Here is a 53,589-nt window from a genome sequence, read left to right on the forward strand (position 1 = left end):
TTTAGTATTGATTGCGATGGTTGTGAATAATATTAAACCTAATCATAAATGGCCACTTTACGGTTTAGGTATAATCAAATCCAAGCCATGATTGAAATTTGCATCATTCGTTTTTTAATCTTATGTAAAACAACCTGAGATATCCCCTAATTCAAACCTATCTTTTGTGAGACTTGGCACTGGTCGAGTCACTTTATACTCCCCACTTATAAAAAAAAGCACAGTTGGTTTTAGCCAATTGTGCTGTCGTAGTTTATGAGTGATCAGATGAATGGTTTTTAGCATCTTAGAAATGTTCACACTGTTGAAGATTTTGCGCGTTAAAGTGGTTTTTGAGCGCGTTAAAGTTGGATTGTTTCGTCGAATCTTGAATATCAAATACGGTTTGTTTGTTCTCGACATCTGCATCTAAATTTGAATGTGCTGAAATCAGTTTTTCCCCTTGGAAGAACCAGTATTCAGTAGCTTTGCCTGTCTCAAAGTTGCCTGTAAATTCAATGAGGCAGTTGTCTTTTTGTTTAATGAGGCGAGCAATATTGTGTTGAGTTTCAGGTTCAACAGCGATGTTTTTGTGTTGTTCTAATACGATAGGGGCGTTTGGATTCGTTGGTGTAGTTGAACAGGCTGTAAGGGTTAAGCTACTTGATAATGCAATAACAAAATTTAGAAATTTCATTTTTTACTCTCAGATGTTAAAAATATGACCTTTTAAGACGATTTCAACAATATTTAAAAGATCGGCTAATGGTTCCGATAAATAGGTCTCAAAATAAGAGTCATAGTATGAGCTATCAGATAGGTGAGGGGCTTTTCCATGAACAATAGAGCCTCTAATATTTAGTAAATGATGGATTTGGTTGTTATCAAATTTATTTGAATATTGTAGACATAAATTTTTAAATTTTTGGGAACTCTTAGTACTAGTATCTTCAATTAAGGATTCAATACAAGTACAAAGAGTTCTATATTGTCCAGCTTCATCTTCAAACCAACTTTTATAAAAATTAGTTAAAGCTAAAATACTCCTTTCGCTTTCTTTACTCATAGAGCTCATAAAATTAGAGATATCTTTCAAATGAGTTGATAGATCATTTCCAATTTTTAATTTGAAATATAAGCTTGGTAGTAAATCTGCGGTCTCTTTATAAGTATATTGATAATCGTTTGGAAAATAAGCGCACCCAGAATCTTTGGGTTCGCCATTAAAGCAATATCTCTTTTTTGAGTCTTCAAATAAGGAAATTGCACCGAGAAGTGCATATAACATTCGCTGAGAAATTTTCTCTGTTGGAGCATGTATACCAATCCATGTCGATATTCTTTTTTGATTTATTTGATTATCAATAATGCTAGGATAATAATTAAAATTAAATTGCTTGAAGTCATCATTAGAAATATTTAGATCTTTAGAGCTTAGATTAGAGCTATTTACTATAAAAAAACTTTCTAGCCTTAAGTTATTTTCTGTGGAAATGGAATTAAATGGGTATAGAAAAATTATATGAGTTGTTTGAAAAAGCGGTGAGATCATTAATGCCCTAGCTAATTGCAATTTTGCATTAAAAGGGATTTGTAAGTTGTAGGATAAATTTGGATTACGGGAAAATTCCCCGTCTTTGATGTACCAGAAATTTTCTGTTAAAAATTGAGTTACTTGTCGTTTTAGTTCTGATATAGGAAGTTCTGATAGATATGGAACACCATTTTGTCTAATGTAAAAAATAGCTTTAGAGTATGTTTTTTCATTTCTCACATAGATTGAAGTACCAAGTGTGCTAGACCAAATAGGGCTATCTGGTTCACGAATCCCAAATTCAGATAGTAGTTGGTGTCTTTCACCTGTTGAATATATTGCATCTAATATCAAATCCACTGCTTTGATACATGTGTCTAACATTCTGGATTTCCTATTTTAAGATGTCTCACAATAGTCAAATATGATAAGAGGAACTTACTTTTTTATGGGATGATTAAAAATAGGAATAATTTACTCAAAATTTTTAATAAAAAACCCCACTATTTCTAGCAGGGTTTTAAGCTTATTTCAAATTCAACTTAGTGCTGTAACACCGAAATATCAGCCACTTTCGTAAACAAATCACGAAGCTGTGCAAGCATACGTAAACGGTTTGCTTTTAATTCAGCATCATCTGCCATCACCATTACACCGTCAAAGAATGCATCGACTGGCGCACGAAGTGCAGCAAGTGCAGACAACGCAGCAGTGTAGTCTTTCGCAGCAAATAATGGCTCAACCACAGGCGTGATTTTCGCAAGTTCAGCGAACAATGCTTTCTCAGCATCTTCAACCAAGTTTGCTTCAACCACAGCGCCTTCAGGTGCAGCTTCTTTCGCAAGAATGTTTGCAACACGCTTATTCGCAGCAGCAAGCGCAGCCGCTTCAGGTAATGCACGGAAATGATTTACCGCATTTACACGCTTATCAAAATCAAGTGGTGATTTTGGTGACAACGCTTGAACCGCTTGAATCACATCAACAGCAACGCCTTGGTCTTCGTATTTCGCACGGTAACGACCTTCAAGGAATGCAACAGCATCGTTTAGCGTCTTATCATGATCTTTTAATACATCGCCATAAGCCGCTAAAGCAAGTTTGATCAAGTCTTCAATTGACACATCAAGCTCGTTTTCAGTCACAAGACGTAAGATACCAATTGCAGAACGACGTAGTGCAAACGGGTCTTTAGAACCTGTAGGTGCTTGACCAATACCGAAAATACCCGTCAAGGTATCTAAACGGTCAGCAAGGGCAATCGTTGTACCTGTTTTAGTTTTTGGTAAAACGTCACCTGCAAATTTAGGTAAATACTGCTCACCTAAAGACTCAGCAACTTCATCATTTTCGCCTTCAAGACGTGCGTAGTAAGTGCCTGCAATCCCTTGAAGTTCTGGGAATTCACCCACAAGTTCAGAGGTTAAGTCACATTTTGCAAGAAGCGCAGCTTTTTCAGCGTCTTGAGGGTTTGCACCTGTAATTGGCGCTAAAGCAACAGCGAGTTTTGCAATACGTGTCGATTTGTCCCAAAGCGTACCCAATTCTGCTTGGAAGACCATATTGGCAAGTTTCTCTTTACGAGAAGCAAGCGGTTGTTTTTGGTCTTGTAAGAAGAAGAATTCAGCATCAGATAAACGTGGACGAACTACTTTCTCGTTACCTTCAATAATTTGTGTCGGGTCTTTAGACTCAATATTTGACACAGTAATGAAGTACGGTTGAAGTTTATTGTCGCTATTTACTAAGCAGAAGTACTTTTGGTTGTCCTGCATTGTTGTGATGAGTGCTTCTTGAGGAACAGCAAGGAAGCGTTCTTCGAAGCTTGCACGAAGCGCAACAGGCCATTCAACCAGTGCAGTCACTTCGTCACGTAAGTCGCTAGGTACAATCGCAATCGCATTTACTTCATCAGCTAAAGCTTTGACTTGACCGTCAATGATTGCTTGACGCTCTTCAAAGTTTGCCACAACGTAAGCCGCTTTTAACTTCGCTAAGTATTCATCAGCATGCGTTAAAGTAATTGCTTCAGGTGCATGGAAACGATGACCGAAAGTTACGTTACCTGCTTTGTGATCTTGAATTGTTGCATCAACAACGTCGTTGTCTTTAAGCAATACCACCCATTTTACTGGACGTACAAATTCGGTACGGCTTGCCGCTGAACGCATACGTTTCGCAATTGGAAGATTGTCCAATGCATTTTGTAAAATTTGTGGAAGTAAAGCATCAAGGCTTTGACCTTTGACATCTTTTAAGTAGCAAACTTTTTCGACTTTACCCGCTTGAAAAGTCGAGATTTGATCAACCGTGATGCCTTGACCACGCATAAAGCCTTCAAGCGCTTTAGTTGGGTTACCTTCAGCATCAAACGCTGCTTGTTTCGCAGGGCCATCAAAACGTTTTTGCGTGTCCGCTTGCGCGCCATCAACGTTTACGATTTTAAGGGCAAGACGACGTGGTGCTGCATAGGCTTCGATCGAGTCGAATGCAAGACCTGCATCTTTTAAGCCTTTTACGGTTTCAGCTTGTAGTGCATCACGTAATTTTTTTAAGCTTTTTGGTGGAAGTTCTTCACAACCTAATTCGAACAAAACGGTATGTTTAGACATTATTTGCTCTCCTCAGATTTTGCTTCTGCTTCAACTTGTGCCTTTAACTGTGCCAATACTTCATCACGTAGTGCTGGTTCTGCCATTGGGAAACCAAGTTCCGCACGTGCAGCCACATAAGCATTTGCAATTGAACGCGCCAATGTGCGTACACGTAAAATATAACGCTGACGTTCTGTCACAGAAATCGCACCACGCGCATCAAGCAAGTTAAAGCTATGAGACGCTTTAACCACTTGCTCATACGCAGGAAGTGGAAGTTTTGCTTCGATTAAACGTGTTGCTTCAGTTTCATAGAAGTCGAAGAGTTCAAACAGTTTATCGACAGGTGCGTATTCAAAGTTATAAGTCGACTGTTCAACTTCATTTTGATGGAATACATCACCATAAGTCACTGTACCAAACTGACCTTTAGTCCAAACCAAATCGTAAACTGAGTCTACACCTTGCAAGTACATTGCAAGACGCTCTAAACCATAAGTGATTTCTCCAGTAACAGGGTAGCACTCAACACCACCGACTTGTTGGAAGTAAGTGAACTGAGTCACTTCCATGCCGTTTAACCATACTTCCCAACCTAAGCCCCACGCGCCAAGCGTTGGAGATTCCCAGTTGTCTTCTACGAAACGAATGTCATGTACCAACGGATCAATACCAATCGCTTTAAGCGAGTCAAGATACAGCTGTTGGATGTTGTCTGGGTTTGGCTTAAGTACCACTTGGAATTGGTAGTAATGTTGCAAACGGTTTGGGTTTTCACCATAACGACCGTCTTTCGGACGACGTGAAGGTTGAACGTATGCAGCGTTCCAAGTTTCAGGCCCTAATGCGCGTAGGAAAGTTGCAGTGTGGAATGTACCTGCACCCATTTCCATGTCGTAAGGCTGTAACACGACGCAGCCTTGCTCCGCCCAGTAGTTTTGTAAGGCAAGAATTAAGCCTTGGAAAGTATCAATATGCGATATGGCGCGACTCATGGTCTTCCACTTAAAATTAGAGAAAAATTGCGCTCAATTATAAGGACTTTAGCAGGGAGTGGCAAAGGTTAGTCCATAAATTTGTGCGGCCAACTCAATTGCTAAAAAGTTTGCATACTTGGAGCAGAACGACATCTGTAGTGTTCTTGCCTACATGTTGAAGTTTTTAATCAGATGGCAGGAAATCAACCTCAGTTGATTTCATTTTTACTTTAACTTTTGGCTTTTCAGTGGAGATATTTCATCTGAGATAATGAATAAATCTTTGAATCTCTGTATCACTATGTTATAAATGTTATGTTATAACATTTCAAGTGTAATGTATTGTCATAATAAGAGATGATCTCCATGAAAAACCAATTACCAAAGATCAGCATTTTGCTTTCAGCTATTTTACTGACAGCTTGTGGTGGTAGTGATAACAACAAATCAAATCAGAATAATCCGCCTGAAAAACCAACAACTGTGGTAAATCAAGAGGGGAGACTTTTGATCATCAATGATCAAGTCGATCGACCAGAATTGAGTTTATTCGATTTAGAACAGCAAAAAGTCATCGATGTTAAACAACTGAAGACGATGCCATTTGCGTTACATAGCAGTCCCAGTTCACGTTATGGCATCTTGATGGATCGAGTTGGTGGCACTGTTAATTTTTATGACAGCGGTTTAAGTGATAAGGGAACTGCTTCACCTCAGTTATTGAACTTCCAACTCAATGGTGCTGCACCTACGCATTATCGGAATTTTAATGGTCAGGCTGCTATTTTTTATGATGGTAGCGAGACTGAAACATCAAAATTTGATGTATTTACAGATGCAGGAATCGCTTCAAAAAATGTGGCATCCCAAAAGCTGCCATTTAAACATCATGGTGTAGCTGAACCGTTGGGTGAGTATGTATTGAGTTCATATTCAGGATCAGGCGAAACATTAGCAAGTGTGGTGAGAAATTACGAACTGCATGGTGATCATTTCCATGGTCAAAATAATTTAGAAAATACGTGTCCAGGTTTGCACGGGGCTTCATCGGTTAAAGGTTATAGTGCATTTGGCTGTGAAGACGGCGTATTGCTTGTCGAGCATGGTGTTGCAGGTCTTTTTAAAGACTCGAAGATTAAGTTGGACGTTCGTATTGGTACAGTCGTTGGCCAAGCCAATGCGCAAGAGCTAGTTGGATTGGCATCCGCTACACCTGATTTATTCATTATCAATGGTGCAAATAAGTTGGTTCAACAAATTCCATGGACTGAGAAAGATACCAATGTGAAACGTCTTCAGCAGACGTATAGCCAATCTGGCGATTATTTCGTGATACTCGATTCATTGGGGCAATTGGTGATTTTAGATACTGAGTCTTGGACAGTGAAACATCGTATTCAAGTGATTGAGCAAGGTTCAGAAGCGATAGAGAAGGCAGCGCTGATTGCGCATGGTCAGCAAGATCGTGTTTTCATCAATAATGTGGTGACGAAACAGATTCATGAGATTGATTTGAAATCGGCCAAGATTGAACGCAGTATCAAGCTAGATGCCGTACCACAAAAATTCACTTGGTTGGGTGTTGCAAAATAAATAAAAGACTGGCTTTGAATCGACAAGAAAAAAGCACGATATCGTGCTTTTTTCTTTTTTGAACATTTTTTAAATTAGCTAAAGAACCAATAGATAAATAGTGACACAATGAAAATACACATTATATTCAGGACGAATCCGACTTTCATCATTTCAGACTGTTGAATATGTCCGGTACCAAATACGATGGCATTTGGTGGTGTCGCAACAGGAAGCATAAATGCACAAGAAGCACCAATGCCGATCACAATAACTAAAATTTCCTTGGGCATACCCATTTGATCGGCAATCGCTGCAAAGACTGGTACTAACAGTGCAGCAGATGCAGTGTTACTGGTGAATTCAGTCAAGAAGATAATGAACGTAGCAACGACGAAAATAATGAGGAGTGGGGAGGCATCACCAAAGGCATTGGCTAGGGTTTGACCAAGCACCAATGAACTGCCTGAATCTTTTAAAATTGCACTGAGGGTTAAACCACCGCCAAATAAAAATAAAACGCCCCAATCCGTATTTTCAGCGACTTGTTTCCATGTTGCAGTACCGATAATCACGACCAAGCATGCTGCTAACACAGCAATCCAGGTATCAGGTTGAGTGATACCAAAAGTATCGGTGAGCTTTTTACTGAAGATCCAAGCGATAGCTGTGCAGACAAACAATATCATTGTTGCAATTCGAGTTCCTGTCCAAGGGATATCCTCAGTCACAAATTGGACTTTATGGTTGAGCTTAGGTCTAAGTACCAGATAGAGACTCAAGAGCATGGCAGGTAAAATGAGCAGCATCATCGGTAAACCGATTTTCATCCAATCTGCAAAATCATAGTCTAAAGCCTTAGCCGCGATTGCATTTGGTGGAGAGCCAACCATGGTCCCTAAGCCACCAATACTTGCAGAATAGGCAATACCTAACAGGATAAAAACAAATGTTTTTCGATCTCGACTGACATCTAAATGTGAAAGTAAACCAAGGGCAAGTGGAAGCATCATTGCTGCAGTCGCCGTATTTGAAATCCACATAGATAAAAGTGCTGTTACAGCAAAAATCGCTATTACAGAGATGCCGAGATGACCACCAGACATAGAGATGATCCACATCGCAATTTTTTTATCGAGCTTTTGAATATGCAGCGCGGTCGCTAATGCGAAGCCACCAAAAAATAAAAAAATCACAGGATCTGCAAATGTAGCTAATGCCGCTTGTGTTGTGATTGGTATAAGCTCATCGCCTTTAGCCATAGGCATCGCGAGAAGAACCGCGAGTACGGGTACCAATAGGGCGGTAATCGTGATATGGATGGCCTCAGTCAGCCATAAAATGCCGATAAAGCAAAGTAATGCCAACCCTTTATTGGCGTTTTCATCATAGGGTAAGACTTGATAGAGTCCATAAGAAATAAAAGCGGCGATCAGTATCAACACCCAACCTTTGATGAGCCCTTTTGGCATCATGTTGGTTGGGGTCGCGAGTTGTTCCGTCATATTCGCTCCTTTTGAATGTCGCTATAGGTTTTATAGTTGCATGTATTAAACTTCTTAATTCTGAAGAATGAATATCCTTATCACTTTTCAAAATATACTATTTAAACAATGAAATCGATTGTTCTAATAAATTATAGCTTTGCCACAGGGCTTGAATACCGAGCAAAAGTAATAGGATCAATACTGTATTTTTAAAAAACTGTTGAGAGATGTGTTGCCTGATCCGTCCTCCGATCCATACCCCAAATATTGCAAAAACACAGATCAACATGACTAAAAGTTGTTGATGCTTATCAATATTGACCAAAATTGGGTAAAGTAGAAGGAGTTGTATCAATTTGCTGGCGATAAAGCTTAAATTACTCACGATCACAATATCGGTTTTACTCAGCTGACAGCTGAGTAAATACATCATTAGAAATGGTGCCATTGCATTGGTAGCACCACCGATAATGCCTGCTAACAGACCGAATATCAGCATATTGAGCACTGACGGGCTGACGGTGAATGAATGTTGTCGTAATTGATCAATCACATACAGTACCATCACCATGCCAAGTAAAAGCTTTAAATAACCTTCATTGAGCCACAATAAAAGTTTCACCCCAAGCAGACTGCCAACTAAGCTACTTAGAATAAGGGGAAAAAATCTTATGCTGTAGTGTTGAATGCTCTGCCATATTGAATACTGAGGGTGAGCAGTTAGCAGAATTAAATTTAAAATGAGACAGGGAAGAATGACCAAAGTGACAGCGAGGCTGAGCGGGAGTTGAGTAGAGAGTACGGCGGTACTCATCATGGGAAAGCCGAAACCGCTCAGGCCATGTAATAATGCGGCCAGTGCGCATAGCCACAATACCATCCATTCCGACTGTGCCATTGATTGTCCATATTTATTGTTTTGTTCAAGTTAGCGCTATTTTGAGAAAGATGCAAAATGAGAATAAAAAAAACACGATAATTGGGGGAAATTATCGTGTTAAAAAACTCACCCGAGGTTGTGTGGGTGATTGAGGGTAAACTCAAGTTAAAGCGGTGATCTGTCCTGATGTACAGTGCGCATTGGACGATCATAAGTATTTGAATGTTCGTGCTGAACTTTATTTTTTGGCATCACTAACCAAAGCACTAAGTACACTAAAATTCCTGGAAATGCAGCGCTCATCACTGACACTAGAACAAAAATAATTCGTAATAAATTCGCATTCCAACCAAAACGTTCAGCAATACCGCCCATCACACCAGCAATCATGTTAGAGCGGTTTGAGCGATATAAACCAACATTGGCCATTGAGTTCTCCTTTAGAACCTAAAATAGTCATGAAATAGACTTCGCAATTTTTCTTTAACGTTTGTCTATACATTTTATATGGAGAATAATTTTTAGTTTTAAAGGAGATTATTCAAAAAATATCGTAATTTTATGTAATGAAAAAGATAAAACCTTGATGTGGTATAGGTTCTGCATAAATAGTCAGATCAGTCTAATACTTGTATATCCCTATTTTATAAGGATAATATTTTTATACATCGCAATTTATGAAATGGCTCAAGATATAAAATGATGAATTTAAATTTTAAAGTTCATTCAATCTCAATGTTCAGCATTATCGCCATCATGAATATTGCACTTGCGGCATGTAGCCAGAATGAATCGCCACATATTGAACACATCAACCAAATTCAGGAGTCGCATACGCCTGAGTCTTCTAACTCATTAACGAATGTCGCAGGTAAGGCACGGCCTCCAGTTCAAGAGAATGCGGATACAACACCGCAGTCTGTTGCTAAAGAATGGCAGAAATTTGTAGGTCGTTACCAAACCACCATGCAATGTGATGATGGCTTTGCTCGTTGTGATAAGGGTGAAGCTGAGTTTATTATCAATTTATTGGCTGATGGCACAGCTCATCGTATTTTTATGCATCGTGGTAAGGTTGAATTTACAACGCAACGTCAATATCGCCAAGATCGTTGGTTGTATGATCCGCATCACCATCAAATCATTATTTTGAGAGAGAGTGGGGTTCAGTTTTTTTACGATTTGGATGAGCAGGGTAATATGGTCATGGATCTTGATAAAATTGCCAATGCAACGGAAGTGAACCAAACTTTCTTTAAAGACAATCCGCTTCCGTCACGTGCATATACTTTGCAACGTCAAAAGCTTTGAAGATATAAGAATTGATCCTCTATGAGGGTAGCTTGTATTATATTGCAGGCAATAAAAAAGCCTTTCAAGATGAAAGGCTTTTTTAAGAATCTGGTGGGTCGTCCGCGACTCGAACGCGGGACCAACGGATTAAAAGTCCGCTGCTCTACCAACTGAGCTAACGACCCATAGGGGTTTCAAAATAAGTGGTGGGTCGTCCGCGACTCGAACGCGGGACCAACGGATTAAAAGTCCGCTGCTCTACCAACTGAGCTAACGACCCATCTCGTTTTGATGTTGCGTATTTTAGCAAGTTATTTGAGTAGCGCAAGTAAAAAATATAAAACTTTGTTACGTTTGGCTAGAAATGACACAATTTCGTGTTTTCTAGCCAAAAAACAATCGATTTTAGCTTAAAAACGATATTTATACTGTTCAATATTTTTCAGAATCTCTTCATTTAAATCGCAATATGCATCTTCATTTGGTAATAAAACCAAAATACGATCTGAAGTTTTGTCTGGAAAATAAGCTTCTTCCTTTAACTTACTCTTTTGATATTTAAATGTTCCTGTAGTTTCGAGTGTTTTCTGTACACGTAAGAACACTGGAACTGCATAGCTAGGCAAAGACTTCTTAAAGAACTGAGCCATATCGGATAAATCTTGCTCATTTAGTTCAGCACCTTCTGCTAAAGTGATGGCTGCCATACCTGCACGACCGTTAGTATTTGGAATCTCAACGCCGTATACCACTGCTTCTGTGATCTTTTCATAGTCACTACAAATATTTTCAACCTCAGTTGTAGAGACATTCTCACCTTTCCAGCGGAAGGTATCACCGAGACGGTCAACAAATTGAGCATGGCGGCACCCGATATCTCGCACGAGGTCACCTGTGATGAAATAAGAATCTCCTTTGGTAAAAACATCATGCATGATCGAGGATTTATTCTTTTCTGGATCGGTATAACCATCAAAGGGCGAGCGATTGGTAATTTTACCAATCAATAAGCCTGTTTCACCTTTTTTGACTTTAATACAATGACCTTTTGCATCACGAATAGGAGCTTCTTTTTCCTTGTCGTATTGGATAATGGCATAAGGAATAGGAGAGAAACCTACGGTATTGTCGAAGTTTAAAATATTGGAAAAGCCGACATTGCCTTCACTTGAAGCATAAAGTTCGAGTACTTCTTCAATGCCAAAGCGATTTTTAAATTTATCCCAAATATTTGGACGCATGCCGTTACCAATCATCTTGGTGACGCGATGATTGCGATCTTGGTGTGATTCAGGTGCATCTAGAAGATAGCGACATAGCTCACCAACATAACCAATTGCTGATGCATTAAATTTTTGAACATCTTTCCAAAAAGAAGAGGTTGAGAACTTACGACGAATCGCTAGTGTCGAACTACCAGCAATTACACCACACCAGCACACTACCATGCCTGTAGCATGATAAAGCGGTAAAGTGACATACATAACGTCATCTTTATTTAGATTGAGGACATGACCATATGTGCCATACGCTAACATCCAACGACTATTGGTAAAGACTACGGCTTTTGGTAAACCTGTTGTGCCAGACGTATAGATGTAGAATAAGCCGTCAGCACCAGTCACCTTATGTGTTTCAGCTAGATTATCTTTAGATTCAGATAAAATTTCTTGTGCAAGATTATGATAGCCTTCAGGTGCTTGACCAGCATTTTGGCGTGTATTTTGATCAGCAAACCAATAGAGCTTATCTTTTGCGACAGTCAGTTGTTCGCGTACTTCATCGACAGCTTCACGGCATTCTTCACCGACAATTACGCCGATTGGTTTAACCAAATTAATACTATGGGTAAGTACCTTACCTGTTTGAGACGTATTGACGAGCGCTGAAACAACCCCAATTTTTGCAAGACCAATGACGGTGGCAATAAGTTCACTACGGTTTTCAACAATAACCGCAATCACATCACCTTTTTTTGCACCCTTAGTGATGTAGTAGTGTGCAATTTGGTTTGCCCAATCATTTAGTTGTTGGTAGGTATATTTCTGATCTTCACATAACAGCGCAATACCTTGAGGATTTTTTTGCGCTGCACGCTCAAAAGCGAGGGCAAGACCTGCTGGCGTTTTAGGAGTACGTAAATAAGCCTGTTTGAGCCCGACAAGAATATTTGGCAACTTCGTGACCAAATGTGGGAGTCGTGCTGCTACGTCTTTGATTCCAATGAGATCGTTTTGATAAGTCTGGCTCATACTGGTCCTATTTTTTGTGATATTCCGTTTAGTCTTTAATTTTTCGCAAGTTTTTTACTTGGTTTTGTCACTGAATATCTTATCCATTTTGAAAAAATGATCAATTCTGAACAGGATTTTTCAGTCAAAACTTTAAAGACCATAACAAAAAAACCTAGCCACCGTAATGACTAGGTTTGTCAAAAGCTAATGTAGTTTAAGCAAATTACTCAGCTGATGGGGTTGCTTTTTTTGGTGGGCGACCACGAGGGCGACGCGGACGAACAGGTTTGTCTTCTTCCTGCTGTTCTGCATCATCCTTATCTGCTTCAGCTTGTGCAGATTTATCCTCAGCACTTACGGCAACTTCCGCCACTTCAACTTTCGCAGTTTCTGCTTCTGTAGACGCAACTTCAGTTGATTCTGAAGATTTTTCTTCAGGTTGCTGTTGTGAAGAAGTTTGAACTTTTTCTTCAGTCTTCACTTCAGATTGAGTCACTTCAGCTGTCTGTGTTGCTGTTTCTTGATGTGCAACTTCAGATGTTGCATCAGCTGCTTGTGGAGCATCCGTAACAGGTGCTTCAACTTTCACGGCTTCTTGTGCTGCAACTTCTTCAAGGCGCGCTTGTTTTGCTTGCTCTGCTGCAAGTTTTGCAAGACGACGACGCTCACGTGGATCGTTTGCAACACGCTTATCAGACACTGGTTTTGGAGGTGTTAAGTCCAACACAGGTGCAGGCTCTTTTTCAGCTGGAGCTTGTTGAACAGCGACATCACGTGTTACTGGTTTTTTCTCAGTAGCAGGTTCAGCAGATTGAGTATTTAAACTCGCTGCATACTGTTCAGTGAACTTTTGCAATGCGCGATTGAAGGTTGGAATTAATCCAAACTGCTCAATCAATACAGAGCAATCCGCACCATAAACATGTTGAATTAAGCTTAAAACCGTATGTTGTGCTAAAGCTGGCACTTGTGAAGGGCGAAGCTTCGGCGCATCTGATTTTGCTTTCTGGTCATGTTGATGCTTGTTACGACGACGTTGACGTGGGTCGTTACTTGCACGTTGTGGTGCTTGTTGAGGTTTAACCTCAGCTTCAATGACAGGTTCATCAACCGTAATTTCCACTTGAGGTGCTGACACTTCAGCGTCTGTCACAACAGGTGCTGGAGCAGTTGCTACAGGTGCTGCTACTTCAGGCGTTAATGCAACAATCTCACTTTGTGCTTGATCAACATTAACCACTAACGCTGTTTTAAGCTCATCATTACGAGGTACATCAATTAAATCAACTTTAACTTGAGCTTCTGGAGCAACAGGTGCTGAAGATTGCTCTTGATTTAATACACTTTGATCGCGGTGACGATTTGGACGTTGTGGACGTTGTGCATTACGGTCACGACGTGGCACAGCTTGTTCAGTTTGTGCTTCGAAAGCCGTCTCGTTTTGTTGAGGGCGCTTTTGATGACGTTTCTGATCACGCTGTTCTTGGCGTTGCTCATGACGGTTTTCATTGCGTGACTCATGACGATTGTCTTGACGTTGTTCATGGCGAGGTGCCTGTACAACTTCTTCAATCACATGTTGATCTGCGTTAACTTCGCGTGTGTCACGTTGCTTATTGCGATTTTTCTTATTATGACGTTGTGGACGCTCGTCTTTTTCAGCTTGACGTTCTTGGTCGCGTGTATCATTTTTCGCAACAGGCGTATGTGAAATATACGCATTTGTTTCAACTGGTGCAGATGCTTCAATTGCCACAGGTGTCACAGGTGCAATTTGACCGAATTGACCACGACTTACGGCACCACCGTTCACCATTTGTTCAATTGCAGCCGCTGCAGAATTGGCTGTACGAGATTGATCAATCGTACTCGCTTGTTTTTGAACAAACAGATTTTCTAACCATGCGCATGGGCTAGTTGCTGGAGCAGCTACTGCTGGGGCAGTTTTTTGCGCTACCGCAGGTTGTGTAGCATTTTGGTTATTTTTATGACGCTTATTGCCTTTTTCCTGCGTTACAGGGGCATGCGTAGGTTGAGCTGTATGCTCTTCTTCTAAGTGCCATTCTGAAGACTCATAACCCAACTCTTTTTCACTAGAACGAGTCGCTTCAGTACGTTCATAGCTGGTTGGTGCAAAGCCTTCCGGATTATACGAGATTTCGTAATGTGGCGTTTCTAAATGCGGGTGTGGGAGTACAGTCACACGTACATTTGAAGTTTGCTCCAAATACACGAGGCTATGACGTTTTTCATTGAGAAGGAATGCTGCAATTTCAACAGGAACTTCTACTTGAACTTCACCTTGACGCTCACGAAGTGCAATTTCTTCAACTTTACGCATGATCGAAAGTGAAAGAGAGCGTAAGTCACGAACCATACCTGTGCCATGACAACGTGGACATACATAGCCAGTCGCTTCTTCTAAAGAAGGACGTAAACGTTGGCGACTCATTTCCATTAAGCCGAAACGAGACAATTGACCGAACTGGATACGTGCACGATCACTTTGAGTTGATTCACGCAGTTTCGCTTCAACCATACGTTGATTACGTTCTTTGGTCATATCAATGAAGTCAATCACGACCAGACCACCGATATCACGTAAGCGAAGTTGGCGAGCGATCTCTTCTGCTGCTTCTAAGTTAGTACTAAGCGCAGTTTCCTCTACATCGTGACCACGAGTAGATTTTGCAGAGTTAATATCGATCGAAACCAATGCTTCTGTTTGGTCAATGACAATTGAACCACCAGAAGGAAGTTTCACTTCACGCTCGTAAGCTGTTTGAATTTGACTTTCGATACCAAAATGAGCAAATAAAGGCTCATTCAAAGTATATGTTTTTAACTTGTCTAATTGGTTCGGCATCACGGCTTTAACAAAGTTATAGGCTTCGTTATAAGCTTGTTCAGAATCAATTAAAATTTCTGCAACATCATCACGTAAATAGTCGCGAATTGCACGAGTAACTACACCAGCTTCCTGATGAACCAACATTGGAGAAGGGCCAGAATTTGCTGTACTTTGGATGCGTGCCCAAAGATCGAGAAGGTGCTGAAGATCAAGTTGAAGCTCTTCTTGTGAGCGACCGATCCCTGCAGTACGTACAATCACGCTCATCCCACGAGGTACATTTAAAGACGCCAACATTTCTTTCAATTCTTCACGAACTGAACCAGAAATTTGACGACTAATACCACCACCTTTCGGGTTGTTTGGCATTAAGACCAAGTAACGACCAGCAAGGGAAATAAAAGTTGAGAGAGCAGCGCCTTTGTTGCCACGTTCCTCTTTTTCAACTTGAACTAAAAGTTCAGTACCTTCAGTGATTAACTCACGAATGTTTGAAGTTTGACGAGGGTCAGCTTTGTAATATGAGTTTGCGATTTCACGCATTGAAAGGAAGCCTTGACGGCCTGCACCATATTCTACAAACACAGCTTCAAGAGATGGCTCAACGCGAGTCACATGACCTTTGTAGATATTGGCTTTCTTTTGTTCACGAGTACGATTTTCTAAATCGAAATCGTAAAGACGGTGACCAGTGATGAGTGCAACGCGAACTTCTTCGGCATGTGTTGCATTGATCAACATACGTTTCATGGGTGTAACACCTAATAGTGATACACAAGCAAAACATCGCGATTTACGTAGCGAACATCAACCCGCATGGATCAATTCCTAGATCACCATAATTAGATTGATCTAAGTGTATTACCGGCCTTTATTGATGGGCTTCGGTATTTTGATTCACGTATTGATGATGGCAATACGGCTTTAATCCTGTCACTGATTAAAGAAGCCTGAACATTCACTGGCGGACTAACGGTGCATTGGATGTTCGTTACTTTCACTGTCACATTGCTCGAAGATCATCTCTTCAATTTTTTGATAGAGTGTCTTGATACGGAATTATCGTCGTATCTTTACAAATTGTGCAGATCCAATGCATCTAACGTTATAGCCTGAATGAGAAATCAGGTTGCGACCATTCTGATGTGTATCAGTTAACGTTTAAAAACCAACATAATTTGTTGGCGACATATTTTTTTAAACAAACTGATTTATGTGCAAAAGCACAATTAAACGCAACAGTTTGTCTTTTTGCCGATATAATAAGCCTTCGGCGTTGGCATATTCTTTTGGGACCATTCCGAGTTTATGCTAAACAAAAATTTAGTTTGAATTTCAAAATTTTGAAATCTCTAAACAAATGTTCACTTACGGCGGTATCCGTGCGCTGACTATAGCAAACCTTAGATCATCTGCCTATGGGCTACACAGACATTTCTAGTCAATTGGGTAGTCTAAATGATCAGTTTTTAATCGAATTTAGTATTTTTTTAGGTCAACGTAACTGTATGAATTCTACGCAAGAATGGCAAAGCGTCACTTGGTTTGAAGTGGATGAGCACCAATTGGGGCAACGCATCGACAATTTTCTATTCGCTCGTCTTAAAGGAGTACCGAAAAGTCGAATCTATCGTTTAATTCGTGAAGGTCAGGTGCGGGTCAACAAAAAGCGTGTGAAAGCGGAAACTAAATTGAATATTGGCGATCAAATCCGTGTTGCACCGATTCGTTATGAACAAAAAGATGAATCTCAAGCTCCAGTATCAGACAAAGTCGCGCAGGGCTTGTTAAGCCGTGTGATTTATGAAGATGAAGGTCTTTTAGTGGTGAACAAACCTTCTGGGATTGCGGTGCACGGTGGAAGTGGTGTTGCGTATGGCTTAATTGAAGGCTTACGCGCAGCGACAGGGAAAAAATATTTAGAATTGATCCATCGTATTGACCGTGATACTTCAGGCTTGGTGATGATTTCTAAAAAGCGGAGCGTGTTAAAAACACTTCAAGATATGCTTCGTGAACACAAGATTCAAAAAACTTATGCTGCTGTGGTGAAAGGCCAAGTAACACTAGATTCCCAATTAATCGATGCACCATTACATCGCTATGAGCTAGCCAATGGTGAACGTCGAGTGCGTGTATCTAAAGAAGGAAAGCCTTCAAAAACCCAATGGAAGGTAGCAGAACGCTTTATGCATGCATCACTCGTGTATGCATCACCGCTTTCTGGTCGTACACATCAAATTCGCGTACATGGACTCAGTATTGGTCATCCCTTGGTGGGTGATGAAAAGTACGGGCATGAGACGGAATATCGTGGACCTAAACCACGTCGTTTATGTTTACACGCAATGCGCTTAGAGATTCCAGGATATCCAGTAATTGAAGCACCCTTGCCTGAGGATATGCAAAGTTTGGTTGCACAACTTCGCGCACAAAAAGCGGATAAACCTGTAGTGCAGTCTCAACAAGACTGATTGCGTCTCAGTGGTTGTGTAAAGATTGAATCGTTGTGTCATGACGAGGTCATGCAACGATGGGATCTTAATATGTCACGATGATATTTAAGTGGCATCTGCCCGATCAAAATTAGGATACAAAATATGACATCAGCGGTAAAACTCATTATTTTTGATTGGGATGGCACCTTATTTGATTCAGTGGGTCAAATTGTTGAAAGTTTAAAATTTGCAGCCAAACAATTTAATCAACCTTTGACTGATGAGGATGCTAAAAGCATTATTGGCTTAGGATTACCTGAAGTAGCGCAGGTTTTATTTCCTCAGGTTCCTGATTTACACGAGGCAATTTTACAGTCTTATTCAGCGCATTATGTTGAGTACTCGAAACATGATCGTTGGTTTGATGGTGTGGCTGAAATGTTGCATGATCTCAAAGAGTCAGGTATTCATTTGGCTGTTGCGACAGGAAAAAGTCGTAAGGGGCTAGATCGAGTACTGGGGCAAACTCAGAGTGTGAGTTTGTTTTCAGCGACACGTGCAGCCAGTGAAACAAAATCAAAACCAGATCCGTTGATGTTGGCTGAAATTTTAGCCGAAACTGGTTTTAATGCAGATCAAGCGATAATGGTAGGAGATACTTCATACGATCTTGAAATGGCATTGAATATTCGTATGCCAAGTGTAGGGGTGACGTATGGCGTTCATGTACCTGAGGTACTACAGCAATATCATCCACTTGCGGTCGTGGATTCCATTGATGAATTACATCAACTTTTAAAAAATTTGATTAATCAGTCAGTTGCTTGCTAAATCACATCGATAAAAAACCCGCTCAATTCAGCGGGTTTTTGATTCACGTTGAACTTTGATTAAAGTCTAAATAAAAGACTTTTGAAAGTAACTCCATAAATTTTTGCACAGCAATACCAGTGGCATTCTTGCGATAACTTACAAAGAGATCAAGCGAAGGTAGCTCTACATCGAGTGGACGAGTCACACTATTTTCCAAGAGAAGTGGCATAATATAGCCAGGAAGAATCGTACACCCTAAGCCAATACCAATAGAGTTAATGTTAAACAAGATATTGTCAGCTTTTTGAACAATTTTAAAAGAAATGCCATTTTGTTCAGCAAAGCCTAAAATGGTGTCATGCAGGGTCTTAGATTGCTCATCTGAAGGGATCACAAAATCAATGCCATCAAGCGCTTTTACAGGAATACGATCGTACTTTGCCAAAGGGTGATCTTTAGGCAGAATAAAAACTAAAGGCTCACGGAGTACAAAGCGACTGTCGATCTCTTCAGAATCTAAACGTTGACGAGTAAAAGTAATGTCCAATTCACCTTTCTTTATGCCTTTGAATTGCTCAATATTATTTAAGCTTTGTAATTCAATTTTTAATTCGGGATTTTGAACACGTAAGTTAGGTAATACATAAGGAAAGATTTTCATTTCTGCAACTGGCACAAAACCAATGCGTAGCATTTTTTGTTTTGCTTTAGACACTTGGCGCGCCATATTAATTGCTTTTTCTGCTTGAGCAATGGTGAGTCTCGCCTGTTCCAGAAACACAGCGCCTTCTTCGGTCAATTCAACTTTTCGTTTGGTTCGATTTAGTAAACGCACACCAACATCTTCTTCTAAATCTTTGATTTGTTGGCTGAGTGAAGGCTGTGCTGTGTAGAGCTTAAGTGCAGCTTTGCTAAAATTAAGCTCTTCTGCAACTGTAATAAAATAGCGCAAATGCCGTAATTCCATATAGCCTTCCAGAGAATAATCTAAAAAATGTCTTAATGTTGCTAAAGATGAGTATAAGTGAAATTGATCAATAAGTAGATGTATTTTGGTATTTAGTTAGTGAATGAAGCATTTTTTTGTATTTTAAAATTTACATGCATTTAATTTCTTACTTAGATAGAAATTTTAGATTTCAAGATCGAACTCTCATCGTGAATGAGTGACTGATTTGTATAGGTTTAGAAAAGATTGTATCTATTAAAGTTGAAACCAATTGTTTCGGCTTTAAGTCTATGAAAAATAATAATGTAGAGAAAAGTACGTTGAAGCTTTGGGAGATCAGTTGTTCAGCGTTAAGTCACATCCTAAACAAAATTTAACTTCCTCTATTTAAGATTTCTGTGGGTGATTAAAAAAACATCAAAAATCAGAAAAAAACAACAAAATCATAAACAAAAAGAAAGTCTGAGTTGTATATGATGAATAATAGAGGGATGATTGGTGTTCTATTTCACAATTTATTGATGAAATTATAACCACTTCATGGGAATTGAGATTGATGTTGTCTTAAATGAAACACGAACAGTGTATCTTTTAAAAACATAATTTAAAAATGCGAATAGATGATGAACATAATCTATTTATATAACTGAATAATCAACTATTTCAAAATCGCTTCGGTTTAAGGTGCTTACATTTATTATGTCTAATTTGACTGATATTCCAACGACGACTTCGAGTAATCCAGAGTCTACACTTGTTGTTGGACGGAAGCCGCAAGATTCTAATCTGCACTATCAACTAAAGACTGAAGATTGTATTCGGCATGTGTGGTTTAAACCAAAACTTAAATTGGTTTCACTGGATCACCATAATGGGCAAAGATTCGTTAATCAGGAACCACGTCCTGCACAGCTCAACCAATGGAATTTATATAAATGGTTGATGGCTCGTAAAAGCTTTACCTGGCAAGGTGATTTCGCGAAAGAGCAACAGGACTTTATTCAAACCAAACGTGCTAAGCCTGAGGCTCGTCCGCATGCAGATTTAGAAGATTGGCAAGTATGGTTTGTTGGTCATGCTACGGTTTTAATTCAAATTGGTCCATATAACTTCTTAACCGACCCTGTATGGGCGGATTATGTAAGCCCAAAGCACGGGAGTGGACCGAAACGTGTTATCCCAGCAGGGATTGCACTTGAAGATTTACCACAGATTCACGCAGTATTACTCAGTCATAATCACTATGATCATATGGATTTAGCGAGTTTGAATTGGCTACATCAAAAATTTGCTATGCCGATCTATACAGGTCTAGGAAATGCAGCCTATTTGCCGAAAGCATTTCATGTGATTGAGATGGATTGGTGGCAGTCTGCCTTATTCAAAGATTTTAAAATTGTCTACACGCCTGCCCAACATGGTTCTGGTCGAGGGCTTCGTGATCAAAACCTTGCATTATGGGGTGGTTTTTCAATTTTATCTGAGCATAGTCATTGTTACTTTGCTGGTGATACAGGCTATGCACAACATTTTAAAGAGATTCACCAGCGCTTAGGTGCACCAAGGATTGCTTTACTGCCAATCGGTGCATATGAACCAAGAGTATTGATGCAATATCTACATATGAATCCTGCTGATGCATTCCAAGCACATAAAGATTTACACGCAAAACGTTCACTAGCGATTCACTATCGTACTTTTCAGTTAACAGATGAAGATCGGAATCAACCTGAGTTGGATCTGCACCAAGCGATGAAAAATGCATCTAAATTTATCAGTCCGTTTTATTGTATTCGGGAAGGTAAAAAACTAATTGTTTGAATAAAAAAACCGCTGATAACAGCGGTTTTTTTATGGAGATATTAATTAAAGTAAGCCAGGATTTCCTTGTGCTGGGTCAGTTGCACGTGCAGCCTGTGCATCAGCTACGGTCATGCCTAATGCTTTTGCAACACCCTCGCCATATGCTGGGTCACAAGCATAGCAGTTACGAATATGACGATACTTAATGAAATCTAATGCATCGCCCATTGCTGCGGCTGTATTGTCAAATAAAGCCTGTTTTTGCTGATCATTCATGAGATTGAATAATGCGCGTGGTTGACTGAAATAGTCATTGTCATCTTCGCGGTAATCCCAAAAATCTGCCGCACCAGAAATTTTTAATGGTGGCTCTTTATATTGTGGCTGTTCCTGCCATTGGCTGAAACTATTTGGTTCATAGTGTGGCAAAGCACCATAGTTACCATCAGTACGACCTTGACCATCGCGACGGTTTGAGTGAACAGGGCAACGTGGTGCATTCACTGGAATTTGATAATGGTTAACACCAACACGGTAGCGTGCAGCATCTGCATAGTTGAACAGACGTGCTTGAAGCATACGGTCAGGTGAGAAGCTGATGCCTGGCACTAAGTTACTTGGGGCAAAGGCAGCTTGTTCTACGTCTTGGAAGTAGTTTTCAGGGTTACGATTAAGTTCGAATTCACCGACTTCGATCAAAGGATAGTCCCCTTTAGGCCATACTTTGGTTAAGTCAAATGGGTGATATGGAACTTTCTCTGCATCTAGCTCAGGCATGATTTGGACGTACATTTTCCATTTCGGGAAATCACCACGTTCAATCGCATCAAATAAGTCAGTTTGAGAGCTTTCGCGATCTTTCGCAATAATCGCTTCAGCTTCTGCATCAGTTAAATTCTTAATGCCTTGTTGCGTGCGCATATGGAATTTAACCCAGAAGCGTTCGTTGTTGGCATTGATAAAACTGAAGGTATGGCTACCAAAACCATGCATGTGACGGTAACCATCTGGGATACCTCGGTCTGACATGACAATCGTCACTTGATGTAATGCTTCTGGAAGTAAAGTCCAGAAATCCCAGTTGTTGGTTGCACTACGTTTGTTGGTTTTAGGATCGCGTTTAACTGCTTTGTTTAAGTCAGGGAACTTACGCGCATCACGTAAGAAGAAAACTGGAGTGTTATTACCTACTAAATCCCAGTTACCTTCTTCAGTGTAAAATTTCATTGCGAAACCGCGGATATCACGTTCAGCATCTGCTGCACCACGTTCGCCAGCAACTGTAGAGAAGCGCACAAAAATATCGGTTTTTTTACCGATTTCAGAGAATAATTTAGCGCGAGTATATTGCGTAATATCATGGGTAACAGTGAAGGTACCAAATGCCCCAGAACCTTTCGCGTGCATACGACGCTCAGGAATCACTTCACGAACGAAGTTACCTAGTTTTTCATTCAGCCATAAATCTTGTGCAAGTAAAGGACCACGTGCACCTGCTGTCATACTGTTTTGGTTGTCTACTACAGGAGCACCAGCATCAGTTGTTAAGTGGGTGACAGGACATTTTTTTGAGTCATCGCTCATATTCATTCTCCATTTATAATATATGTCTTTCTTGATGGTTGGCTGAGCATTCACTTTTATAAGATCTAGCGCTTCCAATACCAGAGACATGAACCGTTTTGTTCGATCATTCTAAAGCAACATTGTGACAAGAATGTGTGTTTTATTGAGTTTACAAATTCATCATAAATCATGATGCGTTCAATTGGAGAGTTTAATTTGTAAATAAAATTCCAATTACCCTCATATAAATTAAGGGTTTATTTGAATATTCACCAATAGAATATTTGGTTCAGGTTAAAAGGATTTAACGATGATTTACAGTAAGGTTTTGGTTGTGCAATTCTTGGATATGAATCATAAGTTTGGTTGTTTAAGTGTTTGAATCTTACTGTCATGAAGCATTGCATGATTACTTCATGACGGCGATTAACTTAAGAATCTTTGTTAAACATCAAGCACAATGATTGGTGAGCGAGCTACAGTGTTGCATAGGGTAATGCGATGTTGAATAGTGGATGAGTCAACTTCTAACTGAGTTTGACCTTCCAATTTAGTGCATACACAGGCTTTGCATAAACCTTGTTGACAACCGCTTGGCAGTTTCAGTCCAGCTTGACGCGCGGCTTCAAGTAAAGTGACATTCCCTTCAATGTCGATACTTGAATTACTCTTTTTGAAAATCACTCGACGTGTAACCCCATCAGGCTCAAAACTGAGAGGAGCAGGTTTAAAATTTTCTGTGTGAAATGCTGCTGCTTTAACGCCTGCTTGAATAAGTTGTTGGCGAGCAGAATCGATTAATGCTTGAGGGGCGCAGGCATATACGTGTTGGCATTTAAAATCTCGAATATAAGCTTGGAAAATTTCAAGACTAAAACGTCCTTGTCGTAAATCAGATGCCGACTCGTTCTGAACTTTGGAGCAGATGAAGTGAACATTCAAATTTGAATACTTCGCGATTTGACGAATCTCATTTTCAAACAAAATAGAATTTTCATCATGGTTAAAGTAAAACAAATGAGCTTCAGCTTTACTTTCGATACGCTGATATTTTCTTAACATACTTAAAATTGGTGTAATACCGACTCCTGCTGCGATAAAGATTAACTTCGGCGGAAGGGTGTCTAAAACAAAATCAGGTGTAGATTGTGGTGGACTTACAATCGTCACCTTTGTATTTACAGGAACATGATCATGAATATAGTGAGAAACGATGCCCGCAGGTGTACGTTTCACTGCTATTTCAAAATAGCCATCTGCGCTTTGGCTTTCATGCAATAAGCTGTATTGACGAATATAAGTTTGCCCATTTATTTCAAAGCTTAATGAAATAAATGCACCTGCCTGCCATTTTAAATGTTCCCAGCCTTGAGGCTTGCTCATTTTGAGTGTTTTGACTTGACCATTAAGCTGTATTTCGACTTGTATAACTTTTGCCGACGCATTATAGAACTGTGGCTTGTGTAAATATGTCATGGTTGAGGGTGGCTGATATTGAATTCCTCGTTTGATACGTTTTAGAAATTCTTTTGGTCGAATGAGTAATTTGAAAGGGTTATTTTTTTCTTGATTACCAAAAGGTAGAGTTCTTTTAATGAGGCTGAGCGGTATCGCTGGAATCAGCTTTTCCATGGGTGAATTGTGATAAGGCAAATGATATTTTTCACAAATACTACGTACTACAGCTTTGATTTGTCTTTGACGATTACATGCTAAATCTGGAAATAAATGATGCTCAAGATGTGTATCTAATCCGCCATAAAAGATTTCAAATGGAGGTGGATTTGGATACGGGACCTCATCATCAAGGATTTTTTTGAGAAACTGATCCAGCGGTGCATATGGGATAAAATTGGTGGTACTTTTAATCTGTCGTATGAAATATTCTTCTTGCGTCTCATCAGGTCCAGGATCTGAATAAAGCTCCAAATTTTCAGCGTGATGTTCTAAGAAGAGGATATGAAGTAAAAAACCATAGCCTATCGTTGTTGTAAGATAATTTCCGATAAAAACAGGTAATTTTTTTGACCATTTTGCAGCGACAGGTGCTTCAATAAACTGTTTTTGAGCATGAGCTTTTATGAGACGAAGTGATTGAGTAAAGGTTTCTTTGGAAAGGATCTTTCGACCTTCTGTACGTGCTGCTGATGTGGCTGTATAGAGTGTGAAATAGTAGGATGGAGTGATCATCAGCGCACTGTAAATCAGCAATTGAACACTGTGATGCCCGTACCAGCTTTGACCTGCCAAGCTTCTTAAAAAGGAATACCCTAAATCATGATCTTTGCCAACGATGTTGGTAAATGGATGATGATTTTGATGATGCATGACGCGCCATTCACGAGGATCAGTCACAAAGTCCCATACCCAGCGTTCTGAATGAAACTCGGTTGCTTGGGGGAGGTGATCATAACTTCCGTGCATGATGTTATGACCGAGCTCTGAAAATTCGAGTAGGGTGTGTAAACAACCCAGAATAATGCCCCGTCCCCAAGATTCTAAACTTATACATTCACGAATAAGTTGCTCACTGCGTAATTTTATAGCCTTTGAATATGCAGCAACATTTCGAATATGATCAATATCTTGGTCGTTCATCTCGGCTTTGGTTTTTTGATATAACGCCGTGAGTTCATTGACCAGGCTTTGCTGTTCCTCAACAAGATTGGCATACATGTTCATAAAAAATTCCATTTTCTTTTATTTATGAATATAAGAGATTGAATTCACTTGTAGAATGATAATTAAACAGTTAAATTTGACATTAGATGACAAATAAAAACGCGAATAATGATGCTTAATTCATGGAAGTTTTTAAGGGAAGCGAATACAGCTCGGGTACTATGTCATGTTGCAGAAAGCTACGGTATTACTTTTGAGCAATGCCTAGAAAATACACAACTGACGAAACAGGATCTTTATCAAGAAAATTTTGAAATCCAAGAGCGAAATGAATTACAGATCATCAGAAATATTCTGAATCTAATCTCTGATGAACATCCCATTGCGCTGGAAGCTGGGCTTCGACATCACACCACCACATTAGGGGCTTGGGGATTTGCAATTTTAAGTAGTGCCAATGTCAGAGAAGCGTTGTTGATTGCGATACGTTATCTGAAATTAGGCGCAATTTTTTCTGATGTGGCCTTGCAAGAAGATGGTGAATTTACTCATTTGAATTTATTCCATCATGATCTAAGTGTTGATATGCAATTATTTATTTTAGAAAGAGATATTGCCACGATCATCACACTTCAAAATGACATTCTTGGTGCTCAATTACCCTTTCAGATAGATTTAGCGATGACCAAGCCTTGCTATGCAAATCAGATAGAAGAATTAACTGGTTATCCTATTTTTTATGAGAAACCACAAAGTCGAATCACGATTCAATCTGAATTGTTGCTTACCCCATTGCGTCAAGCTGATGACTTCACTTTTATGCGTTACCAAAAAGAGTGTGAGCATGTATTTCGACGCCGAAAAAGCTTAGGGGACTATAGTAAAAAAATACGCGAGTTTTTATTAAAGAATGCATCACAAATGCCGACGATTGAAGATATATCCAAAGCTTTAGCTGTCAATGTTCGTACCATTCAGCGCAATTTAGCCAATGAAGGGATTACGTTTCACCAATTAGTTAAAAATTTACGTGAGGATTTGGCAGATGATTTATTGCTGGGTACTGATCTCACAATAGATCAAATTTCTGAACGGTTGGGTTATGCAGAAGTATCTGTTTTTTCTAGAGCATTCAAGCGCTGTAAGGGTATGCCACCAGCAAAATATAGAAAGATGATGCAACAATAGCAGAACACAATACTGAGATCATATTAAGACGTTAATAAAAATTTAATGACAATTTAGGTCATCATTTGCACTAGATAATCTACTTTCAAAAGCTATACTCGATAATATAAATAATGAAGTTATAGATAAAAATTCCAAAGAGGGTGCGTTTATGTCGGCATGGATGACACATCAAATACATAATCAATTTGATGAGCTTCAAGATTACAATCTATATACAACAGATCCAATCTTACAAGAAATATTACAGCGTTATGGCAGTAGAAACTCAGTCCATTTAAGTGAGTTTGGCGCAGTCGTAGGTTGTGAAAGCTTTTATCACCATGCTGATCTTTCCAATAAACATCCTCCTATTTTACATAGTTTTGATGCTCGAGGTAGGCGGGCAGATTTTGTTGAATTTCATCCTTCATGGCACAAATGGATGGCGTTAAATCGTAAATATGCGGTTCATGCACATCCTTTTCTAAATTTCACTCAAGAATCTGGTTGGGTGGATTGGGCAGCAAAATTCTTCCTCAGTGGTCAAGTGGAGTGTGGAAACTTATGTCCAAATTCAATGACCTTGGGCAGCATTCCATTGATTCAAAAAGAACCTGAGCTGTGGAAAAAGCTAGGAGATAAACTTTTATCCACTGAATATGATGAACGTGATTTACCAATTGCTCAGAAAAAATCGATTTGGATTGGAATGGGCATGACTGAAAAGCAGGGTGGTTCTGATGTGCGTGCTAATGAAACGACAGCTGTTCCAGTTGGGCAGTCTGGAAGAGGACAAGCTTATTTACTAACTGGGCATAAATGGTTTTTTTCAGCACCTATGTGCGATGCACATTTGGTTGTTGCTAAAACTGAGCATGATGGATTGGCGTGTTTCTTTGTTCCGCGTTGGTTAGAAGATGGCACAAAAAATGCGATTCATATTCAACGACTCAAAGAGAAGGTTGGAAATCGCAGCAACTCCAGCTCTGAGGTCGAATTTAAAGAAGCTTGGGGCATTATGATGGGGGAGGCTGGACGCGGCATTCCAACGATTATTGAAATGGCGAATTATACCCGATTAACGTGTGCGGTAGGTTCAAGTGGCATTATGCGTCAGGCCCTAGTACAAAGCATTGCCTATACTCGTCAACGTCAAGCATTTGGTAAGAGACTCATTGAGCAGCCATTAATGCGGTCTGTGCTCACAGATCTTGCTTTAGAAACTGAAGCGGCAGTGCAGTTGAGTTTCCATTTGGCTCATTGTTATGAACATGACAGCGAACTTTGTTTGGCATGGAAACGTATCATGACACCAGCAGCAAAATTTTGGATCTGTAAAAGAGCAGTAGAGATGACTGGTGAAATGATGGAAGTTTTCGGTGGCAATGGCTACGTTGAACATGGCATCATGGCTCGTCTCTTTAAAGAAGCACCTGTGAACACTATTTGGGAAGGGTCAGGTAATGTCATGTGTCTCGATGTGCTTCGTGCTATTTCACGTGATCCTGAATCAATCGAGCATTTATTTAAAGATTTAGCATCTACTGCAAGTCACGACAAAATACTTAATGAAGAGTTGCAGGGACTGTTTAGATTATTTCATCAGGAACCTGATGATTTACAATTTATGGGGAGAAGCTTAGTCAGTCGTTTGGTTGTGCTCTCTCAAGCAGTATTGCTGAAACGTTATGCACCAGATTTTATTGCCAATGCTTTTATTGCGACGCGGTATCAAAAATTTCATGGTCAAGTGGTGGGAATGCTTGATCCTAAACAAGTAGATGTGACCTCAATTTTAAATCGAGCATTTGCCGCTTAATTATTGTCCAAAACCCTTTTCTGATAGACAGCCAACACATAGATGCGGTTGGCTGTTATCGATACATAAAAATAAATAAGTACGACAGTGTGAAAAAATAGAATTCACTAGAATCGTGTCATTAAAAATTTTTAAATTTTGATCATATTAAAGTGAATAAAACATGTTGATCAAAAGTTATCTCCTCAATAAAGATTATTCGTCATTATGCACATGCAAAAAAAATCAAAAAAATTAAAGTATTTTTTGGTCTTAGTGGTATTGGTTGCTTTAGCTCTTTTTGTTTATTTCTATATTCAGTCACAAAAAAAGCAGCCAGAACCGCAGACAGTTGAAGTCACTCAAGGTGATCTAACGCAGATTGTTAAAGCCACAGGTGAAATTTATGCATCTGATATTGTCTCCGTGGGTGCACAAGTCTCAGGTCAAATTCAAAAGCTGTATATCAAGTTAGGACAGGATGTAAAAAAAGGCGAATTAATCGCTGAAATTGACTCGACAACACAGTTGGACAAGCTCAATACCAGTAAAGCCGAACTTGAAGCTGCGAAGGCAGACTTGGCAGCGAAACGTGTCACTTTACAAACTTTAAAACAAAACTATCAGCGTAAATTAACCTTATACAAAGCTGAAGCAGGCTCTCGTGAAGAGCTCGAACAGGCGAATAATCAGCTTAAACAAGCGATTGCAGATGTTGAGTCAAATGAATATCGGCTCAAACAATTACAGATTAATGTGAATACAGCACAAACTGAATTGGGCTACACACAGATTCGCTCTCCATTGACGGGTACCGTGGTTTCCATGCCTGTTGAAGCTGGTCAAACCATTAACTTTGCACAAACGACACCTTTGATCGCGACGATCGCCAACTTGAATAAGATGGAAATCCGAATGCAGGTCGCAGAAGGTGACTACACTAAATTAAAAGAAAACATGCCAGTTAAATTTAGCACCTTGGCAGACCCCAATGTGAAATTAGATGGTGTGATTCAAAGTATTGATCCTGCTTTAACGACCCTGACCAAAGGAACTTACGACGATAAAAATGAAAATGCGAATGCAGCAGTGTTCTACTATGCAAGAATGTTGGTGGACAACCCTGAGCGTAAACTCAGTATCGGTATGACAACCCAAAATGACATTATTGTAAATCAAAAAAAGAATGTGCTGAAAATTCCGAAAACAACGGTGATTGGATATGGATCAGATGCCATTGTTTACCTCTATCAACCTGATACAAAACCTCAACCAAGAAAAGTCGTGACTGGAATTTCTGACTCAAATGATATTGAAATCAAGTCTGGTTTAAAGTTGGGTGAAAAAATTTTGGCAGAGGCACCTGACGATAGTGCGAATACATCAGGCGATACTTAATGAGTTTGATTGAACTAAAAAAAATAAATAAATTTGTAGGTCCAGAAAATAATCAACAACACATCCTAAAAGATGTCAGTCTCAGTATTGAACAGGGTGAGTTTATTTCGATTATTGGGCAATCAGGTTCAGGTAAGTCTACTTTAATGAATTTACTTGGATGTTTGGATCAAGCCTCTTCAGGACAGTTTCTGTTTCGTGGACAAGATATTTCCTTATTGAATAATGATGAGCTTTCATCGTTACGTTTAAAAAGTTTTGGGTTTGTGTTCCAACGCTATAATTTATTGAATGCTTTATCTGCTTTAGAGAATGTCGCCTTGCCCGCGATTTATTCAAATTTGAATGCAGAAAACCGTGCGGATCGAGCACTGCAACTTTTAGCTCAGCTCGGTTTAGCTGATAAGAGTGACAATAAACCCAATGAAATGTCGGGTGGACAGCAGCAACGAGTCAGTATTGCCCGCGCGCTTATGAATGGTGGTGAGGTTATTTTAGCCGATGAACCCACAGGCGCTTTGGATTCTGAAAGTGGTGAAATGGTCTTGCAAATTTTGGAAGATCTACACCGTCAAGGGCATACGATTATTTTAGTTACTCATGATAAAAGTATTGCAGAACGTGCAGATCGTGTCATTGAAATTAAAGATGGACGCATTCTTTCGGATACGCAGCGTAAATCTTTAGGGCAAGTTTCTCCATCAAAAGTTTTTCATGCGGACATGAAATTCAGCTTTGTTTCCCAAGTGTATGAAGCGATGAAAATGTCTTTGCACTCAATTTTCGCCAATCGTTTAAGGTCATTTTTGACCATGCTAGGGATTATTATTGGCATTTGCTCAGTCACCATTGTCATTGCGATTGGTAATGGAGCAAAAGAAAAATTTTTGAATGATTGGGGGGGATTGAAAACAGCAACACTTGAGATTTATCCAGGTGGAACAGCTTTAGCTGCATCTGCCAGCCGTTTAAATATGGATGATTTAAATGCACTCAATGAGATGAAAGAAATTATCCATGTTTCTCCACATGTCAGTTTAAGTGGGAACATGATTTATCAAAATCGTAATATTGATGTGAGTGCAACAGGTGCAGATGGTTTTTATTTAAAAATTAGAAACATGAAAGTTCAATATGGTCGCTTTTTTACACAGAGCGATGTTGAACAGCGTTCCCAAATCGTAGTGATTGATAAGCAAGCTGCTGAAAAATTATTTGGACAGCAAAAATTAGCTTTAGGTAAAACAGTCTTATTTAATAAGCGTTCTTATGAAGTTGTTGGAATCGCTGAACCTCAATATAGCTCAGGTTCTTCACAAATTTGGATGCCTTATAATGTATTGATGTCACAAATTTCAAGTAGTGATAATGTCAATCTGCTGACTGCAGTACTTCATCAAAATACTGACTCAGTAAAAGCTGAAAAGAAAGTAAGGCAGCTATTGATTGCTCGTCATGGTGTGGAGGATTTTGATATATATAACAGCGATGAGTCTATGAAGTCCTTTGAAAAATATTTAGGAACGATGACCTTCTTTATTTCTGCAGTAGCCTTCATTTCATTGGTCGTAGGTGGCGTTGGTGTGATGAATATCATGCTCGTTTCTGTGACCGAGCGAATTAAGGAGATTGGCTTACGAATAGCAGTTGGTGCTCGCCAAAGCGATGTGCAGGCTCAGTTTTTGATTGAATCTGCAGTTTTATGTTTAATTGGTGGCGTAATTGGTGTTGCGATCGCCTTGATCGCCAGTTTTATTTTTAATGCGATTAGCTCAGATTATAAGATGGTATTTTCATGGTCAGTTGCTATTATCGCACTGCTATTTTCAACGCTGGTTGGTTTGATCTTTGGTTATATGCCCGCTAAACGTGCTGCAAACTTAAAACCAATTGAAGCCTTAGCCCATGAATAAGAAAAAATTAGAGATGGCTGTTCAGTGAGTATTGTCTGTATTAACAGGTATTCAAAGTTCAAGATACTAAAGTTAACATTTTTTATCGTGGAATTTATTGTTGCAAATCAGTCTAATATTTTAACTGTAAATTCGATTTTTTTACTTACTAAACCGTAAGTACTTCTCATCCTTCTTCTACCTCAATAAGCTTTTAATTCGTCTTGTTGCACTGCCACATCCGCAGTATGACGAGGGGAAATATGGCACTTTTGCTTTAAAGCTTATTTAAAAAATAAAGATCAATAAGAACCATAGATAAATTTATCTTATGAGGCTGATATGAAAAATCTCCTAACCACTAGTTTATTTGTGACCACCATTGCTTTAAGTGGCTGTAATGATTCTGATGATAAAAGTCCAAAAGATTCATCAAATCCATCTCCACTCACTTTGCAGACTTATACTCCTGGCGAGGATGCTGTTTTTGCCGTTGCATCAACTTTAATTTCAGGAAAAAAAGATGCTATTTTGGTCGATGCTCAATTTCAGAATCAATACGCTAAAGACGTAGTCAATCTGATTAAGAAATCAGGTAAAAATTTAAAATATATTTATATTTCCCATAGTGACCCTGACTATTATTTTGGAACCAATGAAATTTTAAAAGCATTTCCAAATGCTAAGGTTGTTTCAACCGCGCAGACAGCTTATTTGATACAAGCCTCTAAAGAAGATAAGTTATCAATTTGGCAGCCACAATTAGCAAAAGGCGATGCCCCTGAAAAGATTATTATTCCTGAAGCCTTAAATTCAGGATATATGGAATTAGATGGGCAAAAGATTCAAGTCCAACTTGATCCAGAAGATTCCGCACATAGTTTCTTATGGATTCCAAGTTTAAAAACGGCATTGGGTGGTATTTCGGTCGCTTATGGTGAGCATTTGTGGATGGCCGATACCAATGGTGTGCAAGGGATCGATCTTTGGAAGAAGCAAATTGATAAAATACTGAGTTTAAATCCTGAAAAAGTGATCCCAGGTCATTATGTAAAAAGTGACTTTTCACCTAAGCCATTGGATTGGATTAAAGGGTATTTAACGAACTTTAAAACAGCAGTTACTGAAAATCAAAGCTCGGAAGGGATTTTTGGATATATGAAAGCAAAGTATCCAGATCTTGAGTCGAGTGAAGAAGTGCTAAAAATGTCTGCACAAGTATTTGCCAAAGAAACCGATTGGAAAGTTGCATCTCCTTATCCGCCAATAGGACAAAAAATTCAAGTCAATTTTACGAGTTTGAAATTTGATCTTGATGTCAAAGACCATCAAAACCTAACTTTTACAGGTGCCGGTGGCGCAGTTGGGCCAGATCTTTCTGAAGCGGTAAAATACACACCTGTTGAGATTGCTAAAAATATTTTTATGGTTTATTGGCATGAGGATAAATCAGGAGATAATGTCGTTCATATTCAAGATTATAATCGAGATATCGTTTACACCAACATTGCTGGGAATGATGGAACAATTCATCTTAAAGGCAAAATACAGGGCGTCAAAGGTGTAATCAAGGACATCGGTTTACAACAAGTATTGAACAAACCATTCTTCGCTATTGGACAGACTTTGGCGTTAAACATCAATGGTCAAACGCAGCGTCTTGAATTCAAAGACCAAAGTCTTTTAAATATCACATCAGGACAAAATACATCTGCCAATATTGAATATTTAGCCACACAGGTTGGACCTGAGCAGTTTATGGTGTATTGGACAGATGATGCGACTAAAGAAAATGTTGTATTAGTCATCGATCAAAAGCAAAAGATCATTTACCAAAATATCGCAATGCCAGATGGAAAATTTAATCATCATCGAGGTACATTTAGTCTTCTACCGAAATAATGAAGATTTAGTCCTTTCTATGCTGAGTAAGAGTACCTTCGGGTGCTCGAGTTTTTGATTAATTTAACATAGAAAAATGGCAGAGCTAATCTTAAACATTGTATGCATTCGATGAATGTCATTGAAAAAACCATTATGAATTTGCTTGTATAATGTACAAAAAAGCGTAATATCGCTTTCCCATCATCTAGGGTGATTAAACTGAAGGTAATATAAAATGGCAAAGAAAAAAGCATTGCCAGAGGTTGTGATTCACAACTTTGTGGCGAAACATATGCATGAGGTCAACAAAAGCCAAGTGTTTATAGATCGTAAGAAAGATGCAAAACGTGGCTACAGCAAGCACAAAAAAGGGAGATGTTCGAATGATTATCTCCCTTTTTTTATATGCCTAAACACGTGAAGGTTAGTCTGCTCCACCACTACTTCCACCATAATCTATATCTACATATGATGATTCGCCCATTTGGTGTTCAGAATTCATCGTTGAGCCATGACCTAGCGTATGATTTGAAATAGGTTTATTGGGTGTTGAACTACTTTTTAATTTACTAACATATAAATGAAATAGAATTACCGAGATCGCTACGATCAACATGAAGATAAAAAAAGCCAATTGATCATGTTGTTACTCAGCTCTTTCTCTGCTTAAACCGAGATTCATATTAGGCATTTACAATACGATTCGATTTCACCATATCCGCTAAACCATGATGACGGAAATAATATTCCATCCAACTTTTCACAATGAGTGGATTACTCATTTTCACCACTTCATCTAAAAGCGTTTGCGCATCTACCATTGGAACATGACAAATTGCTTTACGGACTCTGAGAATATTGCTCGAACTCATTGAAAGTGTATTAAAGCCCATTGCCATCAGTAAAATTGCTGAGAGTGGATCGCCAGCCATTTCACCACAAATACTGACAGGTTTGTCATATTTATGACACTCTTGAACTAAGCGTTGCAATGCTCGAAGCACTGAGGGATGGAAGTGAGAATAAACACTCGATACACGTGGGTTATTACGGTCGACTGCCAACAAATATTGGATTAAATCATTCGAACCCACTGAGAAGAAATCAACTAATTCTGCAAACTCACCAATTTGAAGTAAAACACTAGGTACTTCCACCATGATGCCAATTTTAGGACGATTAATTTTAACTTGTTCTTCTTCCTGAACCGCAGCTAAGTCACGCTCAATGATATAAAGCGCTTCTTCTACTTCACTGACGCTGGTGATCATTGGCAGCAAAATATGCAAATTATTCAAGCCGACACTGGCTTTTAACATCGCACGAATTTGTGAAGAGAAAATCTCAGGATGATCCAAGGTAAAACGAATCCCTCTCCATCCTAATGCTGAGTTTTCTTCTTCTATTTCGAAATAAGGTAAATCTTTATCTGCACCAATATCCAAAGTACGCATCACGACTGGTTTATTGGCAAAGTGACTAAGTTGTTGACGGTAAATCGCCCGTTGCTCTTCTTCACCCGGGAAACGATCACGCAACATAAATGGAATTTCTGAACGATAGAGTCCGACACCTTTGGCACCACGTTGTACACCACGCACGACATCAATCATTAAACCTGTATTCACAAATAAGCGTACTGCAACACCATCAGGAGTGATGGCATCTTTGGTTTCATACTGTTTAAGATCTTTGGCAATTTGTTCTTCTTCTTTTTGGATGTCACGATAACGTTGACGTAAACGGCGTGGTGGATTGATAAATACACGTCCTTGATAGGCATCAACAATCATTTCCACATCATCAAGTGTGGTTACTGGAAGCTCGGTGACCCCAACGACTGTCGGGATACCCAAAGCACGTGCCACAATCACCATATGTGAATTGGCAGCCCCTTCAGACGTCACAATCGCTGCAATCTTATCGACAGGTAGTTCAACCAATGCTGCCGTACTGATTTCCTCACCCACGATGATACTGTCATTACTCAGTTCTCGGTGACTTAAATCATCTTCTTGAAGTGCTGCTAAAATACGTCGCCCAAGGTCTTTTAGGTCTGCAACACGTTCTCGTAAATAATCGTCTTCCATTTGTGCAAAGATTGCCACATGACGATCTATAACGTGTTTAACTGCACCTTGAGCCCAGTGACCATCACGGATTAACTCTTTGATTTCAGCAGGCAGGGCATTCTCATCCAACATTCTCAAGAATACGCTAAATAATGCACGTTCCTCAGACATCAAAGAATCTTGCATTTTTTCATCAAGTGATTGAATTTCTTGGCGAACTGAATCAACCGCATGATCAAGTAATTCAAGCTCTTCACTAATATCTTCAGCTTCGCGGTCAGGTACTGAACCTAAATCTGCGGGTGGATAAAGAATAAGTGCACGACCTAATGCAATACCACCTGCACCTGATGATCCTTGAAATGTTTTATAGGTTGGAGAATTATTTGGCTTACGGAAAACATCAATATTTCCAACTGCATGCGCATGCGCGATAACGCCAGAAAGTTGCGCACAAAGTGTGACTAAAAACGATTCAGCAGCTTCGCTAAAGTCTTGTGGTTCAGTATTTTGAACCACGAGAACACCCATGACTTTTCGACGATACATGACAGGAACGCCAAGGAAAGAGTTATAAATCTCTTCACCCGTTTCTGGGAAATACGCGAAACGCTCATGCTTAAACGCATTCTCGATATTGACGATTTCCTCGCGTTGCCCAACGAGTCCGACCAAACCCTCACCCAGCTGCAGTGAGACATTGCCAATAGATTCAGCATTTAAGCCTTTGGAAGCCATCAGAACGTAACGTTGGTTACGTTCATCAAGTAAATAAATAGAGCACACATCTACATGCATTGCTTCAGAAATTTGGTTGACCATAATTTCTAACGAATCATGCAAACTGACAGACGCATTGATTTCTTGGACAATGCGCCGTAAAGAGTCTAATTGCATGTTCGACATGTAGCGGTGCTCCTCTTAAAGGGATGTAATTATGGTGATTATTCAAATAGTCGAAATAAAAATCAAACATTTAAATTCAATGTTTAATATAAATCATGCTATGGCAGATGCATACACAATTCCAACATGGCACGACGGTAAACATCTTTTTTGAAGTTCACCACTTGGCCTAGTGGATACCAATAGCTGACCCATTGCCATTGATCAAACTCTGGCGGATCATTTAAGTTCAACTGAATATGATTCGTTGACGCGACTAATTTCAATAAAAACCATTTTTGCTTTTGTCCGATACACACAGGATCAGAATCTGATCTGATGTAGCGAAGTGGCAAACGATAATGTAACCAACCTTCGGTCTGAGCAATTATTTGGACGTGCTCCGGCAATAACCCGACTTCTTCACGGAGTTCCCTGAAAAGTGCCTGTTCTGGAGTTTCACCAAATTGGATGCCTCCTTGAGGAAATTGCCAAGCATTGTGACCAATGCGTTTTGCCCATAAAACTTGTCCAATATCATTTGCCAAAATGATCCCGACATTCGGTCGGAAACCTTCTGAGTCGATCATTTGGCACCTAAAATTTATTAAATTCGTTGACTTTGGGTTCGGGGGCATCCACTCTCTATGCCCAACTCGAAAAGTTCAAAGTAATAATGTTTTAAAATTGCTATGATCTTAACGAATTTCTATCGACTAGCGGAGATAGATTTACATTTTTTTTCTTAAATTTCAGTTTGAACGAGTAATTTCATGAAATTGGCGTTGTTTGATTTAGATCACACCTTGTTAAATACCGACTCTGACCATTCTTGGGGTGAGTTTTTAGTCAATGAAGGCTTGGTTGATCCAGTTCGACATAGCGCCATGAATGACAAATTTTATGAAGACTACAAAGCAGGACAACTTGATCCAATTGCCTACAACGAATTTGTATTTGAATTTTTAACGCAACATGACAATGAGTATTTGACCGACTTACATCAGCTTTTTATGCAAAAAGTGATTCGACCTCAAATGCGTCCTGAAGGTTATAAAGCGATTCAACGTCATCAAGATGCTGGGCATCAATTAGTAGGGATTACCGCAACATCAGATTTTATTACTGCACCTATTTTTCGTGAATTTGGTATTACAGAAATTATTGCAACCAATGCAGAAGTGGTTGATGGTAAATATACGGGTAAAGTCATTAATATTCCGTGTTATCAAAAAGGTAAATTGGCACGATTAGATCAATGGCTCGAGGGACGAGACGTTACTGAATCATGGGCATATTCAGACTCCATTAACGATCGATTCTTATTGGAATATGCGGATCATGCGATTGCAGTCAATCCAGATGAGCGTCTTGAAGCATTGGCTAAAGAGCAGGGTTGGGATATCCAAGACTGGTCCATTTAAGACAGTTTTATTCTCAAAATTAAATCATTGCTAAAGCCATTGTATCAATGGCTTTTTTTCATTGATCAGCATTGAAATAACTTGAGATGAAATTCAGCATAAATTTACAGACGCTTTCATCGCTTGGTGATACCTTATGCGCAAACAACTAACTTAAAATTAATCAAAATCATAAGGAATACACGATGCTAAATGCAGAGCCAAGAATGACCAACTTATTTGAGCAATTAGGATTGGATTCTAGCGAGCAAGCTATTGCAGAATTTATTGAAACACATCAGTTAGAAGCTGAAACCTTTTTGACTGAAGCAAGTTTTTGGTCTGAAGGTCAACGTCAATTTTTGAAAGAAAAATTATGTTCAGATGGTTCATGGGCATTAATTATCGATCAGCTCAATGAGTCTTTACATGAAGATTCATTGAAGAAAAAAGCTTAAGTAGCTCACTTGTCTTAATAAAGTAAAAAGTCATCTTATTAGATGACTTTTTAAATATCGAGTGCCGAAATTATTTCATTAAATCAACCAGTGCCTTGGCAGCCTTAGATTGGGTGCGTCCCGGATGCCAAACCATACCCAATTGACGCTGCATTTCTAAATTAATATCCAGTCTGACCAAGTCTTGATTGACTAAAGTACTTGGCAGGACAGACCAACCTAACCCAATAGAAGCCAACATGCGAATGGATTCAAGCGGATTATTGCTCATGGACACTTTAGGTTTTAATCCATTTTTTTCAAATTCTGCAAGGGTGATCTGCGCTGTATATGTTTGAGCTGCAGGTAATAAACTTGGGTACTGCATGAGATCTTCAAGGCTTAAATTTTTCATATTTGCCAATGGATGAAAAACTGCAGCAACGAAAACCAAAGGGTCACTCCATAAAGGAACATATTTTAAACGTTCATCTAGGACAGGGGGTAAGGTTAAGAATGCCAGTTCAAGGTCACCGGCTAACACTTTTTCATGCGCTTGTTCTGAATCTACAAAATGCACATCTAATGTCACATCAGGATATTGCTGAACATAGCTTTTTAAATGTTGCGGTAAATGATGTAATCCAATGTGATGGCTGGTACCAACTTTAAGCTTTCCTTTAATCTGATTTTGGTCGTGGCTTAAGGTGTGATGAATATCACCTAGTTCATTTAACCAATTTTTAACTTTAGGAAGCAGGGAATGAGCCGCATGGGTGGCTTGTACACCTCGGCCAGCAGATTCAAATAATTTGACACCAAAATAATCTTCTAAACTATGAATACGTTTGGTGACAGCGGGCTGAGTGATAAATAGTTGATCAGCTGCCATAGAAATCGAACCCGTTTCCATGACTTTTATAAAAGCTTCAAAGGCAGCAAGATTCATAATTTAAACTCGGTTATGAAAATATTATTTAATTATAAAATAAATTTATATCTATTGCGAAGTAATTCTTCATAAACTGTTGCAAAAAAAGCCGCATAGTGCGGCTTAGATGAGGAGGATCACAGGTGAAACTATGCGACGATATTTTCTTCCTGTTGTATCGTTTTTTTCTCCCACACGCGTTCGTGAATGAAATAAGCCACGGCTTGTACAGTAGGCTCAAGTAAACTTAAAGTAATTGCCATCCAAATGCTGCCTGTGACAAGGTAGCCTACAATCATGGCTACCGTAATGTGCATAATGTAGTAGCTTAATGTTTTTTTGAACATGCGTTGATTATCTTCAACAAATTTTTGAATATGTGCCATGTGAACATCCTCAGTTGGTGGTGATCTTGGAGATGTTAAAATGATAAGCATTCTTATTTAATCTGTAAAAGCGAATATTATTTTTAAATTAATCGTTTTTATAGATGGTTTTTGTGTTTAAATTGATTCTAAAAAGTTTTTAAACTAATAAAAATGATAAATTAGATTTATGTGAATAGGCCGTTATAATCGTAATTAATGACAGAATTACCCAGTCCAGTGGAGCAAATCGACATGGCAGGCGAAACCCAAAAAGCAGAAACTCAAACAAAAAAAACGTTGTACGATAAATTGTGGGACGATCATTTAGTTAAACAACGCGATGATGGATCTTCTTTACTTTATATTGATCGTCACTTGTTGCATGAAGTGACTTCTCCACAAGCTTTTGAAGGCTTACAACTTGCAGGACGTAAACCTTGGCGTTTAAGTGCAAACGTGGCAACTCCTGACCATAACGTACCAACGTCTACGAAAGAGCGTTCTGAAGGGATTGCGGGGATCGAAGATGATACTTCACGTATCCAAGTGCAAACTTTAGATGATAACTGTAAAACATTTAATGTTGCACAGTTTGATATCAACGATGTCCGTCAAGGGATCGCACACGTTGTTGGACCTGAGCAAGGTTTAACTTTACCGGGTATGACGGTTGTTTGTGGTGACTCTCATACAGCGACGCATGGTGCGTTTGGTTGCTTGGCACACGGTATTGGGACATCAGAAGTTGAACATGTATTGGCAACGCAATGCTTAGTTCAAAAGAAAATGAAAAACATGTTGGTACGTGTTGACGGTAAATTAGGTCAAGGCGTAACACCAAAAGACGTGGTTTTAGCGATTATCGGTAAAATCGGTACAGCTGGTGGTACAGGTCATGCCATCGAATTTGGTGGTCAAGTATTCCGTGATATGTCGATCGAAGGTCGTATGACGGTGTGTAACATGGCAATCGAAGGCGGTGCCCGTGTAGGTATGGTTGCCGTTGATGAAAAAACCATTGAATACGTAAAAGGTCGTCCATACGCACCTAAAGGAGAGCAGTGGGATCAAGCTGTAGCTTATTGGAATACTTTACATTCTGATGAGGGTGCACACTTTGATACAGTTGTTGTATTACAAGGTGAAGAGATTGAGCCACAAGTGTCTTGGGGTACATCTCCTGAGATGGTGATTCCTGTATCTCAAGCAGTACCGACATTAGAACAAGCAAAAGATGATGTACAACGTAACGATTGGACACGTGCTTATCAATATATGGGCTTAACCGCGGGTCAAGCATTGTCTGATATTAAATTGGATCGCGTATTTATCGGTTCTTGCACCAACTCTCGTATTGAAGATATCCGTGCGGCAGCTGAAGTTGCAAAAGGCAAAAAAGTTGCAAGCACGATTAAGCAAGCGATGGTTGTTCCGGGTTCTGGCTTAGTCAAAGCACAAGCAGAAGCTGAAGGTTTGGATAAAATCTTAATTGAAGCTGGTTTTGAATGGCGTGAGCCGGGTTGCTCAATGTGTTTAGCAATGAACGCAGACAAATTACAACCGGGTGAGCACTGTGCATCAACATCAAACCGTAACTTCGAAGGTCGTCAAGGTAATGGTGGTCGTACGCATTTAGTGAGTCCAGCGATGGCAGCAGCAGCGGCAATTGCAGGTCACTTTGTAGATGTGCGTACGTTCTAAGCAAACCTAGAAATGAGTTATGTAACTGAAGTGAAATGCTCACTGACTAGAGACTCAGTTTGCATGGGGGATGATGTAAATGCTCCTCATTTGTTACAGACTCACATTGTAAAATATGAACAGAGTGAACAGTTTTTCAATGAAATTTTAAAACACTATTCATTTCCAGCTATGGCATGTTGGTCTTGTTATTTAAATGATGAACTGTTTGCACTCATTAAATTTGATCATAAAGAAAATGGAGTCCATGTGGAGTACAAATATTTAAAAGATAAAGTTGAACTGTTAAAAGTTAATTTTATACATTTTAGATATGATAGTTCTTGTGAAACATGGTCTTGATTCCATTAGGTAGTAATCATGAAAAAATATACCGTTGAACAAGGTATCGTTGCACCTTTAGACCGTGCCAATGTCGATACAGATTTAATTATTCCAAAACAGTTCTTGAAATCAATTAAGCGTACAGGTTTCGGCGCGAATTTGTTTGATGAGTTACGTTATTTAGATGAAGGCTATTTGGGGCAAGACAACTCAAAACGCCCTTTGAATCCAGACTTTGAGTTGAATAAACCACGTTATCAAGGTGCTTCAATCTTGATTTCACGTGCCAACTTTGGTTGTGGTTCAAGCCGAGAACACGCGCCATGGGCTTTGGAAGAATATGGTTTCCGTACCGTAATCGCACCAAGCTATGCAGACATTTTCTACAACAACAGCTTTAAAAATGGCATGTTACCAGTGATCTTGTCTGAAGAGATTGTTGATCAATTATTTAAAGAGTGTGCAGCACAAGAAGGTTATCAGTTAACGATTGATCTTGAAGCACAAGAAGTGCGTACGCCTACAGGTGAAGCATTTAAATTTGAAGTTGATCCATTCAGAAAGCACTGTTTGTTGAATGGTTTAGATGATATTGGTTTAACGTTACAAGCGGCAGAAGACATTCGTGCTTATGAGGAAAGAACTAAAGCTGTTCGCCCATGGGTATTCCAAGAAATCAAAGCGTAACTGATACTTAAAGCTATAGTGCTCTGATTCAAGTCTTGCTAATATCGGTGCAAAATTATTCTTTTAGTTTTGCGCCGTTTGGTGAGGTTGGGCACAAATGAAGGCAAAAGTTTTATTACGCTACGCGTTTTTCGGATTGTCTGTCGCCGTTTTATCCGCTTGTCAGACCGTAGACCGATTACAACTGAAAAAGATTAAAGAAACGCTTGAAACCAGAAATCATGCTTTGATTTATTGCTCAGGAACGTTGAATTGTGAGTTTGAAAGATTCGATGAATATCCCATTGTTGATGCTCAATCTCGAAGATTAGATCAGCGTGCGATCAAGCAAGGTATGGTGCGATTAAATGCTGACTCTTTGAAAGATCCGCAAGCCTTATATCTTTCAGTTCCTGCTGGACTGCATGAGGTGGTGGTTCGCTTTTATCCGATTTCAGAGGAAAAAGCAGAAACTATTAATGTCATCCATCGCTTCGAAGCAAAAAAAGATTACCGATTTGTAATGTTTAGAGATCGAAGCAGTGGGAAAAAAAGTTTACTTGATGCTTCTGCACCAGAGCCATTATGTGTTGACTTGTTGCAAGAGCAACAAACCATTCGCCGTTTCTGCAAACCCTATAATGTTCTCAATGGACTAGGTGAGTTTGTGGAACAAAAAAATTTAAAAACACGTTAGTTCATACTAACTTTACAAATGGAAAATCTCATGTCTAAACAAATCTTGATTTTAGCTGGTGACGGCATTGGTCCTGAAATTGTAAAAGCAGCTGAACAGGTCCTCACCCGTGTCAATGAAAAATTCAATCTAGATTTAACATGGGAACAAGGTTTATTGGGTGGCGCTGCAATTGATGCGCATGGTTCACCTTATCCAGAAGTTACCTCTGAACAAGCAAAAAAAGCAGATGCGATTTTGTTAGGTGCTGTGGGTGGTCCGAAGTGGGATACAATTGAGCGCTCAATTCGTCCTGAGCGTGGTTTATTAAAATTACGTAGTGAACTTAACCTTTTCGCTAACTTGCGTCCAGCGATCTTGTATCCTCAATTGGCAGATGCTTCAAGTTTGAAACCTGAAATTGTTTCAGGCTTAGATATTTTAATTGTCCGTGAATTAACTGGTGGTATTTACTTTGGTCAACCACGGGGTATTCGTGAATTAGAGAATGGTGAGAAGCAAGGCTTTAATACCGACGTATATGCAGAGTCAGAAATCAAACGTATTGCTAAAGTGGCGTTTGAAATGGCGAAACTACGCGGTGGTAAAGTGTGTTCAGTGGATAAAGCGAATGTTCTTGAAGTCACTGAGCTTTGGAAACAAACAGTAACTCAGTTACATGCTGAACAGTATGCTGACATTAACTTGTCACATATGTATGTCGATAATGCAGCAATGCAATTGGTTCGTGCACCTAAACAATTTGATGTGATCGTAACAGGTAACTTGTTCGGTGATATCTTGTCTGATGAAGCAGCGATGTTGACTGGTTCAATCGGTATGTTGCCATCAGCTTCTTTAGATGAAAATGGTAAAGGGATGTATGAGCCTTGTCATGGTTCAGCACCAGATATCGCAGGTCAAAATATCGCAAACCCATTGGCAACAATTTTATCTGTTGCAATGATGCTTCGATATACGTTCCGTCAAGAAGCTGCAGCAAAAGCGATTGAAGATGCAGTAGGGAATGTTTTAGACCAAGGTTTACGTACAGCTGACATTATGTCTGAAGGCATGAAGAAGGTCGGGACAGTTGAAATGGGTGAAGCAGTTGTTGCAGCGCTTAACTAATTTCAGTTGATTCATTCAAAACGCAGCCTATGAGCTGCGTTTTTTTATTGCCGAGCTTTTGAAAGCGATATTGTTTTTTTAAGCTAAAAACACTTGAGCAAGTCATTAGGTTATCGTAGTACTGACTTACTGAAGTTGTCTGTACAGGAATCATAAAACCATTTTCATCTTTCATCGAATTTCCTATTGGAATCGCGGTGTTGACTATACGTTCAAAACTGAAAATTTCCCGCTCATCTCGAATCACAGGATTAGGCTTCAGTTTAATGTTAAAAGAATTCAAATTGATATTTTCACGCATATGTTGGATATCTTGCCCTACAAATTGTGAAACATAAGTGTTCATATTTTTTTGTTCTGAAAATTTGCTGTTTGGCATGTCGTTAATAGGAAAAGTGTAAATATGCAAATGAGCGAAAACCACAATTGATTTAATGCATGAAATAGTGGAGCGATACGAAGATTTTTTATGTTGAATGTGTAAATGGGCTTTGTTGGTATATTTGATTGGATAGTGAATGAATAAATAGTGAGTTTAATTATTCTATAACATATGAGTATTGGTCTTCTCACAAAGACAGACGATTGCTTTAGTAGAGTGAATCTCCTGTAGTTCATAAAATAAAAGTACAAAAACAAAAAAAGCCACTCAATGTGGCTTTTCGCTTACTAACACTTAGCGTGCACGGTAAGTAATGCGACCCTTAGATAAGTCATAAGGTGTCATTTCAACTTTAACACTGTCGCCAGTCAAAATACGAATATAGTGTTTACGCATTTTACCAGAAATGTGTGCAATTACTTCGTGACCGTTTTCTAAACGTACACGGAACATAGTATTAGGAAGCGTTTCGGTGACAACGCCTTCGAACTCGATAAGTTCCTCTTTATTGGCCATAGCCTACCTGATGATCAAATTGGAAAGGCGCAAATTATAGGCAAAATTTTAGAAAAAAACAAGGTTAAACCAAGTTCAGTCGGCGTTTCTATGGTCAAACTTGTCGAACAAACAAATAAAATTTTTAAACAAAAAAATGCTTAACTATGTTGTCAGTTTGGTCAATCGACTGTAATCTAATTCATAAGTTTTAAGTAAATATTAATAACATACAAGGAAGGGCACTGCGTGAGTCAGCTAACTGATGCTTCGGTTGTTCTACGATTAGGTTATCAAGCAATTCGTCGTGCTGGATTGCCCACAGAAGAAATTTTAACAAAAGCGGGTGTGGCCTTAAATCAAGTAGATCAAAATGCGCGTACGCCTTTAAGCGCGCAGTACGCTTTCTGGGTTGCTGCCGAAGAAGTCAGTAAAGATCCAGACATTGGTCTACATTTAGGTGAGCATTTACCACTGTATCGTGGTCAAGTGATTGAACATCTTTTTATTTCATCTGAAAATTTTGGCGAAGGCCTGAAAAGGGCTTTAGCGTATCAACGTCTAATCAGTGATGCATTTCATGCCAAGTTGGTCATTGAAGATGATCGTTGCTACCTAACCAATGGTGAACAACCTTTCTCTGAAAACCTAGTCAATCGTCATTTTTCTGAGTGCGCGATTTCAGGCATTTTAAGATTCTTCAAATTTATTACTGAAGGTCGTTTTCAACCTATATATATCGATTTTAACTTTAGCGAGGGTGCTTCAGACGATGAGTATTTCCGTGTATATGAGTGCCCGGTAAGTTTAGGCCAAAAAGAAACGCGACTTTATTTTGATCCTGCAATTTTAGATTATGTACTTTGGCAAGCCGAGCCAGAATTACTTCAACTGCATGAGCAGTTGGCGATTGAAAAATTACAGGAGTTGGCTCGATACGATTTAGTGGGTGAGGTGCGCCGTGCTATTGGATCAACACTTGAGAGTGGAGAAACAACGCTAGAAACTGTGGCAGCTCAGTTGAATATTACCCCACGTCGTTTGAGAACACAGCTCAGTGAAGCTAATACAAGCTTCCAGCAAATTTTATCTGACTATCGTTGTCGTTTAGCTAAAAAACTTTTGGCAAATACCAATGAAAGCGTAGAGAGAATTGTATATCTTACGGGTTTCTCAGAACCAAGTACGTTCTATCGTGCCTTTAAACGATGGACCAATGAGACACCTGTTGAATATCGTAAGCGTAAACAGCGCTAAAAAAATCCCTTCTTATGAAGGGATTTTTTTCAATTCAAAATAAAAAATCTATTCAGGCATGTTTAACCAATGAGGGCCTAGCGGAACTTTAGGCAAGTTAAACTCTTCAGGATAGTGTGCTTGGATAAAGTAAAGGCCGTCAGGTGGTGCTGTGATCCCTGCTGCTTTACGGTCTTCTGCTGCGAATATTTCATCAATATGGTCAATGTCGTACATCCCCTGACCAATTTCCAGTAAACAGCCCATAATATTGCGAACCATGTGATGTAAAAAACCATCTGCTTGGATGTCAAGAACAAGGTAAGCACCGTGTTTGATGAGTTTGCAATGGCTCACATGGCGTACAGGTTGGTTGGATTGACACGCAGCAGCTCGAAAACTTTCAAAGTTATGAGTACCCTCAAATTTTGAGGCTGCAGCAATCATTTTATCTACATCAAGTGGGTAATAAGCATGCGTTACTTGTTTATGGAGTAAGGCAGGGCGCATGGGGCTGTTATAAACGACATAACGATAACGGCGAGCCTGCGCTTTAAAGCGTGCATGAAAATCACTATCCATTTCTTGAATCCATTGGATGGCAATATCTTTAGGGAGTGTACTGTTAGCCCCCATAAGCCAGCCACGAATTGGACGTATTGCATTTGTGTCAAAGTGAGCCACCATATTTGTGGCATGAACACCTGCATCTGTTCGACCCGCACCATGCAAAATGATGGGTTCATCAGCAATTTTGCTCAACACTTTTTCCATGGTTTCTTGTACGCTCGGCACACCAGGTTGCTGTGTTTGCCAACCTCGATACCGAACGCCACTAAACTCAATTCCGATTGCAAAACGCGGCATTTGAACCTCTAATTTGATGAATCATACCAATGTTTTAACCATTGATCTGTGGAAGGGTATTGTAAATACATTTTTAGAATTTTGGCATAAAGATCGGCATCACTGAGTGTATCGTCTATTAAAATATCAGATGCTTGAATCCAACTGCTAATTGCATAGCGTTGATCTAATTCTCCAAACATGACCTGACTACTTAATATAATATGGCAGCCTAAGGCACGAAGCTGCTTCAAAATATCTGTGGTATCCGCATTAATTGCTAAATTACCGGTTCCATATGCTTGAAGTATGAGTACATGAGGCGAGTTGTCGATAAAACGCGTTAAATGCTGATTGAATAATTTGATTTCAATGGGGCGAAGACTCAGATTCGCAATATTGAGTTGTGTCGAGCGTTCAATATGTTGCTCAGTAATGTCGACAAAAGAACTTGATATGGGCTTGATGACATTTGTAAATGCTTCACCACAAAATGCATTTAGTGCCGTGCGATGAGTCTTGACTGCAGTTCTGGCATGAAAAATTTGATGGTTAAAGCATAAGTAAACACCATCAGACACATTTTCCATATATTGGATGGCATGATTCAGATTATCTAAAGCATCGCTCGATGGATGCAAAGATGTCGCTGCATGATTGAGCAGAGGAAATTGGCTACCTGTGATAATGACTCGACACGTATCATGGAGAAATCGAGAAAGAATAGCCGCAGCATAACTCATGGTATCGGTACCATGAATGACAATAAAATTTTGAAATTGTTTAGCTTGCAATTGTTGAATTTTTTGGATTAACAGCAACCAATCACGCGCCGTACATGCACTACTGTCTTTAATCTCATGAGCCTGAACAAGCTCTATTGGATTTTGAACGGGCAAAATTTCTTTTAATTGCGGGAAAAAATCGGCAGCAGGCATAGGCGCTAAAGGTTCACCAACGCAACCAAATGTCCCACCCATATAGATTAAAGCTATTTTTGAACTCATAAAAAAAGCAGCCTGATTAGACTGCTTCATATTAAGATTAATTGGAATCAGATTCCATGCTCTCTCGGAGTTTTGCTGCACGCATTTTTTGTTCGTCATTGTAATGCGATTCATATTCCGTAATTAATTTTTCTGCTTCATCAAACGCGCCAAATTTAATGTATTGATCCGCTAAATCTAAGTTAAGTTGAATTTCATCAACGTTGAGTAATTCAGGAAAACGTTGTACAAGAGGATCATCAGGACGATTCGGATTCATTTTTATCGCAGATGTTTCATGCGAATGATTCTGTTGCACTTCTACATTTTCATCTGATGAATTGAGGTCAAAATTAAACTCGTTTGTCGGTTCAATTGAGCTTTCTATTGTAGATTTTGAATCAAGATTTTCCTCAAAGTCGAAAGTTACAAAATCTAAAATCTGATCATTCACGCTTTGCTTTGAAACTTTTGCTGAGCTAGATGTTTCAGCATCAAAGTTAAAATCATCTGAAAGATCAAAAGTGAGTTCATCCTTAGATGTTGTTTGAGAATGAGGCTGTTCCGACTGATCTGAAAAGCTAAATTCCAATGGATCTATTTCAATATTCAGTTCTTGTGGATTTTTTTCTAATGGAGAAGAGCTCAGTGCTGAATGAGAGAGATCTGTTTTTTCAACCCATTCTTGACTTAAATCAAGTGTGAAGTCGAGATTTTGGATGGACTCATTTTCTGAAACAAGGTTCTCAGCATCAGTTGAGTGCACTGATGCTGTTTGTGATTTATTTTCAGACTGAAAACTGGAGAAATCTAAATCAAACTCTAAGGGGGCGCGATCTTCAGTCGATTGATTGGTTGTTTCAGATTCAGTCTGTGTTTGAGCATTTGGCTCGAAAGTTAAATCTGTCGTTATAAATTCTAAAGGTGTTTGCTCTTTTGATGCAGGAGTCTTCTCATCATCTTGCTCGAATGGGTGTTGTGAGGTTGGTTGCGGTGTATCTTCCATAAAAAAATCGAGTTCAAAATGCTCGTTTTGCGATGGAGTCTGTTGTTCAGTTGCCTGCTGATTTTCAGCCTGATCAGAAGGGAGCTGGTCAATGATTTCTTCATTGGTTTTATTGAGCGTAAACTCTTCTGCTAAATCCAGCTGTTCTGAGCTAAATACAAAATGAGCAGTAGGTTCAGCAGAGACATGCTCAGTTTCTTCCTCAGGAGTGCTTTTCTTCTCTTTGGCTTGTAAGGGATGTGGGTATTGTTCTGTTTCAAACACAAATGTTGAGCTTTGAGAAGGAAGAGAAGATTGCTCTGTGGTCTCATTTGTTTCAGTGGGTGTGCTTTCCTGAGAGCTATGTTGTTCATCCTGAGACTTGATGAGATGATCAAAAGCTTGTTCTGATTGCACTGCAGGGATTTCAGTTATAAAACTGGTGCTATGAAACTGTGCAGCATGACGAGGCTGATTCTCGGTGTTCGATATATCCCGTGATTCTTTCGCAATTTCTTTATTCCGTTCCGCTTCTTTTGCAGCTTTAAGTTTGTCTTCAGCTTCATCCGCAATGTAATGTAATCCAGTGGAGCGTAAATAATTACTCAATTGTTTTAAAGCAAATTCATCATTCTGTAAGATGTGAATATCAATCAAATACGAGTAAAGCTCATGTTGTCTAGGATCGCGATTCAATGCTTGATTGATTTTTGCTTCGGCTGACATATAGCTTTCTGATTGAATTAAGTATTCAATACTGGCTTTAAGTTCATCAGCCACTGGTTCGGCACTTAAGTCTTGTGGTGCGCCATGACCATGCTGTGAATAGGCTTGTTGTGGGGTGGAACGAGTTTTGGGGCTTTTCTTAGCGCGTTTTACACTCACATTTTTTTTAGATTTTGTTGATCCTGTGTCACCATTTTTTTGTTTATCCTCACGTTTTTTGAGCACCAGTGCGATTAACAGCAAGACGACAAATGGAATGACATACAACATAATTTTTCCCCTTCATTGAATTCAATGAATTTATTGCAAATCTAATACCTGAGTGCTCGAAATATTGGACTGTTTTTAATCTCGATTTTTTATATTCTCAGTTCATCATTATGTATCGATCAAGATGTTCGAAATAAGAAGTGATGAGATTGTAATTTAACTGTTTTTTGTATCGATGTCATAATATTTCCTTTCAAATAGCACTCCAAGCTCTAATCAATTCAAATTGCATAAAAAAAGCCGATCTAATCAGACCGGCTTTTTATTGAAGTGACTATTAAATATTAAGCATTTTTATAGTCAATCAAGATGCGTAGCATACGGCGTAAAGGTTCAGCAGCACCCCAAAGTAATTGGTCACCAACAGTGAACGCGCCTAAATACTCTTTACCCATATTGAGTTTACGTAAACGGCCTACTGGAACTGTAAGCGTGCCAGTTACTGCAACAGGTGTAAGATCAGTCATTGATGCTTCACGTGTGTTCGGCACAACTTTAGACCAGTCATTTGCACTTGCAATGATGTCTTCAATTTCATTTAAAGGAACATCTTTACGAAGTTTTAAAGTCAATGCTTGTGAGTGACAACGCATTGCACCAATACGTACACAGTGACCATCAATAGGTACAATTTGTGAATTACCAAGAATCTTATTGGTTTCAACTTGACCTTTCCATTCCTCTTTCGATTGACCGCTTTCAAGCTGTTTGTCGATATAAGGAATTAAAGAACCTGCTAAAGGTACACCGAAGTTTGCTGAAGGGAATCCTTCACCACGCTGTAATTCAGCAATTTTAGAGTCGATATCTAAAATTGGAGAACGTGGATCGTCTAATAGATCTTTTGTATTGTTATACAAATAGCCCATACCTGTGATGAGTTCACGCATGTTTTGCGCACCCGCACCAGAAGCAGCTTGGTAAGTCATTGAAGTCGCCCATTCAACAAGATTGTTTTGGAACAGACCACCAAGACCCATTAACATCAATGAAACAGTACAGTTACCGCCTACAAATGTTTTCGTACCTTTTACCAAACCGTCTTTGATCACATTCATGTTGACTGGATCTAATACGATGATTGCTTCATCGTCCATACGCAATGTAGATGCAGCGTCAATCCAGTAACCATTCCAACCATCAGCTTTCAACTTAGGGAAAACTTCAGTGGTATAATCACCACCTTGGCAGGTAATAATGACATCCATTTGCTTCAGACTATTAATGTCTGTCGCATCCATAAGTGCTGGGGCAGTTTTACCACCAAACGCAGGGGCTTCACCACCTGCATTACTGGTAGAGAAGTAGAATGGCTCAAATTGAGCGAAATCATTCTCTTCAACCATACGTTGCATAAGGACGGAACCAACCATCCCGCGCCAACCGACCAGACCTACTTTCATGTCACTTTGCCTCGGTGCGTTAAAATAAAAAAGGGGGTTCGAGTGTATCAAAAGAGTGTATAACTGCAAGTGGTACACAATCAAAACAGCAAATATATTGTGCAATATATCTTGTTTATGTTACATGCAAAACTAATATAAATTTATGAATCATCGAAAAATTAAGAATATATAAAGAGAAGCGCTATGCTATGGATTGAGATACTGGCTGTTGTTGTGATTTGGTTAAGTTTTTGGTCTTTGATTCCGCGTGATGAGTGGTGGTTTCGAGGTGCCGATTTTCCAAGACTACAAATTTTAGCCCTAGGCTTTATCGCATTTATCCTCCTGTTGATTTGGGATGGGGAATGGGATTTAAGACGCCAAGTCATATTTGTTGGATTAATTGCTGCATTAGCATATCAATTGAAGATGGTTTTGCCTTATACCTTAATTTGGAAAAAACAGGTGAAACAGGTCCAACCAGATCAACTTGATCCATCAAAGCAAATCTCTTTAATTGTGTCGAATGTTTTAACACCAAATACAGAATATCATCGTTTGATTGAACAGATTCATCAGCATCAACCCGATATCGTATTGACGCTTGAAACAGACCAAACCTGGCAGAATGAACTTTCGGTCATTGAGGCGGATTATCCTTATCGTGTTCCAGTACCTTTAGATAATCTCTATGGAATGCATCTCTACAGTAAGTTGGAATTGAGTGATACCGAAGTCAAATTCATACTGAGTAATGAGATTCCTTCTATTCATACCACAGTGAAATTGCGTTCTGGACAGCCAGTTCAATTATATTGTTTACATCCCAAACCGCCGAGTCCAACTGAAGCCAAAGACTCTACATTACGTGATGCTGAATTGTTGATTGTCGGTGATCAAATTAAAGACTTGGATGAAAGTTGCATTGTCATGGGAGATCTAAACGATGTGGCATGGTCTCGTACCACACGACTATTTCAACGTATCAGTGGTTTGTTAGACCCGCGTGTTGGACGTCATTATGTCAATACCTTCCATGCGGACTATCCGCTATTACGATGGTCACTCGATCATGTATTCCACAGCACTGATTTTGCTTTGGTGAAAATGGAGCGATTACCGCATATTGGTTCGGATCACTTTCCTGTGTACGTTGTTTTACAAACTGGACGACAATTTGAGCAAGTACAGCAAGAATTAGAACAGACGGATGCTGATGAGCAAGAGGCTCAGGAGGCGATTCAAGAAGGTATTGCGAAAGCTGAGAAAGAAGAGAAACAAGTGACAGATGAAATTGCGCAAGATTATAAAGATGGCAAACAAGTGTGAATGGATGCGTGTAAGAAATTGCTTACAATGAATGTGTCTGTTGACCCATAGTCACGAAGCGAGCTTAAGCGTAATCTAAGCTTATCGGCACAGGGAGTGGGAATGGAATGATCCCAATATGGAAGACGACGCCGACGGAAAATCATCATGGAGATGATGTAGGAAAGGAAAGCCAATAAAACAATAATATGATTTTTGAAAAGCACAACCTCATCGACCCGAGTTTTACAGGATGTAGAACTCGGGTTTAGTTTATGGTGGATTTAAACGTTTAAATGCATACAGGTCGAATGAATTAAATCTCGTTATTCAGCTCTAATCTTTTATTAATGCTATGATTTGCCAAAATGAAAATATTGAGCAGATGGGGTATGAGTTTGTTTCTTAAAAATATGAAAGACATAACTACAAGCAAATCCTTCGCTTCGATCGTTGTGTTAAATGTACTAATGAGTACCAATGTTTTTGCACAAGAAGCTGATGAAAAAATGATGGATGCGGTTGCATCTCAAGAACAGGTCGCGAACACTGAAGCTAAAGAAGCTAAAGAAGCTAAAGAAGCTAAAGAAGCTAAAGAAGCTAAAGAAGCTAAAGAAGCTAAAGAAGCTAAAGAAGCTAAAG

At 39.3% G+C, this 53,589-nt stretch carries 45 protein-coding genes and 2 tRNA genes (1 of these 47 running past the window's edge); 22 read left to right on the top strand and 25 right to left on the bottom strand.

Features of this window, described 5'->3' with window-relative positions:
• Nucleotides 1-91: the 3' end of an HPP family protein gene (locus tag AC1M9M_RS09320; RefSeq protein ID WP_481596192.1), read on the top strand. The gene continues 443 nt to the left of window position 1, outside the view; the window shows 91 of its 534 coding nt (coding positions 444-534); the start codon falls outside the window, past its left edge; the stop codon is at nucleotides 89-91.
• A 195-nt stretch (nucleotides 92-286) separates the two neighbouring features.
• Here the strand turns inward: AC1M9M_RS09320 and AC1M9M_RS09325 are convergent, their stop codons facing one another.
• From AC1M9M_RS09325 to glyQ, 4 genes are all read right to left on the bottom strand, one after another.
• The gene (locus AC1M9M_RS09325; RefSeq protein ID WP_481596193.1) at nucleotides 287-676 is read right to left on the bottom strand and encodes a hypothetical protein; all 390 of its coding nucleotides are present in this window, start codon (nucleotides 674-676) and stop codon (nucleotides 287-289) included.
• Nucleotides 677-685: 9 nt separating this feature from the next.
• Nucleotides 686-1,897 carry a hypothetical protein gene (locus AC1M9M_RS09330; protein WP_481596194.1) on the bottom strand — a complete coding sequence of 404 codons (1,212 nt, stop codon included), beginning with the start codon at nucleotides 1,895-1,897 and terminating at the stop codon, nucleotides 686-688.
• A 158-nt stretch (nucleotides 1,898-2,055) separates the two neighbouring features.
• Complete coding sequence (glyS, locus tag AC1M9M_RS09335) at nucleotides 2,056-4,125, bottom strand: glycine--tRNA ligase subunit beta (RefSeq protein ID WP_481596195.1); 2,070 nt, start codon at nucleotides 4,123-4,125, stop codon at nucleotides 2,056-2,058.
• Nucleotides 4,125-5,102, bottom strand: coding sequence for a glycine--tRNA ligase subunit alpha (gene glyQ, locus AC1M9M_RS09340; RefSeq protein ID WP_035264216.1), 978 nt, complete (start codon nucleotides 5,100-5,102; stop codon nucleotides 4,125-4,127). The genes glyS and glyQ overlap by 1 nt, the downstream gene beginning before the upstream one ends.
• A 348-nt stretch (nucleotides 5,103-5,450) precedes the next feature.
• Between glyQ and AC1M9M_RS09345 the strand changes: the two genes are divergently transcribed.
• Nucleotides 5,451-6,677 (top strand): hypothetical protein, encoded by a 1,227-nt coding sequence (locus AC1M9M_RS09345; protein WP_481596196.1) that lies wholly within the window; start codon nucleotides 5,451-5,453, stop codon nucleotides 6,675-6,677.
• Nucleotides 6,678-6,751: 74 nt separating this feature from the next.
• On the opposite strand, the gene AC1M9M_RS09350 is transcribed toward AC1M9M_RS09345, so the two are convergent.
• From AC1M9M_RS09350 to AC1M9M_RS09360, 3 genes are all read right to left on the bottom strand, one after another.
• Complete coding sequence (locus tag AC1M9M_RS09350; protein ID WP_481596197.1) at nucleotides 6,752-8,161, bottom strand: SLC13 family permease; 1,410 nt, start codon at nucleotides 8,159-8,161, stop codon at nucleotides 6,752-6,754.
• A 97-nt stretch (nucleotides 8,162-8,258) separates the two neighbouring features.
• Nucleotides 8,259-9,041, bottom strand: a complete 783-nt coding sequence (locus AC1M9M_RS09355) for a sulfite exporter TauE/SafE family protein (protein WP_481596198.1) — start codon at nucleotides 9,039-9,041, stop codon at nucleotides 8,259-8,261.
• Nucleotides 9,042-9,188: 147 nt separating this feature from the next.
• A complete protein-coding gene (locus AC1M9M_RS09360; RefSeq protein ID WP_179998741.1) occupies nucleotides 9,189-9,452 on the bottom strand; it encodes a PspC domain-containing protein in 264 nt (87 codons plus the stop codon).
• A gap of 270 nt (nucleotides 9,453-9,722) precedes the next feature.
• Here AC1M9M_RS09360 and AC1M9M_RS09365 point away from each other — a divergent pair, with 270 nt between their 5' ends.
• Nucleotides 9,723-10,334: a hypothetical protein gene (locus AC1M9M_RS09365; protein ID WP_481588637.1), complete on the top strand. Its 612-nt coding sequence runs from the start codon at nucleotides 9,723-9,725 to the stop codon at nucleotides 10,332-10,334.
• Nucleotides 10,335-10,425: 91 nt separating this feature from the next.
• Here the strand turns inward: AC1M9M_RS09365 and AC1M9M_RS09370 are convergent.
• The 4 genes from AC1M9M_RS09370 to AC1M9M_RS09385 form a co-directional block, all read right to left on the bottom strand.
• Nucleotides 10,426-10,501: transfer RNA gene (locus AC1M9M_RS09370), tRNA-Lys, on the bottom strand.
• Between the two features lie 19 nt (nucleotides 10,502-10,520).
• A tRNA-Lys gene (locus AC1M9M_RS09375) sits at nucleotides 10,521-10,596 on the bottom strand.
• A 130-nt stretch (nucleotides 10,597-10,726) separates the two neighbouring features.
• The gene (locus AC1M9M_RS09380; protein WP_481590071.1) at nucleotides 10,727-12,568 is read right to left on the bottom strand and encodes a long-chain-acyl-CoA synthetase; all 1,842 of its coding nucleotides are present in this window, start codon (nucleotides 12,566-12,568) and stop codon (nucleotides 10,727-10,729) included.
• 205 nt (nucleotides 12,569-12,773) lie between these two features.
• Nucleotides 12,774-16,151, bottom strand: a complete 3,378-nt coding sequence (locus AC1M9M_RS09385) for an Rne/Rng family ribonuclease (protein ID WP_481596199.1) — start codon at nucleotides 16,149-16,151, stop codon at nucleotides 12,774-12,776.
• 758 nt (nucleotides 16,152-16,909) lie between these two features.
• Here AC1M9M_RS09385 and AC1M9M_RS09390 point away from each other — a divergent pair.
• Nucleotides 16,910-17,875: an RluA family pseudouridine synthase gene (locus tag AC1M9M_RS09390; protein WP_481588736.1), complete on the top strand. Its 966-nt coding sequence runs from the start codon at nucleotides 16,910-16,912 to the stop codon at nucleotides 17,873-17,875.
• Between the two features lie 126 nt (nucleotides 17,876-18,001).
• Nucleotides 18,002-18,670, top strand: a complete 669-nt coding sequence (locus tag AC1M9M_RS09395) for an HAD family hydrolase (RefSeq protein WP_481596200.1) — start codon at nucleotides 18,002-18,004, stop codon at nucleotides 18,668-18,670.
• 43 nt (nucleotides 18,671-18,713) lie between these two features.
• Here the strand turns inward: AC1M9M_RS09395 and hcaR are convergent, their stop codons facing one another.
• Nucleotides 18,714-19,619, bottom strand: coding sequence for a DNA-binding transcriptional regulator HcaR (gene hcaR, locus AC1M9M_RS09400; protein ID WP_481596201.1), 906 nt, complete (start codon nucleotides 19,617-19,619; stop codon nucleotides 18,714-18,716).
• A 681-nt stretch (nucleotides 19,620-20,300) separates the two neighbouring features.
• On the opposite strand from hcaR, the gene AC1M9M_RS09405 reads away from it, so the two are divergent.
• Entirely contained in the window at nucleotides 20,301-21,422 is a 1,122-nt protein-coding gene (locus tag AC1M9M_RS09405) for an MBL fold metallo-hydrolase (RefSeq protein WP_481596202.1), read from the top strand.
• Nucleotides 21,423-21,467: 45 nt separating this feature from the next.
• Here the strand turns inward: AC1M9M_RS09405 and AC1M9M_RS09410 are convergent, their stop codons facing one another.
• Together AC1M9M_RS09410 and AC1M9M_RS09415 are read right to left on the bottom strand one after the other, a co-directional pair.
• Nucleotides 21,468-22,988, bottom strand: coding sequence for a catalase (locus AC1M9M_RS09410; RefSeq protein ID WP_035264193.1), 1,521 nt, complete (start codon nucleotides 22,986-22,988; stop codon nucleotides 21,468-21,470).
• Nucleotides 22,989-23,414: 426 nt separating this feature from the next.
• The gene (locus AC1M9M_RS09415; RefSeq protein ID WP_481596203.1) at nucleotides 23,415-25,652 is read right to left on the bottom strand and encodes a fatty acid desaturase; all 2,238 of its coding nucleotides are present in this window, start codon (nucleotides 25,650-25,652) and stop codon (nucleotides 23,415-23,417) included.
• Between the two features lie 111 nt (nucleotides 25,653-25,763).
• Here AC1M9M_RS09415 and AC1M9M_RS09420 point away from each other — a divergent pair, with 111 nt between their 5' ends.
• From AC1M9M_RS09420 to AC1M9M_RS09445, 6 genes are all read left to right on the top strand, one after another.
• Nucleotides 25,764-26,780 (top strand): AraC family transcriptional regulator, encoded by a 1,017-nt coding sequence (locus tag AC1M9M_RS09420; RefSeq protein WP_481596204.1) that lies wholly within the window; start codon nucleotides 25,764-25,766, stop codon nucleotides 26,778-26,780.
• A 151-nt stretch (nucleotides 26,781-26,931) separates the two neighbouring features.
• Nucleotides 26,932-28,581 (top strand): acyl-CoA dehydrogenase family protein, encoded by a 1,650-nt coding sequence (locus AC1M9M_RS09425; RefSeq protein ID WP_481596205.1) that lies wholly within the window; start codon nucleotides 26,932-26,934, stop codon nucleotides 28,579-28,581.
• A gap of 207 nt (nucleotides 28,582-28,788) precedes the next feature.
• Nucleotides 28,789-29,958 carry an efflux RND transporter periplasmic adaptor subunit gene (locus AC1M9M_RS09430; RefSeq protein ID WP_481596206.1) on the top strand — a complete coding sequence of 390 codons (1,170 nt, stop codon included), beginning with the start codon at nucleotides 28,789-28,791 and terminating at the stop codon, nucleotides 29,956-29,958.
• A complete protein-coding gene (locus AC1M9M_RS09435; protein ID WP_481596207.1) occupies nucleotides 29,958-31,871 on the top strand; it encodes an ABC transporter permease in 1,914 nt (637 codons plus the stop codon). Before AC1M9M_RS09430 ends, AC1M9M_RS09435 begins: the two co-directional genes overlap by 1 nt.
• 321 nt (nucleotides 31,872-32,192) lie before the next feature.
• Entirely contained in the window at nucleotides 32,193-33,752 is a 1,560-nt protein-coding gene (locus AC1M9M_RS09440) for a MoaF-related domain-containing protein (RefSeq protein ID WP_481596208.1), read from the top strand.
• 217 nt (nucleotides 33,753-33,969) lie between these two features.
• Nucleotides 33,970-34,155 (top strand): DUF7230 family protein, encoded by a 186-nt coding sequence (locus AC1M9M_RS09445; protein WP_481596209.1) that lies wholly within the window; start codon nucleotides 33,970-33,972, stop codon nucleotides 34,153-34,155.
• A gap of 3 nt (nucleotides 34,156-34,158) precedes the next feature.
• Here the strand turns inward: AC1M9M_RS09445 and AC1M9M_RS09450 are convergent, their stop codons facing one another.
• The 3 genes from AC1M9M_RS09450 to AC1M9M_RS09460 all read right to left on the bottom strand — a co-directional run bounded on the left by AC1M9M_RS09450 (nucleotide 34,159) and on the right by AC1M9M_RS09460 (nucleotide 37,281).
• Complete coding sequence (locus tag AC1M9M_RS09450) at nucleotides 34,159-34,350, bottom strand: hypothetical protein (protein ID WP_481596210.1); 192 nt, start codon at nucleotides 34,348-34,350, stop codon at nucleotides 34,159-34,161.
• 67 nt (nucleotides 34,351-34,417) lie between these two features.
• Nucleotides 34,418-36,712, bottom strand: a complete 2,295-nt coding sequence (gene ptsP / locus AC1M9M_RS09455) for a phosphoenolpyruvate--protein phosphotransferase (RefSeq protein WP_481587333.1) — start codon at nucleotides 36,710-36,712, stop codon at nucleotides 34,418-34,420.
• 98 nt (nucleotides 36,713-36,810) lie between these two features.
• On the bottom strand, nucleotides 36,811-37,281 hold the full coding sequence (locus AC1M9M_RS09460; protein WP_035264177.1) for an RNA pyrophosphohydrolase: 471 nt from the start codon (nucleotides 37,279-37,281) through the stop codon (nucleotides 36,811-36,813).
• A gap of 183 nt (nucleotides 37,282-37,464) precedes the next feature.
• Between AC1M9M_RS09460 and AC1M9M_RS09465 the strand changes: the two genes are divergently transcribed.
• Both AC1M9M_RS09465 and AC1M9M_RS09470 read left to right on the top strand, forming a co-directional pair.
• Complete coding sequence (locus AC1M9M_RS09465; protein WP_481596211.1) at nucleotides 37,465-38,115, top strand: HAD family hydrolase; 651 nt, start codon at nucleotides 37,465-37,467, stop codon at nucleotides 38,113-38,115.
• 185 nt (nucleotides 38,116-38,300) lie between these two features.
• Nucleotides 38,301-38,552, top strand: a complete 252-nt coding sequence (locus AC1M9M_RS09470) for a DUF2789 family protein (RefSeq protein ID WP_035264173.1) — start codon at nucleotides 38,301-38,303, stop codon at nucleotides 38,550-38,552.
• A gap of 70 nt (nucleotides 38,553-38,622) precedes the next feature.
• Here the strand turns inward: AC1M9M_RS09470 and AC1M9M_RS09475 are convergent, their stop codons facing one another.
• Nucleotides 38,623-39,480: a LysR family transcriptional regulator gene (locus tag AC1M9M_RS09475; RefSeq protein ID WP_035264171.1), complete on the bottom strand. Its 858-nt coding sequence runs from the start codon at nucleotides 39,478-39,480 to the stop codon at nucleotides 38,623-38,625.
• 131 nt (nucleotides 39,481-39,611) lie between these two features.
• Entirely contained in the window at nucleotides 39,612-39,848 is a 237-nt protein-coding gene (locus tag AC1M9M_RS09480) for a DUF2061 domain-containing protein (protein ID WP_035264169.1), read from the bottom strand.
• Nucleotides 39,849-40,082: 234 nt separating this feature from the next.
• Here AC1M9M_RS09480 and leuC point away from each other — a divergent pair, with 234 nt between their 5' ends.
• The 5 genes from leuC to leuB all read left to right on the top strand — a co-directional run bounded on the left by leuC (nucleotide 40,083) and on the right by leuB (nucleotide 44,328).
• On the top strand, nucleotides 40,083-41,531 hold the full coding sequence (gene leuC, locus AC1M9M_RS09485; RefSeq protein ID WP_035264359.1) for a 3-isopropylmalate dehydratase large subunit: 1,449 nt from the start codon (nucleotides 40,083-40,085) through the stop codon (nucleotides 41,529-41,531).
• Between the two features lie 12 nt (nucleotides 41,532-41,543).
• Complete coding sequence (locus AC1M9M_RS09490) at nucleotides 41,544-41,873, top strand: hypothetical protein (RefSeq protein ID WP_155756938.1); 330 nt, start codon at nucleotides 41,544-41,546, stop codon at nucleotides 41,871-41,873.
• Between the two features lie 18 nt (nucleotides 41,874-41,891).
• Nucleotides 41,892-42,542 (top strand): 3-isopropylmalate dehydratase small subunit, encoded by a 651-nt coding sequence (gene leuD / locus AC1M9M_RS09495; protein ID WP_481588649.1) that lies wholly within the window; start codon nucleotides 41,892-41,894, stop codon nucleotides 42,540-42,542.
• Nucleotides 42,543-42,639: 97 nt separating this feature from the next.
• On the top strand, nucleotides 42,640-43,218 hold the full coding sequence (locus tag AC1M9M_RS09500; protein WP_481596212.1) for a hypothetical protein: 579 nt from the start codon (nucleotides 42,640-42,642) through the stop codon (nucleotides 43,216-43,218).
• A gap of 30 nt (nucleotides 43,219-43,248) precedes the next feature.
• Nucleotides 43,249-44,328 (top strand): 3-isopropylmalate dehydrogenase, encoded by a 1,080-nt coding sequence (gene leuB / locus AC1M9M_RS09505; protein ID WP_481596213.1) that lies wholly within the window; start codon nucleotides 43,249-43,251, stop codon nucleotides 44,326-44,328.
• On the opposite strand, the gene AC1M9M_RS09510 is transcribed toward leuB, so the two are convergent.
• The gene (locus tag AC1M9M_RS09510) at nucleotides 44,321-44,674 is read right to left on the bottom strand and encodes a hypothetical protein (protein ID WP_481596214.1); all 354 of its coding nucleotides are present in this window, start codon (nucleotides 44,672-44,674) and stop codon (nucleotides 44,321-44,323) included. The two genes, leuB and AC1M9M_RS09510, sit on opposite strands and share 8 nt — an antisense overlap.
• 330 nt (nucleotides 44,675-45,004) lie before the next feature.
• Complete coding sequence (gene infA, locus AC1M9M_RS09515; RefSeq protein WP_004692529.1) at nucleotides 45,005-45,226, bottom strand: translation initiation factor IF-1; 222 nt, start codon at nucleotides 45,224-45,226, stop codon at nucleotides 45,005-45,007.
• A gap of 228 nt (nucleotides 45,227-45,454) precedes the next feature.
• Here infA and AC1M9M_RS09520 point away from each other — a divergent pair, with 228 nt between their 5' ends.
• Nucleotides 45,455-46,462 carry an AraC family transcriptional regulator gene (locus AC1M9M_RS09520; protein ID WP_035264130.1) on the top strand — a complete coding sequence of 336 codons (1,008 nt, stop codon included), beginning with the start codon at nucleotides 45,455-45,457 and terminating at the stop codon, nucleotides 46,460-46,462.
• A 48-nt stretch (nucleotides 46,463-46,510) separates the two neighbouring features.
• Here the strand turns inward: AC1M9M_RS09520 and truA are convergent, their stop codons facing one another.
• From truA to asd, 4 genes are all read right to left on the bottom strand, one after another.
• Nucleotides 46,511-47,308 (bottom strand): tRNA pseudouridine(38-40) synthase TruA, encoded by a 798-nt coding sequence (gene truA, locus AC1M9M_RS09525; RefSeq protein WP_035264128.1) that lies wholly within the window; start codon nucleotides 47,306-47,308, stop codon nucleotides 46,511-46,513.
• Nucleotides 47,309-47,316: 8 nt separating this feature from the next.
• Complete coding sequence (locus AC1M9M_RS09530; RefSeq protein ID WP_481596215.1) at nucleotides 47,317-48,294, bottom strand: asparaginase domain-containing protein; 978 nt, start codon at nucleotides 48,292-48,294, stop codon at nucleotides 47,317-47,319.
• A gap of 37 nt (nucleotides 48,295-48,331) precedes the next feature.
• Nucleotides 48,332-50,254, bottom strand: coding sequence for a hypothetical protein (locus AC1M9M_RS09535; protein ID WP_481596216.1), 1,923 nt, complete (start codon nucleotides 50,252-50,254; stop codon nucleotides 48,332-48,334).
• A gap of 284 nt (nucleotides 50,255-50,538) precedes the next feature.
• Nucleotides 50,539-51,657 (bottom strand): aspartate-semialdehyde dehydrogenase, encoded by a 1,119-nt coding sequence (gene asd / locus AC1M9M_RS09540; RefSeq protein WP_481596217.1) that lies wholly within the window; start codon nucleotides 51,655-51,657, stop codon nucleotides 50,539-50,541.
• A 186-nt stretch (nucleotides 51,658-51,843) separates the two neighbouring features.
• On the opposite strand from asd, the gene AC1M9M_RS09545 reads away from it, so the two are divergent.
• Together AC1M9M_RS09545 and AC1M9M_RS09550 are read left to right on the top strand one after the other, a co-directional pair.
• Complete coding sequence (locus AC1M9M_RS09545; protein ID WP_035264120.1) at nucleotides 51,844-52,968, top strand: endonuclease/exonuclease/phosphatase family protein; 1,125 nt, start codon at nucleotides 51,844-51,846, stop codon at nucleotides 52,966-52,968.
• 371 nt (nucleotides 52,969-53,339) lie between these two features.
• Nucleotides 53,340-53,589 (top strand): hypothetical protein (locus tag AC1M9M_RS09550; RefSeq protein ID WP_481592407.1); only part of this gene is annotated, 250 nt, incomplete at its 3' end.

This window comes from Acinetobacter sp. ANC_7503 (assembly GCF_056780035.1).

Excerpts from the sequence above, each read along its gene's own strand:
- AC1M9M_RS09500 (WP_481596212.1), top strand. The coding sequence starts at position 42,640 with ATGAAGGCAAAAGTTTTATTACGCTACGCGTTTTTCGGATTGTCTGTC.
- AC1M9M_RS09530 (WP_481596215.1), bottom strand. The coding sequence starts at position 48,294 with ATGAGTTCAAAAATAGCTTTAATCTATATGGGTGGGACATTTGGTTGC.
- glyS (WP_481596195.1), bottom strand. The coding sequence starts at position 4,125 with ATGTCTAAACATACCGTTTTGTTCGAATTAGGTTGTGAAGAACTTCCA.
- infA (WP_004692529.1), bottom strand. The coding sequence starts at position 45,226 with ATGGCCAATAAAGAGGAACTTATCGAGTTCGAAGGCGTTGTCACCGAA.
- AC1M9M_RS09390 (WP_481588736.1), top strand. The coding sequence starts at position 16,910 with ATGAATTCTACGCAAGAATGGCAAAGCGTCACTTGGTTTGAAGTGGAT.
- AC1M9M_RS09445 (WP_481596209.1), top strand. The coding sequence starts at position 33,970 with ATGGCAAAGAAAAAAGCATTGCCAGAGGTTGTGATTCACAACTTTGTG.
- AC1M9M_RS09490 (WP_155756938.1), top strand. The coding sequence starts at position 41,544 with ATGAGTTATGTAACTGAAGTGAAATGCTCACTGACTAGAGACTCAGTT.
- AC1M9M_RS09480 (WP_035264169.1), bottom strand. The coding sequence starts at position 39,848 with ATGGCACATATTCAAAAATTTGTTGAAGATAATCAACGCATGTTCAAA.
- AC1M9M_RS09425 (WP_481596205.1), top strand. The coding sequence starts at position 26,932 with ATGTCGGCATGGATGACACATCAAATACATAATCAATTTGATGAGCTT.
- AC1M9M_RS09405 (WP_481596202.1), top strand. The coding sequence starts at position 20,301 with ATGTCTAATTTGACTGATATTCCAACGACGACTTCGAGTAATCCAGAG.
- ptsP (WP_481587333.1), bottom strand. The coding sequence starts at position 36,712 with ATGTCGAACATGCAATTAGACTCTTTACGGCGCATTGTCCAAGAAATC.
- AC1M9M_RS09410 (WP_035264193.1), bottom strand. The coding sequence starts at position 22,988 with ATGAGCGATGACTCAAAAAAATGTCCTGTCACCCACTTAACAACTGAT.
- AC1M9M_RS09460 (WP_035264177.1), bottom strand. The coding sequence starts at position 37,281 with ATGATCGACTCAGAAGGTTTCCGACCGAATGTCGGGATCATTTTGGCA.
- glyQ (WP_035264216.1), bottom strand. The coding sequence starts at position 5,102 with ATGAGTCGCGCCATATCGCATATTGATACTTTCCAAGGCTTAATTCTT.
- AC1M9M_RS09365 (WP_481588637.1), top strand. The coding sequence starts at position 9,723 with ATGATGAATTTAAATTTTAAAGTTCATTCAATCTCAATGTTCAGCATT.
- AC1M9M_RS09385 (WP_481596199.1), bottom strand. The coding sequence starts at position 16,151 with ATGAAACGTATGTTGATCAATGCAACACATGCCGAAGAAGTTCGCGTT.
- AC1M9M_RS09535 (WP_481596216.1), bottom strand. The coding sequence starts at position 50,254 with ATGTTGTATGTCATTCCATTTGTCGTCTTGCTGTTAATCGCACTGGTG.
- AC1M9M_RS09355 (WP_481596198.1), bottom strand. The coding sequence starts at position 9,041 with ATGGCACAGTCGGAATGGATGGTATTGTGGCTATGCGCACTGGCCGCA.
- truA (WP_035264128.1), bottom strand. The coding sequence starts at position 47,308 with ATGCCGCGTTTTGCAATCGGAATTGAGTTTAGTGGCGTTCGGTATCGA.
- AC1M9M_RS09465 (WP_481596211.1), top strand. The coding sequence starts at position 37,465 with ATGAAATTGGCGTTGTTTGATTTAGATCACACCTTGTTAAATACCGAC.
- AC1M9M_RS09325 (WP_481596193.1), bottom strand. The coding sequence starts at position 676 with ATGAAATTTCTAAATTTTGTTATTGCATTATCAAGTAGCTTAACCCTT.
- AC1M9M_RS09435 (WP_481596207.1), top strand. The coding sequence starts at position 29,958 with ATGAGTTTGATTGAACTAAAAAAAATAAATAAATTTGTAGGTCCAGAA.
- AC1M9M_RS09440 (WP_481596208.1), top strand. The coding sequence starts at position 32,193 with ATGAAAAATCTCCTAACCACTAGTTTATTTGTGACCACCATTGCTTTA.
- AC1M9M_RS09395 (WP_481596200.1), top strand. The coding sequence starts at position 18,002 with ATGACATCAGCGGTAAAACTCATTATTTTTGATTGGGATGGCACCTTA.
- AC1M9M_RS09545 (WP_035264120.1), top strand. The coding sequence starts at position 51,844 with ATGCTATGGATTGAGATACTGGCTGTTGTTGTGATTTGGTTAAGTTTT.
- AC1M9M_RS09380 (WP_481590071.1), bottom strand. The coding sequence starts at position 12,568 with ATGAGCCAGACTTATCAAAACGATCTCATTGGAATCAAAGACGTAGCA.
- leuD (WP_481588649.1), top strand. The coding sequence starts at position 41,892 with ATGAAAAAATATACCGTTGAACAAGGTATCGTTGCACCTTTAGACCGT.
- leuC (WP_035264359.1), top strand. The coding sequence starts at position 40,083 with ATGGCAGGCGAAACCCAAAAAGCAGAAACTCAAACAAAAAAAACGTTG.
- leuB (WP_481596213.1), top strand. The coding sequence starts at position 43,249 with ATGTCTAAACAAATCTTGATTTTAGCTGGTGACGGCATTGGTCCTGAA.
- AC1M9M_RS09475 (WP_035264171.1), bottom strand. The coding sequence starts at position 39,480 with ATGAATCTTGCTGCCTTTGAAGCTTTTATAAAAGTCATGGAAACGGGT.
- AC1M9M_RS09510 (WP_481596214.1), bottom strand. The coding sequence starts at position 44,674 with ATGAACACTTATGTTTCACAATTTGTAGGGCAAGATATCCAACATATG.
- hcaR (WP_481596201.1), bottom strand. The coding sequence starts at position 19,619 with ATGGAATTACGGCATTTGCGCTATTTTATTACAGTTGCAGAAGAGCTT.
- AC1M9M_RS09345 (WP_481596196.1), top strand. The coding sequence starts at position 5,451 with ATGAAAAACCAATTACCAAAGATCAGCATTTTGCTTTCAGCTATTTTA.
- AC1M9M_RS09470 (WP_035264173.1), top strand. The coding sequence starts at position 38,301 with ATGCTAAATGCAGAGCCAAGAATGACCAACTTATTTGAGCAATTAGGA.
- AC1M9M_RS09450 (WP_481596210.1), bottom strand. The coding sequence starts at position 34,350 with ATGTTGATCGTAGCGATCTCGGTAATTCTATTTCATTTATATGTTAGT.
- AC1M9M_RS09415 (WP_481596203.1), bottom strand. The coding sequence starts at position 25,652 with ATGAACATGTATGCCAATCTTGTTGAGGAACAGCAAAGCCTGGTCAAT.
- AC1M9M_RS09420 (WP_481596204.1), top strand. The coding sequence starts at position 25,764 with ATGCTTAATTCATGGAAGTTTTTAAGGGAAGCGAATACAGCTCGGGTA.
- asd (WP_481596217.1), bottom strand. The coding sequence starts at position 51,657 with ATGAAAGTAGGTCTGGTCGGTTGGCGCGGGATGGTTGGTTCCGTCCTT.
- AC1M9M_RS09350 (WP_481596197.1), bottom strand. The coding sequence starts at position 8,161 with ATGACGGAACAACTCGCGACCCCAACCAACATGATGCCAAAAGGGCTC.
- AC1M9M_RS09360 (WP_179998741.1), bottom strand. The coding sequence starts at position 9,452 with ATGGCCAATGTTGGTTTATATCGCTCAAACCGCTCTAACATGATTGCT.
- AC1M9M_RS09430 (WP_481596206.1), top strand. The coding sequence starts at position 28,789 with ATGCACATGCAAAAAAAATCAAAAAAATTAAAGTATTTTTTGGTCTTA.
- AC1M9M_RS09330 (WP_481596194.1), bottom strand. The coding sequence starts at position 1,897 with ATGTTAGACACATGTATCAAAGCAGTGGATTTGATATTAGATGCAATA.